This is a genomic window from Nostoc sp. (assembly GCF_036917515.1).
Lineage (GTDB): Bacteria > Cyanobacteriota > Cyanobacteriia > Cyanobacteriales > Nostocaceae > Nostoc.
The window spans coordinates 1-40,779 of sequence record NZ_JBALDE010000278.1; the positions used below are offsets into that span (position 1 = coordinate 1).

Sequence of the window (40,779 nt, forward strand, 5' to 3'; positions counted from 1 at the left end):
TTATGAATGATTTTCGGGCGAGTCCAATCAGTTTTCCTATTGCTAGTTGAATAAGATTGCTGTTTTTTCTTTACCCAAAGTAACAAAAGAGGGATAAGTCTCTAGCAAACGAGTTTTCTGCACCAATGGACTTGCGAACCCGATTCGCCTCAACTGGGCGGTCATCCTCTGCTCTGGCAATCTTGTAGTAATACTGACCTGCTTTACCAAAGTGGTGTGTTAACTCAGTCAGCGATCGCGTTTTCAAATCTGCGCCAGTATGAATGCCGAACGAATGCATCTTCGCCGCCGTAACTTCTCCTATCCCGTGGAATTGTTCAATCGCTAGCTGTTCTACAAAGGCGATCGCTTGCTCTGGTAAAATTACTGTTAATCCATTGGGTTTATTCTGGCCTGATGCCATTTTTGCAAGAAACTTGTTAATCGATACACCTGCGGTTGCCGTCAACTGGGTTGACTGGAAAATTGCAGTTTTGATGTGTCTTGCGATAGTAGAAGCGTAGGGGATGTTTTGCTTATTCTCAGTAACATCTAGATATGCTTCATCTAGCGCAACTCCTTCCACTAAATCACTGTAGCGTTTGAATATGGCGTGGATTGAAGTAGAAATCTCTCGGTAAACATCGAATCTCGGTCTGACAAAGATAAGTGCGGGACATTTAGCGAACGCAGTTACTGAGGGCATTGCTGAGTGAATACCAAACTTACGAGCTTCATAACTAGCTGCTGCAACTACGCCTCGCTGATTGGGACTGCCACCGACTACTAACGGTTTTTCTCGGTAGCTAGGGTTGTCCCTCTGCTCTACCGATGCGTAAAAAGCGTCCATATCTACGTGAATTATTTTCCTAATTCTAGCGACAGATTCTTGTCCCAAGCGTAGCTTCACCACAAGCAGTCTCGTTTTTCACAGCATTTTCAAAGAAGTAAATACAATCTCAGTTTATAGTATACCAGTACTATCTTAGAGATAAAATTACCTGCTGTCGTTTTGAGCAACTGTCACTTGAAGAAGTGTTTGAGGGGGTACATAGTTTTTATGCCATCAAGCAAGCGAAGAAAGTTTTTTAAGTAGAAAAGAGCGTACCTGGAATTGCAACTATATTAAATATTAAACAGCTCTAACTTTATTAGTTCAAAAACATAAAAGAACACACATGACCATAAAAATTGATTTTCAAGGGGATATGGATAACGCAAGCATTCCATTGAATCAAAACAAAGAAGAAGTATTTCAATGGACAAAGCAGTGGTATCCTGTAGCAGTTGTGGATTTTTTAGATCCATCTCGCCCACATGCAATACAGTTATTAGGAAAAGATTTAGTCTTATGGCGAGACAGTTTGAGTAAATGGTCTTGCTTTGAAGATTGTTGCCCCCATCGACTAGCTCCTCTTTCTGAAGGGCGTGTTGAGTCTGATGGCACACTTTTATGTGCTTATCATGCTTGGCGTTTTGATTCGCAGGGAAACTGTGTGAGCATTCCCCAGTCGAAAGATCAGCACACATCTTCTAAACACTGCTTAAATTCAAAGTCATCTGCAATTAGTTATCCAACACAAGAACGGCAGGGTTTATTGTGGGTTTGGGCTGAGTCTGGTTCTGAAGCACAGCTTGAAAGTCAATTGAGGACACCACGAATTATTCCAGAACTTGAAGAAAACTCCGACAGAGTAGTTCATCTATTTTGGAATATACGTGACTTACCCTATGGATGGGATTTTTTCATGGAAAATGTAGCTGACCCAGCCCATGTCCCTGTTTCTCACCACGGTATAGTTGGTAATCGGTATAAAGATGCTAATTACTACAATATGCTTTGCATCAAGGAAATGTCTACTCAAGAAGGATTTTCTTTTGAAATTACACCGACTGCCCCCACGATTTCACAAGCGATTCACGACTTTCAACCACCTTGTCAGATGAGAATTGTTTCTACTTCACACGATGGTGGTAAGCTGATCCTAGCATTGTATGCTAGTCCTACACGTCCAGGATGGTGTCGTCATATTGGCTGCCAGGTCTTAGTTAAGAACGAGATGGGCAAGACACCTAAAGGATTAGGAGTCTTTGGACTACCAATGCCAACTTGGCTAGGCCATGTTTTGTCATCCTTGTTCTTACACCAAGACTTAGTATTTCTTCATTATCAACAGAAGATTCTAGCTAAACGTCAAAAGGACCAATGGGTGAACGCAGTTTATACACCCAATCCTCAAGATAAAATGGTAATTACATTTCACCAGTGGTTGGAGAAAAAAGCTGGAGGTAGTATTCCTTGGGCTTGGGGGTGTAATACCGATCTTCCCTTGCCCGAATTAGACAAACAAAAGCTTTTTGATGTCTGGACAACTCATACCCAACATTGCGAAGTTTGCAAAGATGCTTTGAAAAATATTAAACGTCTACGGGTGTTGGCTTACGGGTTATCTATATTATGCTTATGTGTTGCTGTAATTCTGGATGCAAGAGCCATAGCGGTAAAAGCTGCATTAGCATCTGCAAACCAAATACCTGCATCACTTTTAACGGTTTTTCCTCATACAGGATTCTGGTGGGCGCTTGGGGGTGCAACATTATTTGTACTTCTAGGATACTTGCTTGATAAATTTAGTCGCCTATTTTACGTTTACGAGTTTGAACACGCACACAATGATTAATCTACTCAAGGTAAGTCCTAAGAAAATTTATTCAAAAGGCTCAGTTGGCTGGAGCATCTAGCCAACTGAGCCTTTTGAATTCCAAACTTCCAAACCAAGTTGTACCCCGTTCGAGAGATGCCAGGATGACACATTCTGCGTCATCTAAGAGTGCGATGGCGTATCCACACGCTGGAGGCGATCGCAAATCTTAGATTTGCTTAATGGCTAAAAACATGAGAAAAAGGGCGTGTAATTCCTAAATTCAGCAAGAACAATGCTTGCCCACGCCCAAGAGTTAGTGTACAACCTCAAAGAATTGATGCCGACGCAGTACCAAAAAGATAACCTAGAAGCGATGTTGGCGTTATTTTTAGAGGCACAAGGACATCCATTACCCGAACACAGTCAAACAAAATCCCCAAGTGCAATCAGCCGATTTTTAAATATCAATCCTTGGTCAACTAGGGAGATGATTCGTATTGTTCGCTCCAGCGCATTCCAAACAGTTCTTAATGTATTAGCATCATCTGGTAAAGGAAGAAAACCCTTTTTACAAGTAATTAAAGTCAACTTTCTTAGTGCTATTTATCGCTCTTTCATCAATCTCATGAGAGTGATGAAAGAGCGATAACATTGGCAGGAATTCTCCCTAAATAATCACACCCCTTAGACACTGTTACGTGTACCATTGCATACGAATGCAATCCCCTATCCCACATCAACAGCATCCCTGATGTGACAGAGCGTAATAATTTTAATGCCCGCACTCGTTCTCTGATGCGGTATGAACACATTAAAGCATCAAATATTATGTGCGTTTCTGCTTCTACCAATATGACTAATCTGATTTTTGGAAAACCTGCTTGTGTGCCTGGATGACTACCGGGACGACCAAAAACTCTCGCATTTTCATTGCTATCTGGAAGATCAAAACAAATGCCATCAATCACTACAATTCGCAGTCCATTTAGAAATGCTCCTATTGTCTCACCAGTCGCCATTGGTCGTACTAACTGGTGAAATAATTGGCTCATCACCCCTGCCCCTAATCGTTGCCGAGCTTGAGTAATTGCTGATTTACAAGGTGCTCGCCAATATTTCCCAACTTTTACCCATCCCTCAGAAAGACCATCAATCAAGTTTTTAAGTACATCCCGCATTGAGTCTTTTGACCATAGACTCATTGCAATTACTAGACTTACCACTAATTGCGCTGGTAGCGATCGCTTGCGCTCCTCTTGAGTTTGGGTATTAGCGATCACCTGTTCAATGACAAAAGCTGGAATCGCCGTCTCGATTGCTTTAAGTAGATCAACACTTTGTATATCAGGACACACCAAAGAGAAATCTTTGAGATGCACTACACTCAATTTTAAGGTTTGGGAACAATGCTTAATTTACATAATTCTCAACCTTAACTGAACTGTATTATATTATAAGTAATCATCCGGACTTGATATAATTTACAGTTAAAAAAAGTATAAGTGGCTGCTAGAGTTTAACTTATTTCCACACTTTTAAGTCTTTGTCATAGTGGCAGGTCATGCTGTCCCTAGTAGTGATAGACTCACCTTTACTTGCCTTACTTCTAATCGTCTTAATAGAATAAGAAGTTAATTCAGTCATTTCCTTATGAGAAAGTCCTTCAATTGCAGTTTTTTGAGTCAATATTTCTGATTGATTTTGGGATTCATTATTAGGCAACCTGTCTATAGTAATGTGAGTATTTTCAGTAGAGTTATGGGTAATTGTTTTTTGATTTTGATAATCTTGCATGGTCACAAGTTGCCAACTAGAATCTTGTGAAAGTTCCAAAACCCATTGATGATAATTAAATAAACTTTCCCTATGCCCAACACTGATAAATGTTGTTTTCGTCTCTTGTAACTGCTGATATAAACTTCCTTCATTTTTAAAATCCAAAGCACTTGTTGCTTCATCTAATATGGTGAACCTTGGATGAGTTACTAACAGGCGTGCGAAAGCGAGGCGTTGTTGCTCTCCCAGCGATAATATGTTTTCCCAAGGAATTTCAGTATCAAAACCCTCAACTCGACTTAACAAGTTTTGCAGGTTTACTTGTTGCAAAACTTTTTTGAGTTCTGCGTCGGTCATTTGACGATTAGTTTTAGGATAGAGTAACTGTTGTCGCAAAGTTCCCAAAATGATATAAGGACGTTGAGGTAGGAATAAGACTTCTTGTAGAGGAGGACGCACTAGACGACCTGTTCCTGCGTTCCACAAACCAGCAATCGCTCTCAATAGAGAACTTTTACCTCGACCACTAGGCCCAACAATCAATAAACCTTCTCCTGGCTGAACAGACAGTGACAAATCTTCAACAATCACCTGTTCATAGTTGGGTGTTTGTAAAGTGACATTCTCAAAAGCGAGATGATTTTCTTCTATTGTTTTAATAATACTGACATTTTCAGGTTGTTTAGTTACTTCTTGTAGCGCATCTGAAAACTCAGATAAACGCTCAACATAACTGGAAAATCGTCCTGAATTCCCAAATTCTCTAATTAATGTTGCCATAGCTGAGGCAAACTGATTACAAGCTATACTAGCTTGGACAACTTCTCCGAAATCAGCTTGACCGCTCATATATATAGGTGCGAGTACCAGATATGGGAATATTTGAATAGCAGACTTATATGCTCCGTCAAAAAGTTCCTGATTGTTCTCCCAATTAATCTTGCGTTCGACATTTCTCAAGAGATTACTAAATCTTCGTTGAATTATATTGGATTCTTGGTTTTCTCCTTGAAAAAAAGCTATTGATTCAGCGTGATTACGAACATGAGTTAGACAATAATTGTATTCTGCCTTTAGTTCTAGTTCCTCTTGATTAATTTTACTCAATTGTTGACCTAAGTAAATAGCAATCAAATTACCTACAATCGTATAAATAATCAGAACAATCGCAATAAATTGGGAAATTGACCAAATAATAACTAAAAAAGTTGTCATTTCCAGGACTTTTTCTAGCAAAGTAGCTGAAAACGAGAGAGCATTACTGGTAATGGGTTCTATTTCTTGAGATATTCGTTGATCTGGGTTATCAACATCGGATCTAAAGTTGATTCTATAATAGACACGATTGCTTAAATATTTTGATAATGTGTGATTATTTAACCATTTGTACCAATCAAGAGCAATTTTTTTTCTGACAAGTTTAGAAAATCCGTTTAAGAGTGTTATGCAGACAAGAGCAGCGCCGAAAACTACTATCGTCTTAATAAAGTTAGGATAATCTTTCTCTTCAATAACATCTGTTATGTAACGAGTAACAAAGCTATTAAAGGCAGTTACGCCCACCAGCGCGATTATTAATAAAATCAGGAGAATGAGCATCCCCCATATACGAATCACGTCTGAAAATACTCTTCCCCCGGACTCTGTTGGATACCAGTAAGGCTGAACAATCGCTCTTACATTATCCCAAAATTTGTTAAAACTGGATGGAGAAAAATCGTTGTTTAAGGAGCGATCGCGAGAAACTGTGGTTGGCATATTTTAAAACAAATTGAACATTTTTTTGATTGAAATACAGTAAAACCAACTATTAAATAATACACAATTGGACGTATATCATAAACATTGAATTTAGATACAAAATCTTTGCAATTTATGAACTTAATTAACAATTACCTATTTAAAAAAATCAAATAATATTTGGAAAATAGTAGAGTTTTTAATCAACCACCACTATGCAACGCCAAATTTAGGATAGCAAAGAAACCGCGTCATTCTTGCTAGAAGGTGTATCAGCAGCGATGCCTGCGGCGGGCGTAGCCATTGCAACTGCATTACTAACATTAGGGAGTTCATCTTCCACAAACCGTAGACGAGGGTACAAGTAGGCAATAGAGGTTTCTAAAATGGTCAAGACTCCCATAATCATTAGTAGAAGTCCCATTCCACGACCCGATCCAATACCGATGATTTGTCCGATGCTTCCTGCCAAAAAACTATCACTAGCCATTAAGGGTTCAAAAACCTTCTCGGCTAAAGGCCCAATTGTGATGTAGCCTAGAGGTAAAGCGGCTGCTTCAATTGCTCCTTTGATCGCAAAAACTCTACCTTGTATGCTAGGTTCTATTTTATTTTGCATGACAGCTTGCGTAGAACTGGAAACGATCGGTTGTGTCAGGGAGAATAAAAAGATGCTAACAGTGAAGATGACAAGAGAGGGTTGCAACCCGGCGACGAGAAGAAATACACCATTCAAAAGCATACATCCGTATATTGCATAGATGTTGCGTTCTAGTCCTCCCCAGATGCTCACGAGCAAGCCGCCTACTAAAAGAGCAATGCCGAATAGCGAAAGAATAGTTCCCAGAACGTTTATTGAAGCGAAATTTAATACTAGAGGTATGGTGATAACATTAATGCCTCCCACAAAATAAAGGCTGGAAGCTGAGAATAAGACTAGTCCCAACAGCCCTGGTCGAGTGGTCAAATATTTAAATCCATAAGTTGCTTCACTCAGAAATGAACTTTTTGCAGTTGCAACATCACTCGTGTTGACTTGGGGGAATCTCACGAGCATCAAGGAGACAACAGCAATAAACACAGCCATTACGTGAAACAAAATAATCCCTTGAAAATTGACAATGCTTAGTAGAACACCTCCAAGAGTTGGTGCAATGATTATGGAAATCCCAAACATCAGACTCATCAGACCGTTAGCACGATTGAGGTGCTGTTTTGGCACTAATAAGACTGTGGATGCTGTATAAGCAGGTGTGTGAAAAGCCATGAAAATAGCAGTGAAGGTATTAGCTAGGTAAATGTGCCATACTCCCAACTGACCTATGACAAATAAAACGCCGATCGCGATCGTTCCCAAACACGCCAAGACATCAGCTATAATCATTGTCTTTCGGCGATCCCACCTATCTACCAGAGGTCCAGCGATCGGGGAAATTAAGATTAGCGGTAGAGTATTGAACAGGGAGACTAAAGCAAACTGGGTCACTGAACCAGTGCGGTTGTAAACCCAAATATCTAAGGCAAATGCAGTAGTACTATAACCAATCAAGGCGATCAACTGTCCTATCCACACAATGAGAAACAGTCGCATTTCCCGCAAAGCAGTCAGTCTTGTTTTTTCCATAATCTGTACGTCTGACATAATAATCTGGCAAATTACTTGTTATGTGTATCTACATGGCACGGCATTGAGAATTATGCTTCTGAAATAGTAAGGAAAGGTCATTCAGACGGCATTCAGGATTATTAATTAGCAGTTCAAGCAATACTAAAAACTGAGTTACTGCACGGCTAACAGTACTAGCATCAAACAAATCGATTTTGTAACACCATTTACCTTCAATGGTTCCTAATGTTGTTTGTTGAAGATAAATATCCCAATCAAATTCTGCTGTATTAGTTTCAATTGACCAGGAACGAACAGTCAAGTTTGTCAGTTTTAAATCTGATGGAGGCAAAAAGTTAAACATCACTTGATATAGCAAAGAGTGGCTTGGTTCTCCTTTTGGCTGTAGTGCTTCTACTAACTTCACGAAGGGGATTTGTTGGTGATCGCCAGCGTCTAAAAAATATCCCCGCACCCGATACAGCAACTCGCTCAGGCTTGGATCGCCGCCCAGATATGTACGTATTGGAAGTGTGTTAATAAAGCATCCAATAAGTCCTTTAGTTTCCATTTGCTGGCGATTAGCAAAAGGAGTGCCTACGATAATATCTGACTGTCCCGTGTAATAGAACAGCACTATTTTGAAAGCTGTTAGCAAAGTCACAAATAGAGTTACATTATGCTGTTGGCTCAAATTTTTCAGAGCATTTGTTAGGCTTTTAGGGATGGTAAAAGTTTGACTTGCGCCTTGAAAAGTTCGGACTGGTAAGCGCGGGCGATCCGTAGGTAACTGTAGTAAAAGTGTGCTATTACCTAGTTGCTGCTTCCAATAGTTAAGGTTAGACACGAAAGCAGGACGAGCAACCCCCTGCTGTTGCCAATCGGCAAAGTCACCATATTGAATGGGTAAATCGGGAAGTGGTAAGGGCTGACCGTGACAAAATGCTTCGTATAATTTTGTTAGCTCCTGTAAAAACACACTTACAGACCAACCATCAAAAACTAGATGATGGATAGTTACTATGAGTAAATGCTCGGCATCAGAGAGCCGCAGCAGCTTGATGCGTAACAACGGGCTTTGTTCTAGATCGAAAGGCTGGTTTTTTTCCTCATTCACAAATTTTTGAGCCAGAGCCTTTCGCTCAGTTTTAGATTCAGAAAGTTTTCGCAAGTCTACCGCCGAAAATGGCAATATGGGGTGTTGAGCAATTTTCTGAACCACTTGCCTATCGGCGATGGGCTTTGCGCCGCTGGAAGCGATCGCAAAAGTAGTTCGCAAAGCTTCGTGACGACGGACAATTTCCACGAGGCTTTGCACCAGGGCATTTACGTTGAGTAAACCTGTGAGGCGATAAGCCAGGGGAATATTGTAGACGGGAATACCCGGATGCAATTGAGCTAATATCCAAAACTCAAGTTGAGTCAAAGAGATTGGCAACTCTTTTGTACTCCGAGGTACTAGTTTGAGAGATGGAGTTAAGTCATTTTGGCGATATTCTGAAATCTGCCGATCTAGCTCGACTACTGTTGGGTAATCAAACAGACAGCTTATAGGTAACTCCACTTTGAAGGTTTCTCGCAACCGAGCAATGACTTGCATTACTGATAAAGAATGCCCTCCTAATGCAAAAAAGTTGTCATGGATACCAACTTGTTCCAGCCCTAAAACATCACTCCAGATTTCTGCCAGAACCTCTTCAGTTGCAGTCCGGGGTGGGATCAAGTCTGTAGAGATGTTACGTGTTTCCCTAGTCGTAGGTGCTGGTAAAGCGCGGCGGTCTGTTTTGCCACTGCTGGTTAGAGGTAGAGCATCCAGCAACTTTACAAAAGCAGAAGGTAGCATGTATTCGGGTAGCTTCTGTTTGAGATAACAAAGCAGTTCGCTGGTGTCTAGGTGTTGTTTGGGGACAATGTAAGCGACTAGGCGCTTGCTTCCTGGTTGGTCAACTCTTGCAATAACTACTGCTTCTTTTACCTGCGGGTGTGCGACGAGTACGGTTTCAATTTCTCCCAGTTCAATGCGAAAACCCCGCACCTTCACTTGATTGTCAATTCTACCAAGAAATTCGATGTTGCCATCAGCTAAATATCGAGCGCGATCGCCTGTTTTATAAAAACGATTCCCATCCTTAACAATGAATTTCTCAGCTGTTAATTCTGGGGAATTAATGTAACTTCTAGCGATCGCCACGCCGCCAATATACAGTTCTCCGGAAACTCCAATTGGTAATAGTTGCAGATGGCGGTCAAGGATGTAGATTTGCGTATTTGCGATCGGGCGACCAATGGGTGGAAGTGGCGACCAACTGCTTGCCACATCTTTTAATGTAAAACTTGTTACTACATGGCTCTCTGTTGGGCCATACTGATTTTGCAGCGTACAACCAGGAAGCTCCCTAAAAAAGTTGACTAAATCAGGAGTAATATGCAACTGTTCTCCTGCCGTCATAATCTGGCGCAAAGATGCAGGATAGAATTTAGAAATAGAGGCAGCATTGGCTAACTGCTGAAGGGCGACGAAGGGCAAAAACAGTCTTTCTACCTTTTCTTGGGTAATTAATTGTAATAATACGAATCCATCCTTCTGTACTTCTTCGGGAATTAAAACTAAGGTTCCGCCGCTACACCAGGTAGAGAATATTTCTTGAAAAGAGACATCGAAACTGATAGAAGCAAATTGCAAAGTTTTGGCACAACTAAAAGCACTTTCGTTAATTTGCCAATGTAAAAGGTTCGCTAGAGAACGGTGACTCATGGCTACACCTTTGGGTTTGCCGGTTGAGCCAGAAGTATAAATTACATAAGCCAAGTTTTGTGGTGTCACTTGACTAACAGTATTTTCCTGACTGTTTTGGCAAAAAATCTCCGATGTATCTAAGCAAACTACTGTTAAAGAAGTCGGAAGTAGAGTTTTGTAATGGGGATTTAGATCCATGTTCTGCTCTGCTCCACAGCAGGTCATTTCCTCTTGCTCCCTGCTCCCCTCCCCCTGCCTCTTAGTTGATGAATCTGTCAGCAATACCGAGGCTTGAGAATCACTTAAAATATAAGTCAAGCGTTCTTGGGGCGATCGCGGATCTAAGGGTACGTAAGTACCACCAGCTTTAAGGATTGCCAAAAGTCCTACAACCATCGATAAAGAACGCTCAACGCAAATCCCTACCCGCACTTCTGGTTTTACACCAAGTTTTTGGAGATGGTGTGCTAACTTGTTAGCCTGACAATTTAACTGCTGGTAAGTCAGTTGTTGAGACTGGAACGAAACGGCCACTGCATCCGGTATCCGTTCCACTTGTTCTTCAAACAACTGAGCGATACATTTATTGGGATAATCTGTTTGGGTATGATTCCATACTAAGAGTTGGCGCTGCTCGCTAGCAGTTAGCATGGGTATCTCTCCTACTTTCTGCTCGACGTTACTAACCATACCCTCTAACAAAGTTACAAGATGCCCCATCATCCGGTTAATCGTTTCCCTGTCAAAGCGGCTACCATCATAAAGAATGCGTAGAGATAATTCTTGTCCTGGTACAGCGATGACTGTGAGCGGATAATTTGTTTGTTCAATAACTCGCCGTTTAGTAATTTGGATACTGCTACCTGGATTTGATAAAGACGTATCTTGTGGGTAGTTCTCAAACACCACAATGCTTTCAAACATGGGTAATTCTTGGGGAATTTCACTAATAGCTTGAATTTCTACTAACGGACACCAAGAATACTGCGATCGCTCCACCTGTTGAGTCTGCAATTCCCTCAGCCATTGCCATAAAGGAGTTGCTGTTGGTACTTTCACCCTGACTGGTAGAGTATTAATGAATAGTCCCACCATAGATTCTACCCCCGATAATGTGGGAGGACGACCAGACACAGTTGCGCCAAATACTAGCTCAGACTCATCAGTGTAGCGACTAAGTAAAATTGCCCAAGCTGCTTGGACGAAAGTTGAAAGTGTCAGATGATACTGCTGTGCTTGGGACTGTAAAGCCGCAGTTATGGTTACTGATAAACAGCACTGATGTTCCTGGTAGGTTTTTGACTGGGGAAAATTTTGCACCTCACCCCGATTTAGTTGCAAACGGGTAGGACTAGTAAAGCCATGAAGTTGTTGTCGCCAAAAAATCTCTGCTGCTTTTAAATCTTGTTGCTGCAACCAATTAATATAATCTCGGTAAGGACGGGGAGTATTTAAATATAAGTATTCGCCTTTAACTAAAGCATTATAAAAAGCAAAGACTTCTTTGCAGAGAATTGGGAAACTCCAGCCATCAATTAGCAAGTGATGAAAGCTCCAGACAAATTCGTAAGTATCATCAGCGACTCGAATTAAGGTGAACCGCATGAGTGGAGCTTTGTCAATAACAAAGTCCTGAACTCGATCTGTTTGTAAGAAAGCTTGTAAACGCTCTTGTTGTTCTTTTGGAGATAAAGAACGCCAATCATAGTTCTGCCAAGGTAACTCTACTTGCTTACATACTACGTGGAGAGGCTTTTCCTGCTTTTCCCAAACAACAAGGGTACGCAGAACTGGGTGACGCTTCAATACTCGCACACAAGCCTGCTGAAGCAGTGTAATATCTAAATTGCCAGAGAGCGTGAGACAGAACTGCTCAAGATATACTCCTGATTCTGGCTCATGCAGAGTATGAAAAAGCATACCCTGTTGCATAGCAGAAAGAGGGTAAATAGATTCAATATTTTTATTTTTAATTATTTGCAGTTTGCTCATATAAGGTTATTATTTTATTTTTGAAAAGATAGGTAAAGCTCTTTCTCAAATTTTTATTGTTCCTCGTAGAAAATAATATTTTTTACGCTAAATTCATGAAATCAAAGTTATTTATATATTACGAACTCTACTTAATTGTTGAACAAAACTCAGTACAACTTTATTCTTTATTGTTCCCTATTTTCTGTTCTCTGCTTCCTCTCTCTATGAGCGATTATCCGAATCAAATCGAATTCCTATAACTAAGAATAATCGCCAAATAATACTCCATTTTTTTGTCCTAAATACTTGTAAGCTATCTGACTATTTAACTCTTTAAATTTTTTCATAATATCTTCTTTTTCTTTCGGTAAGAGGAGCACATCATCAATTAAAAATTTTGGCAGCCTCGATACTAACTTACATATTGTTTTGTTATTAGATAAGAAGCTCAAGAACTCTTGATATTTTGACCAATAACTATAATCTAATTTTATGAATTTCGCTAAAATTGTTTCATTCAAATTATTTATAAGCAAAAGTATCTTGATCATTTTTCCTGAAGGAGACACATTTATTTTTGCATTATAGTCAACTTTATAATCACTTTTATTGTTGAATTGATTAATGACTCTTAAGAAATCAGCAAAAATATGATCTTTCGTATTTGATTTTGCAAAACATCGAACAATCATATTGTCATATCCAAATATATTTGCCCAATTCTCTAACATTTGATAATAGTTAAAGATATATTGATATTTATTAAACAACTCTTGAATTCCTACGCTACATGCTCCTAGTTTAACCATGTAACAGTAAGAGGATTCTAAAAATTCATCTTGCTTTCTTAGATATATAACTACCTTGATTTCGTATTCTTTTAACAAATTTTTTATTTTTGCAAGTGTTTCAAGTTGATAAAAGATTTTAAAAGAAGTAAAAGCTTCTGCGGAAATTATCACATTTCTAGGGTTAATAGAGTCTATTTCTGTCTTCAGTTCTTCCCAAATTGACATTGAAAGTGTATTATCCTTGTCTTCCAAACCCATTAAACAATGGGCTAAAGTATTATGACAGTAACGGTTAACTATTTCTTTGGCATTATTTTTTATATCAGACTTAGGATACAAGTAACCGTTTTCTAAGAATTTATCTCTATTATTAAACAATGCTTTTTGTAGGCAAGTTGTTCCAGTCTTGGGCATTCCAATGTGTAAGTAAATTATTGTCATATGTCTTTAATCAATGGGAGTAATTTAAAAGGTATTTTTTAGTAAAAAGTGAGCGATCGCACGCTAAAACTGAAAGTAAACAAAGGGCTGAGGATTGATTGCTGTCAGCCGAAATATTGCTGAAACCAACACCCCAAAGCAAACAGCAAAACTCCAATTAGGAATTTTACGCCACCAATCAGCAAACCAACCTTTATAAGCCGCCCAATGGAGCATCATTAAAGGTACAAAAGTCCATGCAACTTGGAGATTTAGGTTTTCAGAGTCAAGAGAAGTCAAGAATAAAAATGATTTTTCTACTTGTATAGCGCTGCTAAGATCGTTACTCCGAAAGAAGATGGCAGAGGCACAAAACCAATACATTGTTAGGGGGATACCTAGCATCTTTCTCAATGGTAGCAATCCTTTATAGGGAGCAATCCGAGATAACCATTGCTTGTGAACAACTAAAGCGATTCCATTTAATCCACCCCAAACTACAAAATGCCAAGCAGCTCCATGCCAGAGTCCTGATAGAAGCATTAAAATGAGAAGATTTTTATACCCAAACAGTTCTGTTCGTTCAGCTTTTGGCCGCTTTCTCATTAAAGGAATATAGACATAATCTCGCAACCAACTGTAGAGGGTAATGTGCCAGCGTTGCCACAAATCAGTGATATTACCGGAAAGGTAGGGGAAATTAAAGTTCAGAGGTAGTTTGTATCCAAGTAAACCTGCTGAAGCGATCGCCATATCTGAATAAGCAGAAAAGTCGCAGTATATCTGGATGACGAAAGAAATAACAGCAATCCAACAACTCAAGAAAGTATAATTTTCTGGATTCGTGAAATACTGTTCTATTAAAGGAGAAAGATTATCCGAAATGCAGGCTTTCTTGAAATATCCTACGAAAAAAAGCATTAAACACCCCCGAAAATCAACCTCGCTTAAGCTTTTTGGGGTTAGCAGTTGGGGCAAAAAAGTAGATGCACGGACAATTGGCCCCGCAACCAGTTGAGGGAAAAAAGTTACAAATAGAGAAAAATCCCAAAAATTTCTCACAGGTTTGAGTTTACCTAGATAGATATCAAGGGAATAACTCAGAGTTTGAAACGTGTAAAAACTAATACCTGCTGGTAGAATAATGTTAAGGGTTGTCAGGCTTATAGGTAAACCCAAAAAACTTAATAAGTTGGCAGCAGACTCAGTGAAAAAGTTATAGTACTTAAAAAACCCTAATATTCCTAGATTTACTACTAAACTAAGTATCAACCATGCTTGACGCTGCTGATTCTGTGGCTTATTCAGCAAGGCATCCCAATTCCCAAAATTTGGAGTTTTTGCTTTTTCTACTACCTCATTGGTGGGAATTTCCTGTCCTAGTAAATCACTAACCTGTGGTCTAGATAGCATTAAACCAACAAAGTAATCAATGACTGTCGATAACAAGAGCAAAAAAAGGAAGCGCCAATCCCAAGCACTATAAAAGATATAACTACAGATTAGCAACCACAACTTACGATGATTGTCTTTCTGCAACGCCCAATAGATGCAGAAAACAATCACGAAGAAAAATACAAACCGAAATTCTGTGAATACCATCTTTCTTTACATTGAGCTAATGATTATGTGATAAAAACTGGCTATTCAAGTTTTACGCTATTTGCAACTTGTTGCCCTGAATTATTTAAATACTCAGTAAATCTTGATGCCAGTAAAAGTGTGAATTCTTGAGCGCCTTGGTGATTGAGATGTGCGCTATCAATTCTACGGTTTAATTCATACAAATTAGTAAAAATATTGACATTATTAAAAGCAAACAAAGTATTTATATATCCTGAATCGTATGCTTTGTAAAGAGCAGAGTAGTTAGAATCAGCCTCTAGAAGTGGAGGAATAAAAAATATAGCTTCAAGTTTCTTGTTATTAATTTGCTGCTGTTTTTCAATTTGGGAAGAAATATTTTCCATCATTTTCACTCCATATATTGTGGATGTCTTATTAAATGTATTTTCTGAATTTAAATTTGCTAATTTTGTTTGTTCATTTTTGAGATGTTTTAAATAAGTATCCAAACCATTTGTTCGGAATAGAGTCTGCCATTTTTCAGCTTTTTTTTGCCAATCTATTGCGTAATATCCAGATTCTTGTAATAGTCTATCCTCAGATACTTTTGCTAAGGGATCTGCATTTGATAAATCTAAATTTAATATTCTTTCCTGCCAGAAAGTAGAAAGCTGACCAAGACCTAGCCATCGATAGATAAAGCTTTGAAAGTTAGCGTATATATATGGAACTTTTACTTGCCAGTTATCGATTGATGATTCCCAAATTAATTGAAAATTTTCTATGGTTTTACGAGGAGTATGCCAGTATATCTCCTGAGCGGAAGTCGAACCAAAGTTGGTAAATAAGTCAACTGAACAGTCTAGAAATATCCATTTTAAGTTTGCTGGCTTTAAATCTAGAATTTTCTGTAAGTAAAAATCTAGTTCTGATACGTTTGCGCCTGCGATACCAAAGTTGAAAGATTTGACACTCTTACCCTCTTTTGTCATGTATTCATCAAATATTTTCGGGACTACGCCAAAGTAAGTAGTGCTTGGCCCCAGAAAGATAGCATTGTAATCATCTTTATGTTCAGTAAAATATTGCCATTTAACGCTAATCTCACCAAGATTTTGGATAGTCTTAGAATAGGGTATAACTGTATTTAATAATCCCGAAGAAACAAATATAGTAATTAGAAAAATTAAACTATACCCAAACATCACAAGTGGTCTTAACATAATTTTTTTCTTAAATATCTACAACTACATCTACTTCTACTTCTGTCTTTGTTAATTGCCAGTTCATCTTCAGGTTGAGCCAGAAATTCCAAAGTGTCACACAAGCGATCGCTACTAATTTAGCTATGTATTCATTGACTTGGAATTGATAAAATAGCCAATTTACAATTAGGCTATTGAAAATAAGCCCAACTAAGCAAATGAGATTAAACTTGACAAACCGTTGTAACTTTTGACTAATTTTTTGTTGGAAAGACATATCACCAAATGTCCATAAATCATTCCATAGAAAATTATTAATAATTGCTATTTCTGTGGAAAGCATTGCACTCCGAGTTAACGCAAAACATAATGAGCTATGTAAAAAATAGAATGCCCCAAAGTCTACAAACACTCCACTTAAACCAACTACAGCAAAGCGAATAAATCGACTAAAAAGTGCCGAATGAAGATAAAAGTAGACTTTATCTCTCAGATAAATAATATTACAATAGTTAAAATATTGCTTCATTCACTTTCTATTATGTTAAGGTTTTTATCGAGTTGCCAAAATCCTTCAAGTGGGTAGATTAATTTCAGTGAATTAGTCTTATCCTTTTCAAGTTGATGAGCTAAACTATTTTCCAGATCGTCAACAAAAAAAATAGATTTATAATTTTTAACCATTATTGGTAACTGGTCGTTTTGGATTGTAACTAAGTTAACGTTTGGCTCGAAATTATGACTTAAGGTGAGGATAACTCCCAAGTTATAATCATTTTTGTTACTTATCAATAAAATATTATTATTAGATTGATTAATACGTTGACTCATTGCTAGCAAATTCTTGCCACCTATTTGTGGCCACCAAGTTTCAGACTGAAAAAATCTAACATCAGAAACTAGTCCAGAGATGAGTAACCCTACCACAATGACTTGCCAAAGGTTTTTCTGCCAGTTTTTCACCAAGAAAAGATGGAAAGCTAAAATATACACTACAGCACTTTGGATGCTGAGGTATAACGGTAACTGATAACGAAAATGAATAGAGCGAATTCCTCCAAAAATTAGGTCGTAGAAAAGCAACGTTAACCCTGGAAATCCCCCTAATAAAGCAATAAATAAACTAGTATTATTTGAGAGATAATTTATAAAATAATTAATAATATAAATTATTAAAACTAAACTAGTTATTATCGTAGGAATACTATAAAGTAAAGAGCTTTCCGCAGGTAAATTCTTGACCCAAGCATCATCAGAAGCTAAATTAAAATCAAAAAATATTCTGCTAATCCGACTGAGCCAAATCCCAATTAAGTCGAAAGGACTATCTGTTTTAAATGCGATCCATGACAAGAGATTTGTTGCTGTATGAATCTGGGTAATGATTACCATTAGCCAGGGTAAAAACATCAAGCAAGCTGCTATGGAACTCAGTAAATAATTACGCAGAGTTTTGTTGAAGCGAAACTGTTGCCTAATAACCATATATATGCAATGAGCGATCGCAACCATTGCTGTTAATAGATGGGTGTAAAATCCCAAGGCTAGAGTGAGAGTATATACAGCCCAACTTAAGTAACTTTTTCGGCGAATAGCTTGCAATAAAGCAGCACTTGATACTAGAATCGTCACCATCCATAAACCGTATTCTCGTGCATCTTGGGCAAAGAAAATCTGCAACGGAGAAATCGCCATTATAGCCATTCCCATCCACCCAACTAGTGCTGATTCAAACAACTCTAAACATAGCCAATACACACTAGGAAACACCAACAGACTAATTACTGCTGATAAACTCCTAACTGCCGCAGGGAAATCCCCAAAGACTTGCGCCCATAATCTCACCATCACATAATACAAAGGTGGATGTTGTGGGTCTGAACTTATTAAGTAGCGAACTGTATCAGCCACAGTTCGATCTGGGTTAATGTGTTGATATTTGTCTAAAGTGATAACAGGAATTACGCCTTCATTATTGCTCCAATTGCTAAAAATCTCTTGTTTAACCTCGGCTAGTGTATGACCAGATATTGCCAGCGATGTCGCAAATTCGTCATACCAATACACTTTTTGTCCCAAATGGGTAAAGCGAAAGAAAATACCTAACCCAATTAGGCTAATTACCAAAATTTTTAACCAAGTTGGAGGTTTTGACTTTGCTAGCAATTGTAACTTGTCCATTTATTATCTCTAGTCTGTAGCTATCCTTTTGGCTGCTTAAAATATTCATGGGCAAGAATTGGTGGATACTTGGGTACTTCATCTATATCTAAGCAAGTCTGAATGGAGTTAATTGGAGCATCATAATTGGGACCTGTAAAAAAGGCGCATGAGTACCTTTGTTTAGCACTGTGAGATTGAGTTGGGACTATAACTCGATGTCGTGTAGCGCAAAATTTATCGTTTGTCCATCGCTGCATTAAATCTGCAACCAATACTATAATTGCGTCAGGAATGAAGGGCGCTACAACCCATTCTCCAGCATTTGTATATACTTCTAACCCTTCAGAATCTTGAAATAAAAATGTGAGAGTACCTATGTCAGTATGTTCTGCAAGATAAACTTTTCCTAGTTCTGGAGGCTGATATATAGATGGGTAGTGATGCAAAACTATGCCGTGGTTTTGCTCTGAATATAAATTTGTAAAATAATCTTCTGGAATTATCAGAGAAATAGCCAAAGCTTGGAATACTCTCAAAGCAGTTTCGTGACAACCAGCGAAAAATTTCATCATCACTTTATGAAACTGAGTAGGATTTTTAGGCCATTTATTCGGTTCAAAGAAAGGATCTTCAATCCCACCAACTTCATCGGAAGTAATTTCTTTGCCAAAATGAAACCCTTCAGTCATTAGTTCATTAGCGTTGTGTTTATCTTCACTTTTTTTAAAATTATGATATCCGCGAAGATTCCGGTCTGGAAAGAAAGATACTTGTTCTTTTTCATGCTCCGGTAGTCCAAAAAAGCACTCGGTTTGTGAAAAGACTTGAGCGATTAGAGTATTAGGAATACCATAATTTTTGAGGTATAAACATCCGACCTCATGAATAGCAAGAGAAATTTGTGCAGCGACAGCTTCTTTTGCGGTCGAGTCACCTATAAGAAAAGCATTGAAATCAATGATAGGAATTTGCATACAAACGATATCCTCTTTAGTTAATCTCAGTCAGTTTCAAGTCGTAAGAGTTCCAAAATGTTCCTATTAGAGCAGAGTGTTCAATACCTTGGATACGATTTCGTACTGCCACCATTGAAAAAGGGTTAACTAGATAAATAAATGGCAGATACTCCTGAGCAATTTGTTGAGTTTCTACGTACATAGCTTTACGCTTTGCTTCATCCACTTCGGAGGCTGCTTGAATGTATAAAATACCAATTTTTCGTTCCCAATCTGCAACCTGTCGCCCTATTATCGGCATTTGTCCTGTTTGGGATTGTTGATTAAAAAAGTGCCAACTAGTTTCAGGCAACCAAACATTAGCCCAATCATTCGGTTCTTGACCGACAGCAACTTCAAGTACTTGACACTCCCAATCGAAAGTTTGAGTTAGTTTGTTGATAAAAATGCTAGTAGCGACAGGATTGAAATCAACAGTTATGCCAATATCACTCAAATTTTGTTTGATGAGTACTCCCATTGCCTGCAATATATTATTGTTAGCATTCGTCATGAGGCTAAAGCGCACAAGGTTTCCTTGCTTGTCTAATAACTGACCTTGATTATTGTATTTAAACCCTGTTTTTACCAGTAATTCTTTTGCTTTTTTAAGATTGTATTCATAGACCTTTAAACCTGCTTGGACGGGTAAATAATACTTGCTCTGTACAGCAATCGGCGAATTTTGCAGTTGACCCAATCCCTTATAGATATTGTTGAGTATTTGTTGGCGATTAATTACATAGGCAACTGCTTGTCTAAATTCCACTGTATTAAACCAACGAGACTTGATGGGATCTACCAGTGGTTGACCATTTCTACTACCTTTATTGAGATTAAAAGTAATGGCAGTTGATCCTATAAAAAGGCCGCCATTATAAATAGTAAAGTTTCCTCTAGTTTCTTCATGTTTTAATAATGAAAAATAATTGGTATTAACGTTGATGTAATCCAATCCTCCAGAACGGAATTGGATTAAAGAAGTATCTTGACTAGGAATAATTTGCCCAATCACACGCTCGATATAAGGTTGCGAATTGCCTTGAGCATCTTTACGCCAGTAATAAGGATTTTTTCGGAAAATTATTCGCTGGCTAGGAGTATAAGATTCTATTGTATAAGGGCCGTTGACAATAATATTTTCTGGTGGAGTATCAATCCCCCAAGTAGACATAAATTTAGGTCTGCCTTCCTGGTCTTTTATTTTGACTGTTTCCCGAAAAACATGGGCTGGTAAAATTTCCAGTTTTGTAGCCCGAATAAATGGAGCAAATGGTTCAGGTAATGTAAATTCAACTCGCAAATCATCAAGTTTCCGTACAGTAGGAAAGGTACGATTCTTGCCAATTAGGAAGAAGTCTTTAGCATAAGTAGGAATGGCTGGATTCTTATAAATTTCATTGTAAGTAAAAACCACATCTTCAGCAGTTAGTGGCTTTCCATCTGACCATTTTAACCCTTTTCTGAGGATGTAAATTATTTGTTTTTTATCTGGAGAAGTTTGCCAAGATTCAGCTAGACTAGGTTCAATTTCTCCCCGTCCATTTTCTTTTACTAGTCCCTCATAAGTATAGTTTAAAGTATAAGCTGATTCTACGATTAAAGCTGGATTAAAAGTTGTAGGTTCAATTGGGAAAGAGAAAATAACTTGAGATATTGATGTTGCTTTAATTTTTAAGTTAGTTTGATGATAGATAATTATTGCGATCGCAGTTACAAAAGCCAGCAAAATTACTAGCCAGCGATGGCGAATTAAAGTATACTTTTTCTTATTTTTTAATAACTTATAATTCAACATCGTGAAACCACTCCGCAATTTATTCTTGACTAGGTTGAGATAACAACCTATGGGCATCTTCTAATAAAGCTGGTATTTTGTCAGCATGGGGGCTATGACGCAGACAATTACTTAGATCAAATTGTCTAACTTTTTCTGCTGTCACGCCAGGGAACCAAGGATCGGCATTATTTAAGTGGTTGTAACGCCTTGTGGCATATTCAAACATATCAAATGCGATCGCTAAATTTCGCAACCACAAAATAACTGGAATATTAATCTCGCCAGGGGTTTCTTTATAGGCAGGTAAACCAGTATGCCAGCTAGAATACCAATCTTTTCCGAGTGTAGCGATCGCTTCTTTTTCTAAACGGTTCAAAATTGGTAATAAAATTTCATCCGCTTTATCTAAAAGTTCTATAACCTTCAAGTGTTCGTCAAAATCTGATGGTCTAGATGCGCCTAAGCTGAGAGTATGTACTTGAGGATGGCTCAAACAAAACAGATCGTTAAACACCATCGGACTGAGAGGATGGCACAATTCTAATAACTTTTGTGGAGGTTTGTAGAGCATACCACCTTTGTCTGATGGGCTAATAATAAATACTCCCATATCATGATATGCGGCTGCTTCAATGGCGGACCAATTGAATTGATTAATGTAGTACCAATGTAAATTTATATAGTCAAATTGATTGGTTTGAATGGTTTTAATAATTAAGTTTGTCGCAGCGTGAGTAGAAAAGCCAATAAACTTTACCTTACCCTCAGCTTGCAATTGCCGCGCTACATCAAGACAACCATTAGGGCGAATGCTATCCTCAAGATGTTGGTAATTATTAATGCCATGCAGTGTTAATAAGTCAATGTAATCTAGCTTTAACAAAGCTAAAGATTTCTCACACAAACTGCGGAAGTCTTCAGAATCAGACATAGGAGTAACCTTAGTTTGGACAATAATTTTTTCTCTAGGTAACTTAGGTAAAATCGCTCCTAATTGCATCTCAGAAGTTCCATACATTCGAGCAGTTTCGATGTGATTGATGCCAACTTCTAAAGAACGGCGAATAGTGGTTTCTAAATTCTGTTGATTTTCATTGGGAATTTTTTCTTGAGTAAGTTCCTCATATTCAGTATAGGCGTAGCGCATTCCGCCGCAGGAAAATATTGGCATTGGCAATTCTGTACGCCCAAATCTACGATATTGCATTATAAATGTGTTTTGATTAGAGCGATTCATTAATGACTTTTTGCCGAAATTAAGCCACGCATTACTTTGAGATGGAACATAAAGTATGATTTTTCAAGATGCTGAAGATGATATTGAATTAACTCATGTATCTTGGAGTAGTTACATGGTGGCATACTTGGGTAGAGATGATGCTCTACATGGTAATTATTATTCCAGTAATAAAACCTAACGATCGGGTTAGAAATCATTGTTCGTGTATCATTCCATAGGTTGTGATTTAAGTCAGATTCACAGCCATAGTGATCTGTAATGCTGAAAATAAAACCGAATGGAGAAGCAAAAGATATTAATGGTATCCAGTAACCAAAGAACAAAATTCCAGGAAAAATTACTGTCAATCCTCCCATTACTACAACCCAGCCCAATAATAGCCAATTATTTTGTAAGACAAATTGGCGTTGTTCTGGTGTTTTAAAATAGCTCAAATATAAGTTAGTTGGTAAAGATGATTCCTCTTGCGTATGTGTTTTTAAAGAGTCTAAATATAAATCTTTGGTCACTAACCACCAGTTCTTGCATACTGCGAGAGGATAAAAATATGTCAAGGCCAGAAGATAGGTTTTAATATTAGGAAAGATTTGCCATGCTGAGGTATCTCCTACGATGTTACCTTTGATTTTTGCTTCTCGATGATGTCCAATATGAATATATTTGTGAAATGAAAAGTTCATCAATAATACTAATGACAAGAAAGTCCCCACGAATCGATTAGTATTTTTTGACTTATACAAACTATAGTGAGAGCAATAATGTATTGCCGCAAAAAAACAGACAAACAAAAATCCTTGAACAAACCAGACTAATAACCACACTGCCCAGTTATTCAACCAGAATCCAATAGCTGCAAAGATTAAATATGTACTAATGACAACAAATGTTTGAATAATCGATCTAAATGTAGGAATTTCATGCAATATACGAAGTTCTTCGTTAGATATTTGAGTTACTTCACTAATACTAAGTCTGGTATTCTCAATTATTTGATTGTTCTTTGGAATTTCCATGTTGTTCACCTCTACGTTGACAATAACAATTTAAAAACTAGATATTAACCTATTAATTGTTTAATTGATATTGGATGGCTTCTGCTAGTTGAACTACAGTAGGTTTCTCAAATAGGTAGATCAACGGCAGTTCGACTTGCAAAGCTGACTGTAGTTTGCATATAACTTCAAGGGTTTGAGAAGAATGTCCTCCCAGTTCAAAAAAGTTATCTTGAGTGCTAATCTGCTCTAGTCTTAAAATCTCTTTCCAGATATTTAACACAACTTCTTCGATAGGATTTTGTGGAGTAACAAAGTCCTTCGATGTTGGGAGTGTAACAGTTTGAGTGGGCAAACTTGGTGATTCAAATATTAAGATAAGTTCAGCCAGACGTTGGTTATAATTTGTCGTTATTTTTTCCAGCAAGGTCTGCAAATTCTCGACCATTTTGGTAATAGTGGCAGGTTCAAATAAATCGATTCTGTATACGAGTAAACCTTCAATACCTGTTGATGTTTCTTCCAGCGTTAACTCTAAATCAAACTCTGCGGTATCTTTTGTATCTCTAGCAATAAACTGCTCCTTCAAAGTGAGATTTGCAAATTCTAAATCATCCTCTGGAGTATTTTGAAAGACAAACATTACTTGATTTATTAATGTGTAACTAGAATCTCTCACTGGCTGGAGTTTTTCTATTAGCTTGATCAGGGGCATTTCTTGATGAGCATAAACACCCAAAGCTACCTCACGCACTCGGCCGAGTAGTTCCCGAAAGTTGGGGTTTCCTTCTAAGTTGGTACAAAATGGCAGTAAATTGACAAAGAAACCAATCAGTCCCTCAGTTTCTACTCTGGTGCGATTTGCAAGGGCGCTGCTGACAATGATGTTTTCTTGTCTTGTATAAGAGAAGAGTAATGTCTGGAATGCTGCCAACAAGGTCATAAATAGGGTTACGCCTTCCTGTTGACTCAGCGCTTTGAGTGCATCGGTTAATTTTTTGGAGAGAATTATCGGTTGGCCTGCACTTTTAAAAGTTCGCACTGGTGGGCGGGGATAATCAGTTGGTAGCTGCAATATCGGTGGACTAATACCTAAGTGCTTTTGCCAAAACTGAAGCTGAGATTCTAAAACTTCTCCTTGTAACCACTGCCTCTGCCATTGAGCAAAGTCGGTATATTTGATCGGTAATTCAGTCAGAGGAGACGGCTTACCTTTACAGAAGGCTTCGTAAACTTTTGCCAGTTCTTGGGTTAGGACACTAAAAGACCAACCATCAGCAACAATATGGTGTGTGACGGCAACAAATAGATACTCTTGTTCATCCAAGCGCCAAAGCTTGCTGCGTAATAAAGGGCCTCGTGCCAAATCGAAAGGATGCTTAATTTCCTTTTCAGCCTGTTGTGTGGCTTGAGTTTCGCGTTCAGTTGCGGGGAGGTGTCGGAGATCAATTACGGAAAAGTCAAAGACAGGCTTGTTGACAACAGCATAAACGACTTGTCCATTTTTCACCTGAAAAGTCGATCGCAATGTCTCATGTCGCTGGACAATTTCTCTTAAACTCTCTGATAATGCTTTCTCATTAAGCGCACCTGTGATGCGATAAACCAAAGGCAAGTTATAAATGGAACTGTCTGGATAGAATTGGTCAAAAAACCACAACTCTAGCTGTGTTAAAGAAATTGGTATTGGCTCGTCTTGCGAGGGCAACCGTTTTAAAGATAACTCCTGGCAATCTGGTTGGTTAGCTATGGCGATTTTTTGGGCTAAAGGTGCGATCGCAGGAGACTCAAACAAACTTAACAGTGGTAATTCTATCCCAAATGCTTTACGCGTCAAAGCAATAACCTGAGTTGCTAGTAAAGAATGTCCCCCCAAATCAAAGAAGTTGTCATAAATGCCAACTCGTTCTAACCCTAAAACATCTCTCCAAATACCAGCCAAAATTTCTTCGGTGGGAGTACGCGGCTCAACAAAAGTCTGACTTAACTCCGGTCGGTTGGTTGTCGGTTCTGGTAGAGCGCGACGGTTTACCTTACCATTGGGTGTTAAGGGGAACGATTCCATTTCTACAAAAGCTGATGGAATCATATAATCTGGCAGTTGCTCAGTCAAAAAAGTCCGCAGTTGTTCGACTGTTACTGACTCTCCCGGAATTGGGACAAAGTAAGCAACTAAATATTTTTCCCTGGCACTTTCCCCATGCACTTTTGCGACTGCTTGGTTAATTTGAGGATGCCTGCTCAGAACGGCTTCAACTTCTCCCAGTTCAACGCGAAAACCCCGGACTTTTACCAAATCATCTATCCGTCCGAGAAACTTGATATTGCCATCTGGTAAGTATCGAGCTAAGTCCCCTGTTTTATAGAGGCGTTCGGAAGAGGCAGAGGGGAAAGACTGCTGCAACTTCTCCTCTACTCCTCTGCTCCCCTGCTCCCCTGCTCCCCTGCTTCTTCGGAACGGATTTGGGAGAAATTTTTGATTGGTCAAATCTGCACGGTTGAGGTAGCCACGAGCCAAACCATCACCACTCACGTAGAGTTCCCCAGGAACGCCAATCGGCACGGGTTGGAGATTACTGTCTAACAGATAAACTTGTACATTGACAGCAGCTTTACCAATCGGCGGATAAATCGGCCATTCATCTGGCTTTTCGCTAAAAGTATAAGCTGTAACTAAGTCTGCTTCCGTGGGACCATAGAAATTGTAGAGTGTACAATTTTCCAGACGCTTAAACAGCTTAATCATCGGCTGAGTAATTTGGAGTTGTTCGCCACAAGCGATCGCTTCCCGAATATTGTTAAATAAATGTTTTTGATCTCCGTATATTTCCGCTAATTGCTGCCAAAGGCTAACTGGCAGAAAAACTTTCCCAACAGGGTTGTTAGCAAGCAAGTGGATTAATTTATCTAAATCTTTGCGATCACATTCAGGAATGATATACAGCGTCCCTCCAAAGCCCCACGCCACGGATATTTCGTGATAGCTGACATCAAAACTGAGGGAGGCAAACTGAAGCACACCAATACCTGTGGCCATTTTTGCCTGATGGTGTTCTATTAAATTGGTGAGGGAGCGATGGGGAACAATCGTACCTTTAGGAGTGCCGGTAGAGCCAGAGGTATATATAATGTAGGCTAAATTATCAGCTGCTACTTCAACCTGCTGATTGCTCTCAGATTCTTTGCTGATTTCGTCCCCATCTTCATCCAACACAATCAGACGATGAGCAAAGTTGCCATCAAGTAATGACTTCCAACGTGTTTGAGTTAAGATGACTGGTGCTTGAGAATCGTTGAGCATGAAGGCTAAACGTTCTGGCGGATAGGTAGGATCGAGGGGAACGCAAACTCCCCCAGCCTTGAGAGTTCCTAATATGGCGATCGCAGCTACTAGCGATCGCTCTACACAAATACCCACTGGGACATCTGGTTTCACACCCAAGCGTTGCAAGTAGCGGGCAATTTTATTGGCTTGCTGGTTTAACTCTTCATAAGTTAATTGTTGGTTGTCATATACCACCGCCAATGCTTGGGGTGTTTTTTTGACTTGCTCCTCAAATAACTGATGGATGCAACGATTGATAGGATGCGCTGCTGAGGTAGCATTCCACTCGACTAAAAGCAAATTTTGCTCTGCTGGAGTTAGTAGCGGTAACTCGCCTGGGGTGCAATGAGGATTGACGGTAATTCCCTCCAACAGACTGAGGAAATGACCAGCCATGCGATCGATAATCTCTAGATCAAAGCGATCGCGATCGTAGTAAATTTTTACAGTCATTTCCTCGCCAGGAATTGCCAGCAGTGTGAGAGGATAATTAGTTTGTCCCCTGTCTTGTAGCTCCCCGATGCTCAAGTTTCCAGGGAGTTGCTGCAACGTTACATTTACAGGATAGTTTTCAAATACAACAAGGCTTTCAAACAAAAGTTGAGTGCGAGGAACTTCACTTACGCCTTGAATATCTACGAGTGGAGTGTATGAATACTGCTCCCGTTCTATGTATTCTTGTTGCAACAACCCCAGCCAGGTTAACAAATCGGTTGTATCAGTGATTTTTACCCGTGCTGGCAGAGTATTAATGAACAACCCCACCATCGACTCCACACCAGATAAAGCAGGAGGGCGACCAGATACAGTAGTGCCAAAAACCACGTCAGACTCGCCACTGTAGCGACTTAGTAACAACCCCCAAGCAGCTTGTACTAAGGTGGCAAGTGTCAGATGATGTTGTTGGGCAAAAGATTTTAAGGTAGTTGTCGTCTCAGCTGATAGATGTTGCGATCGCACTTCAATATTTTGTTGTTGGTGAGAACTCTGCCCAATTGCTCGCTCAACTATCAAAGGCGTAGGTACAGTAAAACCCTCAAGATTTTTTTGCCAAAACGCCTTTGCACCAGTCAAATCTTGCTGCTGCAACCAGTTAATATAATCCCGGTAAGGGCGACTGGGGGCTATATATAACTGTTGACCATTTTGAATTGACTCATATAGAGCAAACAATTCTTTAACAATAATCGGCCAACTCCAACCATCAACTAATAAATGATGAAAGCTCCAAACAAACTCATAAGTTTCATCAGCTACTCGAATTAAGGCAAAGCGCATTAATGGAGCTTTGTCAAGTTCAAAACCTTGTTTTCTATCTGAGTTTAAGAAAGAATTAAGATGTATTTCTTGCTCCTGCTGAGGAAACATCCGCCAGTCTAAATTAGACCAAGGCAAATTCACTGCTTTTCGCACCACCTGAACTGATTGTTTGCGATTCTTCCAAACAAAAAGAGTCCGCAAAGCTGAATGTCGCTCTACTAAAAGTTGCCAAGATCGCTCAAATATGCCTGGCTCTAAATTGCCATGCATAGTTAATTGAAACTGTTCAAAATAGATTGTCGATTCTGGCTCATAGAGAGTATGAAATAGTATCCCCTGCTGCGTAGGCGAAAGGGGATAAATAGCTTCAATATCTTTACTATTACTTTGTTTTTGTGCAACTACCATTGTTTTTATAGATGATATTAATTATGTAATTTATCTCTCTTCTTCTCTTATCTCTGTGTTCTCTGCGCCTCTGCGGTTCGTTTAAAAAAGTAATTGTTAAAAAGCAGAAGTTGACAATCCGCCATCTACTGGAATAGTAACACCCGTAATATAGCTAGCACATTCTGACGCTAAAAAAGCAACCAAATTAGCAACCTCACTAGAAACACCGCGACGACCAAGAGGAATCATCTTATTCGTTCCTTCGATGATTGAATCAACCGTCCGGCCTTCCTCTTGAGCGAATACTTCTAAATATTCTCTATGCCTTGGAGTATCAATCAAACCAGGATTTACACAGGTAACTAAAACATTCCACTTAGCAACTTGCGTCGCAACAGTTTTAGTAAAGTTGATTAATGCAGCATTCGCCACACCTGATTTAACTAGACGACTAGAAGGTTCTTTTCCTGATATCCCAACAATATTTATAACGCGCCCCCATTGCTGATTTTTCATTGTCGGTAGCACCAGGTTAGTCATGCGAATATAACCTATTAACTTGCCTTCAAAGACAGTTGACCAATCTTCATCAGATAGATTTTCTACTGGTTCATTAGAAAATATAGCCCCTTCTGAATTATTGACTAAGATATCAATTTTGCCAAATTCAGTAAGAGCTTCTTGGACTAATTGCTGAGAATCACTTGCATTTTGAACATCAGCACAAATAGGAATAACTTTTGCTTGGGAACCAACCAAACCTTGATAAGCTTGTTCTAATCGTTCGGAATTTCTTCCACAAATTATTAACTGACAACCTTCTGATACTAGCTTTTTGGCAACGCTATAACCTATACCAGCAGTTGCTCCTGTCACTAAAGCTACTTTTTTCGTTAATCCTAAATCCATGATGAATATTCCTTTAGGAAGCAGTGAGTGCTATATTATATAAAGTATCTTTAGCAGATGAAACAGAGCGATCTTTAATCAAAATTTCAATCAAAGATACTGTTTCATCAGAAAAATTATATCCTTTATAAAGAACATTAGCAGGAGCATAATAAACACTACCAAATTCTAGCTGTTGCTGTTGCTCTGCCACTGCGATCGCCAATTGACCATTTAGGACTATTCCCATTGTTTCACTAGCAGATTGGCGAATTGGTATTATCCCTTTTGAAGGAATTTTGGTAATGAAAATATCAAACCATGAACCAACTACAGATTGACAATCGAAACCTGTAAATTCATATTGAGTGGGTGAGACTTTTAAAATAGCTTCCTCAGCTTCTTCAGAATTAGTGATGCGTTTTACATCAAATGCTAGTGCTGTTTCCTGAAAAGGGTTGATAGAACCATGAAGAACATTAGAACCAGCCACATAAACTTGCTCAAATGGCTTGATAATTTCTTTAGTCCCGTTGAGGTTAAATTCCAAACGTCCCGCAATTTGCATTCCAATTTGGCTTTCAGGATGGCGATGTAATTCAAAAGTAGCCCCTGGTGGAATAGAAGCTAATTGAACAACTGTGTCTTGACATTGAAATGCTATTAACTCTACATCAAAATTAATTTTGATGTTTTTTGGCTGGGGAAAATATTTAGACATGGTTCTCTACTTCTTTTTGTGAAAAATTGACCAACTCATCTCAATGTTTCCATAGATGGAAATAAATTCTAAATCGTAAGCTTTAACAGCATTCTCATTAGTAATAGCGAAATCGGCTAAACCCTCCATTACCTGAATTGCTGAATCACTGGTAGAAGGAGATAAATCCACTTGTATTTGTGTTTGATCTTGAGAAGCTGGCAAGAGTTGTGTTAACAGAGGTAGAGGAGCAGGATGGGTAACAATTCTAGAGCCATTGAAAACTACCTCTGTATTTTTTTTCTTAGCCAATCCATAAACTGGAGTAGGAAATATAAAAATAAAGCCTAGATCGATACTTGGCTCCATATAAAACTCATTAATTCGGTCGTAAGCATGAGGAACTAAAGCCAGATCCACATTGTCTTGCAGTAAAGCTTCTTTAACATCTATAAAACTATCAAACAACTGAGTTGATACAGTAAATTCTTCTGATAGCAGATGGTTGGTTATATGCTTGGCAGCGTAGTCACTACTAGTAGCAGTAGGCCCCAAAGTACCTATAACTAAATTTTTTGAAGGAGGGATACGGGGTTGAAATTCAATCTGAAATTCCAGCATAGTTTTTTCTAAGTAATCATCATGATATTTTTTTCTAGCAAGTCATTGATAGCTTGGTTATAGATAGCCTCATAAAATTTAGTTTGTTAGTAGAAAACCTTGTTAAAATAAAAACTGTGTTTCTAGATGTGGACGAGTTTATTTAATTAATTTCTGCTAGCAGTTCGTCCAAAGCTTCTTGGCTAAACTCAACTTCCGGGAAATCAGAGGGAGTATAGCCACCTGCTTCTGGGGATAAGCAGTGGGTAATAATAGTTTCTAAAGCTTTTATATATTCATTAGCCAGATTTTCTACAGTGGCCCAGCTATGGAAATGCTCGCTATATTGCCATTCTAATTTCAGCCTTCCTTCAACAACTAATCCATTTACAGTTAACAAATGGCGGCGCTGTCCTTTGGGGCTGTGAATGGAACCGCTAGACTCTTGGGCATATTTCCATCCCAAGGTTGCTAACTGTGTTTGATCGAATTGACCAAAGTAGTTAAAGCTTACCTCAGCTTGGGGGAGGGCTTCTAATTGATTGCGTTCTGCGCTTGGCAGCAGCGCTTCTCTACGAGACGCTTTGCAATCGCTCTCATCCGGGCTAAGATAGCGCAAGATCCCATAATCAATACCCCGGTTGGGAATCCGGCGCAGTTGCTCTTTTACCGACTTGAGAACCTCTTTGGGATCGTTGCGATTCTCAAGTTTTAACAGAACGGGGAATATACTAGTAAACCAGCCTACTGTGCGGGACAAGTCCACATCTTCAAACAAGTCCTCTCGTCCGTGACCTTCTAAGTCAATCAGTAGGGCGTGAGAACTTGTCCAATGAGTGAAAGTCCGCACTAACGCTGTCAGCAGCACATCATTAATCTGGGTGTTGTAAGCTCCAGGGACATCCTGCAACAGAGCGCGAGTCTGTTCTACACTCAGGTATACAGATACAATCCGACTAGAAGCGACAGTGTTATCTTGGGCAACAGCAGCATAATCCAACGGTAAACGAGCAATTGGGAACCGCATTGAGTCCAGCCAATAATTTAGCTGTGAATGCAGTTCTTGACTGCGGGCATAATCCTGCAATCGAATTGCCCAATCCTTAAAGGAAGTTGTTTTTGCAGGTAGTTGGATACTTTTGCCAACTTCTAATTGTTTGTATGCTTCAGATAAGTCTTCTAGCAAAATCCGCCACGAGATGCCATCGACAGCCAAGTGATGGATGACGATGAGTAAACGTGCGGGGGAATTGCCTAAGTTAAACAGAACGACCCGCATCAGCGGCCCATCTGCTAAGTTCAGCGTTCTTTGTGCTTCCTCTGCTCTGGCTGCGATCGCCTTTAACTGTTCTTCTTGGGGCAGATGTGATAAATCTGCAATGTCCAACGATACTTTATCGCCTGCATCCCTGTTGTACTGCTGCCATTGCCCCTCCTGCTGCACAAACCGCAGGCGTAAAGCGTCGTGATGGTACAGTAACTTTTGTAGTGCCTGCTCTAATAATTCCGGTTGCAAATTTGCGGGAACTTCTAGCAGGAAGGATTGGTTAAAGTGATGAGGTTCCGGCAGATTTTGCTCAAAGAACCAGTGCGAAATTGGTGTTAGAGGGACAAGCCCTGTAACTAAACCTTGTTCTGATTTGATCGAATTAATTGTACCAGCAACAGCAGCTAATTCAGCAATTGTTTGGTGTTGAAATAATTGTTTGGGAGTAAGCTTTAGTCCAGATTGATTAGCTTTAGCGATAATTTGCATACTAATGATAGAATCCCCGCCCAATTCAAAGAAATTGTCGTGGATACCGACTTTTTTTAGAACTAAAACATCCCGCCAAATCTTTGCCAAGACTTCTTGAATGTCGGTGTGCGCGGAGACAAAGCCAGTAGATTCATCAAACTCGAACTCTGGTACTGGTAATGCACGACGGTCTACCTTGCCATTGGGGGTAATTGGCAGAGCTTCTAGAACTGTGAAGGATGCAGGTACCATGTAACTGGGGAGCTTGGACTTGAGAAACTGGCGTAGCTCATTACTGGTAGGCTGTGTCGATTCTGGGATGATATATGCAGCCAAATTCTTCACCCCAGGTATATCTTCCCTCACGTTCGCCACAGCGTCGCGTACCTGGGGGTGTTGAGTCAAAATACCCTCAATTTCGGAAAGTTCAATGCGGAAGCCGCGAATCTTAACTTGGTTATCAATCCGGCCCAAGAATTCTATATTGCCATCGGCTTGGTAGCGAACCAAATCGCCCGTCTTATACAAGCGATCGCAATTAGTGGATTGGTCTTCTGTTTCCCCCTTGCCCCCTGCTCCCTGCCACGCCACTTGCTCTTCGACGGAAACCGTCAAGACCGCAGTGGCTCCCCTGCTTCTTTTAAAAGGGTTATGAATGAAGCGTTCTGCGGTCAGGTCGGGACGGTGGAGATAGCCTCGTGCCAAGCCCTTACCACTGATGTACAATTCTCCAGCTACACCGATGGGTACAGGCTGTAATCGGGAATCCAGTACATAAACTTGGGTGTTTGCGATCGCCCGCCCGATCGCAGGTGATAAACAGGCTTGTTGTCTTTTCGGAACAGTCCCAGAGGTTGTAACTACAGTATTCTCTGTTGGCCCGTAATTATTCACCACCTCAAAGGGATGGGAAGTCGAAGGATACTGATGAAGTTGATCCCCACCTGTGAGCAAAGTTCGCAAAGCAGCATTCAGTGGCCAATTTAATGACAGCATTTTCTCGGCCATTGGCGTTGGTAAGAAACTAATGGTGATTGCCTTTGATAACATCCAGTCTCGCAGTTGCTCAGGGTAAAGCCTGGTTTCATTATCGGGAAAGTGAATGCTAGCTCCCGCCGTCAGATAAGGCCAGATTTCCCAACCACAAGCGTCAAATGCTACTCCAGCAACTTGTGTTACTCGGTCAAGGGACGACACCGCAAAAGCTTGTTGATGCCAAAAGACGAGATTTAACAATCCTCGATATTCAATTTGAACTCCTTTCGGTCTGCCGGTGGAGCCAGAGGTGTAAATCACATAAGCTAGATTGCCAGTTGTCGCTGTGTGAGGTAAATTTTTTTTGCTGGTGCTGAAGTTTGCTCTGTTGCTATCCAGACAAACCACCCGCGCTTTATGTGGCGGTAGCGTTGGAACAAAATTTTCCTGAGTCAACAGCACCGATACCTGAGCATCTTCTAGCATGAAGGCCAAACGCTCTTGGGGATATGCGGGGTCAAGGGGTACATAAGCCCCACCAGCTTTGAGAATGCCCAGCAATCCTACCACCATTAGAGGAGAACGCTCGACGCAAATTCCCACTAAGACTTCTGGTCTCACGCCAAGCGCTTGCAGAGAATGCGCCAACTGATTTGCGCGATCATTCAACTGTTGGTATGTGAGGGACTCATCCTCATAGACTACTGCGATCGCATTTGGTGTTTTTTCTACCTGCTCCTCAAACAACTCATGGATGCATTTGCTCTTAGGATAAGACGTATAAGTATCATTCCATTCCACTAGCAACTGATGCCGCTCTTGCTGGTTCAACAGTGGTAATTCACGAATGGGTTGATTTGGATTAGCAACAATCGCTGCTAACAAAGTCTGGAAATGACTTGTCATCCTCGCAATGGTATCTGGCTCAAATAGGTCGCTGTTATATTCCCACGAACCGATCAGCCCCTCTTTTGTGTCCCAAACTGCCAAGGTCAAATCAAACTGAGATGTTCCACGTTCTATAAATTGAGGAGTCAGGGTAACATCAGGTAATTCTAATGTATCCAACAAGAAATTCTCTAAGACAAACACCACTTGGAATAGGGGATTGTAGCTGAGAGAACGTTCTGGTTGCAACGCTTCTACCACTTGTTCAAAGGGGACATCTTGGTGAGTGTAAGCGGATGTTGCAACTTGTCGCACTTGAGAGAGAAACTCACTAAAACTCGGATTTTCCTCGATTTGGTGACGCAGTACCAATGTATTGACAAAAAAGCCAATCGATGATTCTATCTCTGTGCGGTTGCGATTGGCAATGGGGCTACCAATGCAGATATCATCTTGACCGCTATAGCGAAACATTAAAACGACGAAAGCCGCCAGTAGGGTATGGAATAAGGTAGCTCCTGACTGTTGGCTGAAGATTTTGATTTGCTCGCTCAAATTCCGGTCAATTTGAAATTCCTGGGTAGCACCACAGAAAGTCTGAACGGGGGGGCGTGGTTTGTCTGTGGGTAGTTCTAATAAGGGTGGCGCACCAGCTAACTGTTGCTTCCAGTAATTGAGTTGGTGTTTTTGAACTTCCTCGGTTAACCACTGTCGTTGCCAAACTGCAAAATCAGCATACTGGATAGGCAACTCAGGGACGAGCAAAGGGGAATTAAGAGTAAAAGCTTGGTAGAGAATAGACAACTCTTGGATGAATATCCCCATTGACCAGCCATCCGTGATGATATGGTGCATAATCAACACCAGCAGATGGGACTCTGACCCCAGCCGCAGTAAAGTGACCCGCAACAAAGGGCCATTATTCAAATCAAAAGGTTGCCGAGCTTCCTTTGTGACAATCTGTTGTACTTCTGATTCTTCTAAGCCTTGCAAATCCAGAACTGGTATTGCTAACGCCAAGTCAGGAGAAATTACCTGCAAGGGTTTTCCATCTACTGCTGGAAATGTTGTCCGTAAAATCTCGTGGCGGTGAATGATTTCGTTGATACTTTGCCCAAGAACTGCAACGTTGAGTACGCCTTGAACGCGCAGCTGGAAACCCTCGTTATAAAATGGGTTTTGGCTCTCTAATTGATAGAGAAACCACATCCTCTGCTGGGCAAAGGATAAGGGCAACTCTTCAGAGCGTTCTATAGATGGTATTGGCTCAAAGGAGGAGTCTGTCGCACTCTTAGCTTCTTCTAGAAAAGCCAGGATTTCTGATTTGCGCCCTAGCAGTTTGTTTTTGAGGTCTGGGTTCATCACTCCCTTGGGAGCGCGATAGTTTAACTGATCGCCTTCCAGCCAAATTTTTATGCCTAAACTATTTAAATAAGATACAAATTCTATTATTGTCATTTATAATACCCCTCCCTCATATTCTTTTTCTGCATCATCCATAGCTACATTCCACTTTCTGACAACAGTTTGTAGCGCCTCAAGGCTTTCCCCCAAACCAGCTACGGTGGGGGATGCAAAAAAACGATTGGGCGACAACTCAACAGAAAAAGTCTCGCGCAACCGAGAAATGACTTGGAAGGCTAACAAAGAATTTCCTCCCAGTTGAAAGAAGTTGTCGTGAATGCCGATTTGGGGTATTTTTAAAACTTCTTGCCAGCTTTGAGCTATTTGCCGTTCCATTTCGTTTCGGGGAACGATCGCTCTACGAGTCATCCCCCTAGCCAGTAAATCTCGATTGATTTCACCACTAACGGTGAGGGGCATTTGTGATAGTTGCACGAAGTCACAGTTAACGGTCGTTGTGAAGCGATCGCGCACTGTAAAATCTGATAACTCCGGGACGCTAGAACCGTTCTTCGTAGTGAAATAGGCAGTTAATTTTTGTAACCCTGGAAACTCAGAGGTAAAACGCCGAATTTTGGGATTGCTGCCATCTAAACCGACTATCAGCTGTGCTTGGTCATGATATAAACCAGTTAACAAGGAATATAACCCTTGTTGCAGGCTCATCTCATAAAAGCCTTGAGCGCGGGTAATTTCTTGCCTCTGATAACCTTTGTTGATCCCTGTATCACGCCAAATTGTCCAAGCAAAGCAATAGCTGTGCAACCCACCAACAGAACGCTGGTATTGATTAAAACTTTCCAAAAAGTTGTTAGCAGCAGCATAAGCAGCAATCGTGGCTCCACCAAAGAAACTCGTTAAAGACGAAAAGCTAATGAAAACCCCCTGCCCTTGCTTGTTCAACACCTGATGCAACACCCAAGCACCTAACACTTTAGGACGTAAAATTGCAGCTAAACTCTGTGGGGTTTCATCTATTAGCATTTGTTCGTGATAAGTTCCCGCCAGATGAATCACCCCATGTAACTGACGTCCCCAGCTAGCCTTGGCTTTTTCGACTACTTGTTGAACAGCTTGAAAGTCGCAGATATCTACTGCCTCATAAACCACTGCTCCCAGCTGCTTTAATTCTTGATAAGCTTTAATCTTGTCTGACATTGTTGCAGAGTCATTGGATGCAACATCTGTGGTTGATAGAGGAGTGCGACCTACTAATAATAATTTGGCATTAAAAAACTTAATCAGATATTTAGCAATTTCAACTGCAACAGCCCCAAGCCCACCACTTATCAGATACATTCCTCCTGATTTAAAGGGAAGTTCTTGCTTTGGTTTGTCTTGCAGATTAACTTTTTCCAAACCTGCAACAAAACGCTGTCCGTTGCGGTAAGCTACCTCTTGATCTTTTGATAAAACCTGGAGTTCTTGTAGAAGATAGTTTCCATCCACCTGTATCGAATTTGGTGTCAAATCGATGTGACGACAATTTAACCAAGGTATTTCCTGGGGAATAGCTTTAATTACTCCCAAAACTGGAGATTTTTCATAAGCTATCTTGTCTGTTTCTTCTATAAACTGGGTGTAGCTAGAAACAAACAATAATTGAATTAAATCTTTAACTCCCTGAGTTTTTGCTAAGGCTTTGACAAAAAACAATAAACTATAAATTCCCTGTTCTTGGGCTTTTTCCAGAGCTTCTATACTTTTGATTTCCCCGCTATACTCCTGATAATTACACAAATGGAGAATCTCACCAATAGCCAGGTTGTCTGCTTTTATAGCCTCAACCAATAGCTGATAATGGTCTGCGTTACCAGGAGTTAAACAGAAGTGATTGGAACTTTTTTTAGCAAAATCATAACCAGGTGAGACACACAGATATGGCAGGTTTTGCTGTTCCAGTTGCTGACAAATAAATGTCCCCAATCCAAGTTCGTCAAGGAATACTATAGTCAGACCACTTTGGGATAAAGTCTTCAAAACCTTGGCTTGCTTACGTCGCCAGACTTTTTGGTAGAACCAATCAGGAATAGTGTTGGTATTGTCTAGTAAAATGTCGAATTGCTTGAGAATTAAGTTAAACTCACCTGCATGAAAGCGATCGCGAAGTTGCGATCGCTGGATTTTACCAATCACGGTTTTGGGAATATCTTCTTTAGCTAATAAAATTAAATAATCAGGATTTAAGCCGATTTTATTCACCACTGTCTGCCGAATTTTCTTCAGTAGCTCTAACAGTTTTGGTTTTTCTGTAATCGGCGAACTGAAGAAGATGGCTAGTTTCTCTGTTGCACGATCAGCATTACAGACTGCACAAGCAGCAGTGTAGGAAACTTCAATTTCTGTAATTTCTTCAACTATTGCTTCAATTTCATGACTGTAGTAGTTAGCTCCATTGATGATGATAGTTTCCTTGGCGCGACCAGTAACCACCAATTGTCTGTTAGCAATAAATCCTAAATCTCCAGTATCAAACCAGCCATCTTTTAAAAAGGATTGACTGTTGGCATTGTGGTTGTTGTAATATGCAGGAGAAACTGCATCACCTTTAACTTGCAAATGCCCTATGATGTCTTCTCTTAATACAGAGTTTTGCTCGTCTACTATGCGAATAGTAATTCCTGGAATGACTGAGCCTAAATCGGTAAAAGTATGATGATTATAATGGTCTATTTCTACTCGTTGAATAGTACCTTGAAATATAGATTTTTCTACCCTGTGAAACAACAAAGGTGCTTTCTTAATGGGCTGATAATATGTAATCCCCGAACCCATCTCTGCCATCCCAAAAGCTGGTCTAATTGCCGTTGCTTTGAGTCCATAAACAACTAAATTTTCTCGAAAATTCTCCATAGCTTTACTAGATACTGCTTCACCAGCTGTAAGTAGGAATTTCACGCACGATAAGTTCCAAGTCTGTTCTGGTTCTTGTTTGAGGGAGTCATTAACTATCGCATAGGCAAAGTTAGGGGCCCAGCTCTGAGTAATGCGGTATTTGTCGATCAAATCCAACCAGTTGAGTATACGACCTAAGATATATTCTTTTTGTGCATAAACCAAGGTGCAACCCAATACAACACCACGGATATGCCAGTCGGAAATGCTGCCAATGTGATCGAACGGCAGCCAATTCAAAATTACATCTTCTCGCTCGTGTTGATTGAGTTGGTTAGCTCCTCTAGCGCGAGCAATGAGATTTTTATGAGTCAATTGAACACATTTTGGTATTCCTGTACTGCCAGAAGTGAGGTTGAAAAGAGCTACTTCATCCGGTTGACTATGATGATATTGTTTACTGGCGGTATTGTCTTTTAATGCTTCAATCGTGCCTATTTTTAAGCGTTCTATTGGTAGCCATTGCGATAGTAATTCTACCTCTTGTTTGAGAGCTTCCGTAGTTAAAATGACTGGACTATCTAAGAACTGCCAAATATGACAAAGCTTATCCACCACCTTGTTTGATTCTCTATAAGTCGGTGGTACTTCCATAATAACGGGTACAAAGCCTCCCAATAGGCAGCCCCAAAAAGCTGGAATAATGTCACAGCTAAGTTCTATCTGTAATATGACTTTGTTTTTTGGTTTGAGTCCTAACTTTATCAAACCAGTAAGAATTCGCTCTGCAATTTCAAGTAACTCAGCATAAGATTGGCGTAGTTCTGTTCCATCGGGCAACAGGTAAATAATTTCTCCACTTGCAACTTGTTGCGCGGCTTTTTGTAAAACTTCGGGCAAGGTCATAGGTGCATTGCGATCGCTACGGAGAATACCGCCGTGGCTGATGGCAAGTGGCTTTGGCTCTAAGAACCGTTGTTGTGTATTGGTTGGGCAGTCTCTGGGAATTGGAGTAATGTTAGCGATGGGCAAAGCCCCGCCTCCGGCGATCGCGTTCTGGCGTTGCCAATTTGGGATCAAATCGGACAAATGAAGTGAGGGGATCTCCTTTCTCAACTCCTGTACCACTACCACTGCCTGTTCAATTGTGTCATTAGAATTAAGTTGCTTTTCTACTTGCTCAATTAAACTTTCATCAATAACAGCAATGTTTATCATAGCCAATTCGTCTACCTCTCCTTTATCTGTCAAGGGTATGGTAGAAACTAGTACGATCGCCTTTGGGATGTATTCGCTGGGTAAAATTCTTTGCAAGTCAGATAACAATTGTTCTGGTATAAAAGAACCTGATGTAACTATATAAGCAACTGACTCTTGTTTTAACTTTTTTGTCTGCTTCTGGATTACTACACAATCGTCAACAGCTAAACTCGACCGAATCGCAACTTCTACTTCTCTACATATAAAATTTCTATTAATTGAATTTGCTAAAGGTAGACTAGAATTATCTAACTGCATTTGATTCTATATCCTTCTTGCGGTTCGCTTTTTCAGCATTATGCTTACCTAACTGCACTTTTGCTAATAAGAGTAAGAGATAATATTAAATAATAGCTAGCCATGAATAAAGATTAGTTTTATAATAGACTACACAACTTATTAATTGCTTATCTTTTTTCTACAATCAGACGAGCAGCTAATGCCTGTACCTGACGAAGAGTTTCTGGTTTAACGTTATCTGTTGCTTGCTGTTCACTGCTGGGGAATGTTTGAAAATGATAATAAAAACTTTTACTACTTTTATCAGTCGGTTCAAATAATCGTTTTAATTCTCCGGTTACTACTTCACTACTACCGTCAAATACAATATTTAAAAGCGGTCTTCCCCATTACAATAGACCCGCAGTATGTGAGTATCGAATTTAATACTATACGGAGTATTGGCGGTTAAGAATGAGCGGCACTTTTTTGATGACGGGTAGGCGTAGTCCTCCGTAGGTATTGCTAGCCCGAAAATTGTATTTTTTACCTCCATATTCTACAAAATTTTAAGTAATATTATTTGTATTAGCCCAGAAATGTTGAATGACGATACAAAAGTTTACATACTTATTTAAAGTAACCCTGAAAAGCCTAAAATAGTCAACATAACATCATCTCCTCAAGC

General features: G+C 39.7%; 21 protein-coding genes and 1 pseudogene. 2 read left to right on the forward strand and 20 right to left on the reverse strand.

The features are described from left to right. Positions 1-70: 70 nt before the first annotated feature. Positions 71-892: a DNA polymerase IV gene (gene dinB, locus V7K89_RS34960; RefSeq protein WP_335195457.1), complete on the reverse strand. Its 822-nt coding sequence runs from the start codon at positions 890-892 to the stop codon at positions 71-73. Between the two features lie 265 nt (positions 893-1,157). Here dinB and V7K89_RS34965 point away from each other — a divergent pair, with 265 nt between their 5' ends. Further along, entirely contained in the window at positions 1,158-2,660 is a 1,503-nt protein-coding gene (locus V7K89_RS34965; protein WP_442941852.1) for an aromatic ring-hydroxylating dioxygenase subunit alpha, read from the forward strand. A gap of 256 nt (positions 2,661-2,916) precedes the next feature. Next, entirely contained in the window at positions 2,917-3,273 is a 357-nt protein-coding gene (locus V7K89_RS34970) for a hypothetical protein (protein ID WP_335195458.1), read from the forward strand. Here V7K89_RS34970 and V7K89_RS34975 read toward each other — a convergent pair. From V7K89_RS34975 to V7K89_RS35065, 19 genes and pseudogenes are all read right to left on the reverse strand, one after another. Continuing rightward, positions 3,272-4,003: pseudogene (locus tag V7K89_RS34975) on the reverse strand (transposase domain-containing protein); the annotation flags it as partial. The gene V7K89_RS34970 and the pseudogene V7K89_RS34975 sit on opposite strands and share 2 nt — an antisense overlap. Before the next feature lie 142 nt (positions 4,004-4,145). Continuing rightward, a complete protein-coding gene (locus V7K89_RS34980; RefSeq protein ID WP_335195459.1) occupies positions 4,146-6,158 on the reverse strand; it encodes an ABC transporter ATP-binding protein/permease in 2,013 nt (670 codons plus the stop codon). Between the two features lie 211 nt (positions 6,159-6,369). Continuing rightward, positions 6,370-7,782, reverse strand: coding sequence for an MFS transporter (locus V7K89_RS34985; protein ID WP_335195460.1), 1,413 nt, complete (start codon positions 7,780-7,782; stop codon positions 6,370-6,372). Between the two features lie 31 nt (positions 7,783-7,813). Continuing rightward, the gene (locus V7K89_RS34990; protein WP_335195461.1) at positions 7,814-12,475 is read right to left on the reverse strand and encodes an amino acid adenylation domain-containing protein; all 4,662 of its coding nucleotides are present in this window, start codon (positions 12,473-12,475) and stop codon (positions 7,814-7,816) included. A gap of 242 nt (positions 12,476-12,717) precedes the next feature. After that, positions 12,718-13,662 carry a hypothetical protein gene (locus V7K89_RS34995; protein ID WP_335195462.1) on the reverse strand — a complete coding sequence of 315 codons (945 nt, stop codon included), beginning with the start codon at positions 13,660-13,662 and terminating at the stop codon, positions 12,718-12,720. Between the two features lie 90 nt (positions 13,663-13,752). Continuing rightward, complete coding sequence (locus V7K89_RS35000) at positions 13,753-15,270, reverse strand: MBOAT family O-acyltransferase (protein ID WP_335195463.1); 1,518 nt, start codon at positions 15,268-15,270, stop codon at positions 13,753-13,755. 41 nt (positions 15,271-15,311) lie between these two features. Next, positions 15,312-16,457: a hypothetical protein gene (locus V7K89_RS35005; protein WP_335195464.1), complete on the reverse strand. Its 1,146-nt coding sequence runs from the start codon at positions 16,455-16,457 to the stop codon at positions 15,312-15,314. A 10-nt stretch (positions 16,458-16,467) separates the two neighbouring features. Continuing rightward, positions 16,468-16,968, reverse strand: a complete 501-nt coding sequence (locus V7K89_RS35010) for a GtrA family protein (protein WP_335195465.1) — start codon at positions 16,966-16,968, stop codon at positions 16,468-16,470. Beyond that, on the reverse strand, positions 16,965-18,620 hold the full coding sequence (locus tag V7K89_RS35015; RefSeq protein ID WP_335195466.1) for a glycosyltransferase family 39 protein: 1,656 nt from the start codon (positions 18,618-18,620) through the stop codon (positions 16,965-16,967). The genes V7K89_RS35010 and V7K89_RS35015 overlap by 4 nt, the downstream gene beginning before the upstream one ends. A 20-nt stretch (positions 18,621-18,640) precedes the next feature. Further along, a complete protein-coding gene (locus V7K89_RS35020) occupies positions 18,641-19,576 on the reverse strand; it encodes an isopenicillin N synthase family dioxygenase (protein WP_335195467.1) in 936 nt (311 codons plus the stop codon). A gap of 16 nt (positions 19,577-19,592) precedes the next feature. Further along, entirely contained in the window at positions 19,593-21,395 is a 1,803-nt protein-coding gene (locus V7K89_RS35025) for an ABC transporter substrate-binding protein (RefSeq protein ID WP_335195468.1), read from the reverse strand. Positions 21,396-21,414: 19 nt separating this feature from the next. Continuing rightward, complete coding sequence (locus V7K89_RS35030; protein WP_335195469.1) at positions 21,415-22,584, reverse strand: aldo/keto reductase; 1,170 nt, start codon at positions 22,582-22,584, stop codon at positions 21,415-21,417. A gap of 29 nt (positions 22,585-22,613) precedes the next feature. Further along, a complete protein-coding gene (locus V7K89_RS35035; RefSeq protein WP_335195470.1) occupies positions 22,614-23,630 on the reverse strand; it encodes a fatty acid desaturase family protein in 1,017 nt (338 codons plus the stop codon). Between the two features lie 52 nt (positions 23,631-23,682). Then, positions 23,683-28,602: an amino acid adenylation domain-containing protein gene (locus V7K89_RS35040; RefSeq protein WP_335195471.1), complete on the reverse strand. Its 4,920-nt coding sequence runs from the start codon at positions 28,600-28,602 to the stop codon at positions 23,683-23,685. A gap of 96 nt (positions 28,603-28,698) precedes the next feature. Next, positions 28,699-29,493: an SDR family oxidoreductase gene (locus V7K89_RS35045; RefSeq protein WP_335195472.1), complete on the reverse strand. Its 795-nt coding sequence runs from the start codon at positions 29,491-29,493 to the stop codon at positions 28,699-28,701. A gap of 13 nt (positions 29,494-29,506) precedes the next feature. Continuing rightward, positions 29,507-30,193, reverse strand: coding sequence for a cupin domain-containing protein (locus V7K89_RS35050; protein WP_335195473.1), 687 nt, complete (start codon positions 30,191-30,193; stop codon positions 29,507-29,509). 6 nt (positions 30,194-30,199) lie between these two features. Next, a complete protein-coding gene (locus V7K89_RS35055) occupies positions 30,200-30,793 on the reverse strand; it encodes a LysR family transcriptional regulator (protein ID WP_335195474.1) in 594 nt (197 codons plus the stop codon). A 142-nt stretch (positions 30,794-30,935) separates the two neighbouring features. After that, a complete protein-coding gene (locus tag V7K89_RS35060) occupies positions 30,936-35,831 on the reverse strand; it encodes an amino acid adenylation domain-containing protein (RefSeq protein ID WP_335195475.1) in 4,896 nt (1,631 codons plus the stop codon). After that, positions 35,832-40,130 carry an SDR family NAD(P)-dependent oxidoreductase gene (locus V7K89_RS35065; protein WP_335195476.1) on the reverse strand — a complete coding sequence of 1,433 codons (4,299 nt, stop codon included), beginning with the start codon at positions 40,128-40,130 and terminating at the stop codon, positions 35,832-35,834. Positions 40,131-40,779: the final 649 nt, after the last annotated feature.

Coding starts and splice junctions, on each gene's coding strand:
- V7K89_RS34990 (WP_335195461.1), bottom strand. CDS start 12,475: ATGAGCAAACTGCAAATAATTAAAAATAAAAATATTGAATCTATTTAC.
- V7K89_RS35060 (WP_335195475.1), bottom strand. CDS start 35,831: ATGACAATAATAGAATTTGTATCTTATTTAAATAGTTTAGGCATAAAA.
- V7K89_RS35015 (WP_335195466.1), bottom strand. CDS start 18,620: ATGGACAAGTTACAATTGCTAGCAAAGTCAAAACCTCCAACTTGGTTA.
- V7K89_RS35065 (WP_335195476.1), bottom strand. CDS start 40,130: ATGCAGTTAGATAATTCTAGTCTACCTTTAGCAAATTCAATTAATAGA.
- V7K89_RS35030 (WP_335195469.1), bottom strand. CDS start 22,584: ATGCAATATCGTAGATTTGGGCGTACAGAATTGCCAATGCCAATATTT.
- V7K89_RS34970 (WP_335195458.1), top strand. CDS start 2,917: ATGCTTGCCCACGCCCAAGAGTTAGTGTACAACCTCAAAGAATTGATG.
- V7K89_RS35055 (WP_335195474.1), bottom strand. CDS start 30,793: ATGCTGGAATTTCAGATTGAATTTCAACCCCGTATCCCTCCTTCAAAA.
- V7K89_RS34965 (WP_442941852.1), top strand. CDS start 1,158: ATGACCATAAAAATTGATTTTCAAGGGGATATGGATAACGCAAGCATT.
- V7K89_RS35010 (WP_335195465.1), bottom strand. CDS start 16,968: ATGAAGCAATATTTTAACTATTGTAATATTATTTATCTGAGAGATAAA.
- V7K89_RS35045 (WP_335195472.1), bottom strand. CDS start 29,493: ATGGATTTAGGATTAACGAAAAAAGTAGCTTTAGTGACAGGAGCAACT.
- V7K89_RS35000 (WP_335195463.1), bottom strand. CDS start 15,270: ATGGTATTCACAGAATTTCGGTTTGTATTTTTCTTCGTGATTGTTTTC.
- V7K89_RS35040 (WP_335195471.1), bottom strand. CDS start 28,602: ATGGTAGTTGCACAAAAACAAAGTAATAGTAAAGATATTGAAGCTATT.
- V7K89_RS35025 (WP_335195468.1), bottom strand. CDS start 21,395: ATGTTGAATTATAAGTTATTAAAAAATAAGAAAAAGTATACTTTAATT.
- V7K89_RS35035 (WP_335195470.1), bottom strand. CDS start 23,630: ATGGAAATTCCAAAGAACAATCAAATAATTGAGAATACCAGACTTAGT.
- V7K89_RS34995 (WP_335195462.1), bottom strand. CDS start 13,662: ATGCCCAAGACTGGAACAACTTGCCTACAAAAAGCATTGTTTAATAAT.
- V7K89_RS34980 (WP_335195459.1), bottom strand. CDS start 6,158: ATGCCAACCACAGTTTCTCGCGATCGCTCCTTAAACAACGATTTTTCT.
- V7K89_RS35020 (WP_335195467.1), bottom strand. CDS start 19,576: ATGCAAATTCCTATCATTGATTTCAATGCTTTTCTTATAGGTGACTCG.
- V7K89_RS35005 (WP_335195464.1), bottom strand. CDS start 16,457: ATGTTAAGACCACTTGTGATGTTTGGGTATAGTTTAATTTTTCTAATT.
- V7K89_RS34985 (WP_335195460.1), bottom strand. CDS start 7,782: ATGTCAGACGTACAGATTATGGAAAAAACAAGACTGACTGCTTTGCGG.
- V7K89_RS35050 (WP_335195473.1), bottom strand. CDS start 30,193: ATGTCTAAATATTTTCCCCAGCCAAAAAACATCAAAATTAATTTTGAT.